This window comes from Neobacillus dielmonensis, assembly GCF_000612665.1.
Classification (GTDB): domain Bacteria; phylum Bacillota; class Bacilli; order Bacillales; family Cytobacillaceae; genus Neobacillus; species Neobacillus dielmonensis.
In genome coordinates, this window is sequence record NZ_HG942058.1 from 1 (window position 1) to 57,671 (window position 57,671).

Consider the following 57,671-nt stretch of genomic DNA (forward strand, 5'->3'; position numbering starts at 1 on the left):
ATGTACTTGACGCTTACAATACTGTTTTGAATCATCATAACACACAAAAAAAACATACAATTACAAGTCTTTTTTGCACTGTTCTGCCACTATTGTTCAATAGAAGGCTGCATTTTATTTGCAGTCGGTTCTTTTAGGAAAGCTCCCCTTTAGCTTAACTACTTTCTTCCCAATATCATCGAGCTCTGCTTCAAATTACCTAAAACTAGCAATTTATGTTATTATCAAAAATAACTTACTTATTCTATTGCTTATTGGAGGTTAAGTACTATGTTTTCTATTGAATTGTTAAATGCTATATGGCTTTTTTTAGTGATATTTATGTTGCACGACTTTGAAGAAATAATCAGTGTTGAAAATTGGTCTCGGAAAACGGAACACTTAGTTGAAAATACTAGTAATTGTTTAAAAATCTTAATTTGGAAATTTTGGAATATAAATTCACATTCCTTTGCAAAAAGAGATGTTGTAATATTTTTAGTTGGTTCTACCATTGTATTCCTAAAAGTTGAATTTATAGATAGTGGTTGGGCAGCTACATTATTTTTGGTCTTTTTATGTTTTGTACTATTACATAACCTAGTTCATATCATACAGACACTCATCTTGAAATCTTACACACCAGGACTTTACACCGCTATTGGTATTGTTACCCCATATACAATTTATCTATTTTACAGATTAATATAATTGGGTTGTTACACAATTGTTTCCAAATAAATACCGCATTATTCGTTTTTCTTCTTCAAACTAAACTGCCACGTTCGTATTAATTCGACAAAAAGAGCGTAATATTATTTTTTTATCTATTTCTTCAACTCTTCAATTGAGAGAAACTATATCCTAAATCCCTTATCTCTGAAGTACTTTGTTTAATTTCTTCACCTTCTTTACCCCGATAAAACAATGCCTTATATATGACATTACACTTCTTATTGAACTAAACTGCCCGTTCGTACAAAAAGAAAAAGCTGCCGGAAATGACAGCTCTGAACTTAAACTCTTGCCCCTTCTCAATATTCATTAACACGATGTTCACAAACTTCGACTATAAAAAAACGAGCATACCAGCCCGACAATTTTCATATTAATAGTTATTTATCACTGTTCGCAAGCTTTTTTACCGATTTTGGGTCTTTTAGTATCGACGAGTCATTGTTAGTTCTGTGAACAGCTCATATCTTTCGCCTGATTTTTGACACGATACATCGCCGCGTCCGCATTTTTAATCAACGCCTCGACCGTGTCCCCATCTTCTAGAGAAAATGCCATACCTATACTTGCTGAAATGAAAATTGTATTACCCGCAATCATAAATGGTTCGGATATTACATCTTTAATCAGCTCAACTAATGAAGTAAAATCAGCCCGACATTCAAAATTAGTTTGAAGAACCGTGAACTCATCACCACCCCAGCGAGCAACAAAACCCCTGTCTCCAACTGCGTATTTCAACCTTTTTGCAGCTTCTATAAGAAGTTGATCTCCAATATTGTGGCCAAAAGAATCGTTGACGTGTTTAAAACCATCCAAATCAAGTAACATCAATCCGTGAGATTCATTTTTAGATTCTTCCAAAAGTAGACTAAGACGTTTCTTAAATAAACGCCGGTTTGACAAATCAGTTTCGCTGTCGTGGTAGGCAAGGTAGGCAATTGTCTCTTAAGCTTCTTTACGGTCTGTAATGTCTTGCCCAACACCAATGGTTTGTATAATTAATCCAGATTGGTCCCGGATATATTGAGCTGTAGTCTCGTACCATCGATATTCCCCATTTTTATGACGGAGACGACCGGTAAATCGAATCGAATCTTGATCGATAAACAACGAATTTCGATGCTCTAGAAATTTTTTATTGGTGTCTGGGTGGTTAAAAGATGCTGCGGGTTTCCCGATGACTTCTTCTGGAGTATATCCAAGTAATGCCTTCACATTTGGAGAGATATAAGTGAATAACCCATCAGCTGAAATAGAAGAGATAATGTTAAGGGACTTTTCTGAAATTAACGAGAACATCTGTTCAATATCTGATATTTCCTGATTTTAACTAGGCTCCGATTAAAATTTTGATTTTATTATTATATTTCATCTTAATGTGTAAAAGCAAAGGGTATTTTTTACCTGATAACAGAAAATTCACTATCGGCTTTATTGAACAAATCTGTCCCTTTAGTACAACAAGTAAATGGATTGCCGCAGCAATTCTTCCTTTCCTCAAACACCCGTTAGTTAAGTGTACAACTTCACAAAGTTACATCGATTTTAAGTATATACATTGAAACTTTTCTTACTCACATTTCAATTTATATCATATAGAGCACCTTCCAGACCAAAAGGTACTCTATACACAAGAATCATTGAACTCCTTGTTATTCTTTTCCGCTGAACTCTATGATATTTAAACCCTCGGATGCCTCTGGTGTTTCAAAGAAACTAGTGACATGATTAAACACCGCTTCCGTGTCAAAAGCTGCTCTTTCGGGTTGTTCGGTACGCCTTTGTGCAATTTGACGTAAGCATTGCTCGTTATTTAAATTAAGGAAAATTAGTTGATGGCTTGCATTGACCTCTGACGCGATATCCAACAACCACTTTCGCTGTTTTTGAGTGTTGCCTGGAAAATCCATCACGACATCTGTACCGACACTTAATATGTTTTGGACATGCTTTTTCACCAACGGTTTGAGCTGAGCTGAGAATTTGATATAGTCATCAAATGCTGCAATTTGATTGGGATAAAGAGATGAAAGCCATTCATCCTCAGACAACAATACCGCATGTTTATCTATCGCCAATTGTTTTGATTTAGTTGATTTACCAGCTCCCATTTTCCCACAGAAAAAGTATAGCGTCCCCAATTGTTTCATATTATTTACCCCCCCCCGCGCTTTTTCTAAATTTGAACTTTTTACTTTGTTAATTCCCATTGATATTCTCCGCTTATTAATATTTAGACGTTAAGATTTATAATATCCAATTCACTTATTCTACCAATTTATTTATATTCCTTCTTACAAACATGGTCCTTTATTTAAGTTGTCGAAGCAGTCAGATTTTCAGCATATGCACAGCTTAGTTTAGTATTTTCTTTTCAAGAACTATTTTGTGTAATCCTTTTTCAATAGTATATATCAATGTTCTGTAATTAGTTCTCACCCAACCAGTGAAATAACTACTTTTGCTAATTAATCGTAGGACAAAAAATGTCTTTATGAAGTTCTATAATACCTTTTAATACATCGGCATTAGGTTTTGAATTATAGAGATGGTAATATTCCCTCATGTATTTATTCTCTTTTTAAATAAGGCAATCCTAACCCGCACATTGTCCCCATTATTAATATAAAAACTATCACTTTTGTTGAACATGTAAAGATGGCAAAATCATCCTATAAATAAATTAGAAAGGAGCATCCAATAACATGGCATTAGAAATGCGAACAAAATGTGAAAGCTGTAATGATTCAATTGATGACAATTCTCTGGCTTATATCTGTGTCTATGAATGTACTTTTTGCGGTCCATGCACGGAAGAAATGAATAGAATTTGTCCAAATTGTGGAGGAGAACTTGTAAAAAGACCTAGTAAGCCACAAAATGTTTGTTCACTTTAAAGTTTTAAAAAACAGGGATTATCCCTGCTTTTTATTGGTACACTATCAATCTTTAGTTCATCACTATTATTTTATCAGTTTAAAATAAATTGGTAAGTTAATGGTTTAACTGTTTTGGGAACGGAACCATGCATGTTACCTTCGTTCCGTTTCTATGTGAGGACTGAACCTCGAAGGTCCCTCCTACGGTCAACATCCTGTCAGACATCGAGTTTAAACCAAAGCCATAGTGGATTTCATCGGTTCCGATACCGTTATCGGTTATCTGCATTAGAATCGCGTCGTCTAAAAACTTAATAGATAGAGAGATTTGTGTGGCATGTCCGTGTCTCACAGCATTGGTCAAAGACTCTTGCAGGCATCGGAATAAAGAGGATCGAACTAAATAACCCATTGAATGCTCATGCCCTTCTGTATGGATGTCCACTCTAATTCCAGTATGCTTGATGAATTCATCCACTAAGTCTGTGCAGCTCTCCACAAAGGTTTGCTCTTTTTCTTCTACAGGTAACGTGTGAATCGTCTGGCGCAGATCGGAGAGCCCTTTCCTAGCTAAATTGGATAGTTCTTTAATATATTGATTGGCTTCTTCCTTGTCTTGAATGTAGGGTAGTGCATCCAAACTGGTAATAATGGCTGTAAAGACATGACCGACGGTGTCATGCATATCTTTCGACAGCCTTCTTCTTTCTTCCAGTAGGGTTAATTCTTCAATCCTTCTAGAGTATTGTTCTAACGTTTTAGAAAAAACCTTGAGGTTAGAATAGTTGTCCTCAATCATGTTCATCTGTTTGATAGCATTCTGAATTAATTCATCCGGGGAAAAATTCCCTTCTTCTCCGGTTTTTTGTTGTTCTTCACTTATCTGATGAGCAGTCGTTATGACTTTGCTAATTAATCTCTTAATGTTGGTGACCGCCGTATTGAAACTTTCTGCCAACCTTCCTAAATCGTCTTTTCTGTTTATTATTAAACGAATACTGAAGTTCCCCTGCCCTAATTCCTTTACGGCGTTGAGGAAAAGTTTGAGCGGAGACAAGGTTCTTCTTAGGGCAAGTGTTTGAATGGTAATGAAGAAGATCAGTAACACGGTAAAAACAGTGATCAATCTGGTGAGAACCTCTAGCTGGTCTTCTCTTATTTTACTGGCACTCATATCCATGACAAACATGGCGATAACTTTGCCGTTTTCATCCTTAAAGGGAATCAAAATACTGGACCATTCACCAAGCATATCACGATAAATCCCGGAACTTTTAGTTTCTCCTGTACGCGCAATTTCCTTGTACAACTTTACGAAAGTAGGGTGCTGTACCACTAGGTCGCCAGGTCTCATGCCAATATCCAAGTAGTTTTGATGAATGGCCAATGCCATGGATTGGTCTTTTTCATTTACTCCAATGTCCACGATGACAACCTGTGCAATATTTGAATTTTGCTTCGTAATTTCTGTCAATTCTTTTAAAATTCTTTGATGAACAGCGGAATTTAAGTCATGATTGGTTTGGATTTCCTTAATATCCTGAAGGTCAAATCGGCTGAATGCCATTTGTGCGACCCCGCGAGCCTGCTTATCCAGATTTTCAGACATGAGTTTCCCCTGGATATAATAACTGGCAGCGGTAAGAACGGTCCCGATTAGGATGATGCTGATAGTAGATAAGAGTATGGTCCGTTGTACAATGGATAACTGAAAATATTCCCCGATTTTTTTCATGGTATATTCCTCTCAAACTATGAGCTTTGGAAAAGATGCAACTCAATCCATCTCTTCCAGTCATACATACGGATTTTATTACCATAATTATCCTATGCCTAAAGGCCTAGGGTCAATATAAAAAAACAAAAAAGCCATGGTGAATGGTTTATAACTTAAAATGGTGGTGGCCCTTTAATCAAGAATGTATTTCCACTCTCCCTTTGGAAAATGATCCTAATAAGTTGACACAATGCAGAAAGCTCCCTTCCATGTGATGAAGGGAGCCGATTTTTATATGAAATGCTTTTGAAAAGATTACTTATAAGGAATGCTGGTGCTTTGCCATCCTCTGTTACTTCTTATACATAACATTCGGAAGTTTATGTGTTTTTAGCTCGTTCCAAATAACCTGGCTGGCATCCATTTGCTGACTTGTCAAACCAATCAATTTCGGAGACAAGTACTGTGGCCCCCCTGGCCAGGTATGTCCTCCGCCTTCAACCGTATATAAAACAACCTTTGTTCCGAACTTGCCCCCGTCATACACTTTCCTGCATATTTTCGTTGGATCACTATCAACCTCTTCTGCCATATAACTGATTCTCGGTTCCGTAACCGAACCATTCGCTTCAGCCCAATAGTTGATGGTTTCTGAAACGGATAATAATGACCCCGGTCTGCCTTGATATGGTACGACTGGGTCTGTATCTCCCATTACAAAAACGGTGGTAATGGGTGACTTTGGTGCTTGTAAGGAAAGGCTGGTAGCAAGCTGTCCTGTTACCGCTCCAATGCCGGCGATTCGATCCGATAACTCCACAGCTAGACGATTTGAGAACATGGAACCATTGGACATGCCAGTTGCATAAACCATTCTTTCGTCAATATTATAGTTTTTCGTAAAATAATCGATTAGAAATGAGGTAAAGCCAACGTCATCCACTCCTAATAGAGTTGAGTTTGGACTGGTTCCTACATTCCATTGTCTGATAAGAGGGGAATACGGGTCAAATTCATTGTTCTCCGGCTGGATAATTTCTCCCGTTTCATTTATGACGGTGCTGTCAGGAAAGACCACAATAAAGCCTTCCTTTTCCGCAATTTTATGAAACTGTGTCAGGGTTATTTGTCCATCGGAATTGCTGCCTGAACCATGAAAAGAGAACAATAGTGGCACTGTCTTCTTTCCTGTGCAGGAACTAGGAACATAATACTTGTAGGTTCGCTCTATTCCATCAAATGTCATCTTACCTATTTTCATAGCGTATGTAGGTTCTTCTGAAGCAGTTGCCGAATTGATCCCATTATTCAAATGAATCAAACCCTTCCTCTTTATTATTTGCAATATTCAAAATAATTATATCAGGTTTCCTGTTACTTTTATACAAAATATCCCACTAAATGGAATCAACATCTTTATTATAGTACTCTCAAATTTTCTTCCAATTAATATTCATTTTTCTATTTATACACGATGTGAAAAAATGCAGACCCCCTCATTTTGAAACGGGCACAGCCAGCCAGTGCTAGAATTAATAAAAAAGACCCGACATGCATACATCTCTGGTCCTTCAATCAGTCACCTCTTAGGAGATTTTTTTCTCAATAATCATTGGTTTATCCCCAGACAGGAACCCTAGGGTCATAACAATGATAAAATAGTTTAGTTTTTAATACCATCTAGCCTCATATTTGCAACTATTTCGGCACCTTTTTTGTCATTACGAACTTCAACAAGTTTTGGCTTTAATTCATCCGTTTTATTATCCTTATAGATTTCAAATACCGCATACCCTTCATTTCCTTCATCATCTCTCCAGTTATCACTAATAAAGCCATCTGTTTTATATTGATACTCTTCATAGACTTTCGTGATATCTGGATATTTGGAAGGATTCGAAAGATAAATATCATAATAATAATGTTCGTTAAAACTGTTTTTAACGCGACCATTATGAATATTATAATCTCGATCTCTTGTTTTATGCGTTTCCTGATGGACAACATCTTTTACTTCATAGATTTTTACATCTACTAACTCATTAGAAGAAGTAGAAGGTGGATCCTGAAAATAATAAAAAGCTAACACCCCCAAAACTACAATTCCCAATCCTAATTTAACTTTATTCAATCCTTTTTGCCTCCGATCCATGGGGACGGTTCTTCTGGATCCTTTTCTACAACTGAGATTATGTACAATAGAAATGTCCCTGTTAATCTATGTGAAAAATCCCTCTTGTTAAATAGTCAATTCTAGAGGAATATATTCCGTATCTAATATAATACTTTCATACTTTATATTCTATACACGTGTTATTGGTACACTTTAGACAGCAATTTGGCCAATCCCGTCCAGCAATAGCGTGTAACTGGGTGGCTGGGTAGAAAATAATCCACTTGAGTGCGCTATCTATGGGAAATTGTTTTTTTTGGATTTAAATGAGAGACTGCTAACCATTATACCAGAAAACCCAATTTTAAACATGATAAACCGGAACTAATAAAGGAGTTTCCCTGTATTAATTCCGGTTTATTTGTCTTCATCTTTTTTGATTAACTGGTGTTTAGTGAAATAAGAAAAATCGGGGGGTATCTGGAACAGCTTTCGATTATTTTATAGTATAATAGTTTTCTAATTTCTCCCGCATGGCCCTCTTTAAAAACTTCCCAACCGAGGTTTTAGGGATCTCATCCATAAAGATCACGTCATCTGGAATCCACCACTTAGCAAACTGTGGTTTGATAAATTCGATAATTTCCTCTTTTGATACCAAGTCCTTGTATTTGTCTTTCAAAACAACGACAGCTATTGGGCGCTCCTGCCATTTTGGATGTGGCAAACCAACTACTGCCGCTTCCGCTACAGCTTCGTGAGCCATGATAGCATTTTCCAGATCAACCGAAGATATCCATTCTCCACCACTTTTTACTAAGTCCTTTGTCCGGTCCACCAACTTGATAAAGCCCTCTTCATCGATTGTGGCAATATCCCCTGTATGCAGCCATCCATCTACAATGGCTTCCTTCGTTTTCTCTGGTTCCTTATAATAGGAATCCGTAATCCACGGTCCCCGGAGAAGCAATTCTCCCATACTCTTTCCGTCCCATTTGACTTCGCCATTCTCATCAATGACTTTTACATCCACTCCCGGAACCATGATTCCTTGCTTCGCTTTTAATTCCAGCTTTGCTTCATACGGTAACTCCTGCTGATAGCTTTTTAAACGGGTAATGGAAACAAATGGACTCGTTTCTGTCATTCCGTAAGCTTGATAAAACGGAATTTGATATTTTTCCTCGTAATTTCTAATCATGCTCTTTGGAGCTGCGGATCCACCATTTACAATCATCCGTAAACTTGAGGTATCATACGGACTAGATTCTAGTTCATTTAAAATACCTAACAAAACAGTTGGTACGGCTGCTGTTAACGTCACCTTTTCAGATTGTATCAATTCCAAAAGCACTCTGGGGGTAAAGTTTGGTCCAGGTAACACTTGGTTCGTGCCTAGCATCGTTGCCGTAAATGGCAGGCCCCATGCATTGACATGGAACATAGGAACGATGACAAGAGCCGTGTCCGATTCTGAAACGCCAATTCCATCTGCCATGCTTTGAGCCATACTATGCAAGACCATGCTCCGATGAGTATACAAAACACCCTTTGGATTTCCTGTAGTCGCGGATGTATAGCATATTCCTGCAGGTTCACTTTCCTTAATATCTGTGGGATATTGATAGGTTGGGTCCCCGTTTCTAATCAGCTTTTCATATAGATACAATGTACCCAGTTTTGAATCGGGAATCTCTTCCTCATCGGTCATCACAATAATGGATTCGACAGTTGGGATTTTATCCTTCACTTTTTCAATAATAGGAAGAAAATCTTTGTCAACCAGCAAAACCTTATCCTCTGCATTGTTAATGATATAGATTAAATGCTCTTCCGATAAACGAAAATTAATCGTATGCAGAACAGCTCCCATATTGGGAATCGCAAAATAGGCTTCTAGATGCCAATGATGATTCCATCCTATAGTACCAACCATATCCCCTCTGTTCACACCAAGTTTCTCTAAAGCACTTGATAACCTTCTAATTCTTTCACCTATTTGTTGATACGTGAATCGCTGAATCCCTGTTGAGGTTCTCGACACCACCGTTTTCTTAGAAAAATACTTCTCCGCTCTTTCAAGCATAGAAATCGTCGTTAATTGAACATCCATCATACCTTCATTCATCCCCTTTCTGGATTCAAGGACCCAGCGGGATGGTTCTACTGGCGACTTCAGGCCCACGAGAACCGTCCCCTTGGCCCCCCTTGGCGACCCTAGCGAGCATTGACTGTTGGTTTTAGCGTATGTTTCAATACTTTTCCGCTGGCGTTTCGAGGTAAAGCGTCAAGGAATTCTACTTCGGCAGGCAGCTTATATTTGGCTAGTTTTGTGCGGCAATAGGAAATGACGTCTTCCTCTGATAAAGACTTTCCTTCTTTTAACACGACATAGGCTTTTGGCACTTCACCGTAAACTTCATGAGGAACGCCGACCACAGCTGCTTCGAGGATTTCATCCATTGCGTATAATACTTCCTCGATTTCGACTGGATAGACATTTTCTCCGCCGCGGATCATCATGTCTTTTTTCCGGTCCACGATATATAACAAGCCATCCTCGTCCAATCGGCCCAGGTCGCCGCTGTACATCCAGCCATCCTTCAGGGTATCCCGCGTTGCTTCCTCATTTTTCAAGTATCCCTTCATGACCTGGGGACCTTTTACAATAATTTCCCCCACTTCTCCAACCGGAACATCCTGCCCGTATACATCGACAACCCTTACTTGGGTATGCGGCAACGGCTCTCCAACGGAACCAATTTTATCAAGCGCATAATGATCCTTTAGAGTGGTCGCGCCAGGAGAGTTTTCCGTTTGGCCATATAAGTTTTGAACCTTTACACCCGGATAAAGCGTTTTCACTTTTTTCACCAGTTCATAAGGCATCGGCGCGGCACCGTACGTAAACAATCGCAATTTGGACAGGTTGGTTTGAGCTAGTTTTGGTGTATTAAGTAAAATGCTATATATTGCTGGTACACCAAAGAAAATCGTGACTTCTTCCCTTTCCATCGTTTCTAATGTTTTTTCCGGTGAAAAAGCTTCCTCAATAACAACTGTTCCGCCCCGCAAAACAGTAGGGATGGAAAAACAGTGGGCTGCAGCACAATGGAACAGCGGTGTCACGATGTGCATCCGGTCTGAAGAAGTGATCTCTAGGGATTCGGCCCAAATATTGGCAATCGCCCGGACATTGCCTGCAGAAAGCATCACACCTTTCGGCTTTCCGGTCGTGCCGGATGTGTAAAAAATAACAGCCGTATCTTCTTCCCTAACTTCAGGTTTGGTATAAGAAAGGTAATCATCGGCAATGACCGTTCTGAAAGATTCGTTGCCGCCCACTTCAAGAAGGTCTTGGAACCGGGTAAGCGGAGTTTCCATTTGATCTAACACGTCTTTTAACCGTACATCATAAATAAGGGCCTTTGCCTCGGAATGATTGAAGATGTACTCTACTTCAGGAGGAGCTAGTTTTGTATTGATGGGAAGCACGGCAAATCCGCCAAGTTGACATGCATAGTAAACAATTAGAAAATCATCCGAGTTTTGTAGATAAAGGGCAATAATGTCTTCTTTTTTATACCCTTTTCCTTGAAAATAACCTGCTAGATTTACAGCTTTTTGAAAAAACGCCCCGTAGGTCGTTTCCCGATTTTGAAAAGATGTAATAACCTTATCAGGTTGTGTCTGCGCATGTTGTGTCAACTGTTCAAAAATAAACATAGTACACGCTCCTTTTAATGTGGTTAGGATAATTATACTAGATGTAATATTCTGACAACAATAGTTATATTTGTTATTAGTTTCTATTTTACGGTTTATTTTCTAATGTGACTAAGGGGCTTTTGTTTATCTCGTAGAGTCCCATTTTTTCACAACAAAGTAGCACATAACTAATATAGAATTTAATACGAACTATTTTCTATTGAACATGTCTGTTAGTATTCCTATTTGACTATCAAATAGCACGCTCTTATCACTCGTCCTTCATATAATTGGTTTCTTTTTATTTTCCATCGGTTATAATTAAAGTAGAGACTGAATAAATTAAAAAAGACCAGACATGCGGTTACATGTCCGGTCCAGCATTAGAAGGTTCCCTCAAAAGGGGATTGGCTATTACCGTGAAAGATAATCCACCCGAGCCGCTAACTCAAGGGTGGATTATTTTTTATGGTTAAACGACAGAATGGCAATGACTAGACTGGCAAAGGCAAGCGTAATCATTAGTGTTTCAAAAACCGTCAACCAGCATCACCCCCTTTCCATTGGGAGTGTGCCAACCACCCTTGAGAACTCCTATTCTATTGCACCTACAGTATACCATTTGCGAAAGCAGAAAGGAACATGCGTTCGATTAATAGTTCATCAGTACTAGTTTCCTTTCCCCATTTTACAAAGGGGCCTAACAGCCAACTCAATATATCTTTTTGAAATCAATATTATTATTGAAAACTTCGCCAACATTATAAAAATACCTTCGCCAAATAATCCCCAAATCCTTTCATGATATGTATTCCTTGTTTTTGCAATTCCAACCATATTTTCCGATCAAGGGAGAACGGACTCAGGTTTTGTAGAAAATCCAACTCTTGTTCGGAAAGCTCTACATGGTAATACGTTTCCCCATTTTTTATCATTACCTCGTAGTTTGTTAGCCTCATTAAATACACCTCATAGTTAGGATCCCATTCCTGAAGCTGCTTTTCGATTGTATTCGAAACAAGTTGTAGTTTTGGGACATATACCCTCTAAGGAACCCTGTTACATTCATCTTCATTAACTCCTTTTGAAAAAAATAAAACCCCTTTTGCAATGGATACAAAAGGGGTTTTGACCGTTTTATCATCCAAAGCAAATTGCTTTGCTGGTTGAAGCACCTTACATATGCAGGTTGCTGTGGCGTCATAGAGCCAGATCTCTCGGCCACTCTTGATAACTATTTAATTACTTTTATTATACTTCAATTTACTGGATGGGGCGATACTATTCTTAAAAAACTTGTCATCCTATGGTATTATGGACTACGCGTAAATATTTTGGAAATTCAGTTCCATGTATACCTTCTGTTTTTCAGGTTTACATTTTGTTTATCACTTACAAAGTCAAAAATATTGTAGCAGCCAGTTCATAAGGGTTCCCCCGTTAGTCTATTAAGATCGATTATTTATTCATCCTAATATTGCATTGGATTAGAAATATTGTTAGCAGTTTCTATTTACAAGGCTTGCGCCACTCGTCAAGCTCCAATTTTTTCATCATGGATGAAATTCCTAGCGATTTTGCTCTCGAGCAACGAACGGATGTCTTCTTGTACTCGACGTTCAGTACAGCCTTTCCTGCATCAACAAACGGTTTGTATTTTCCACATTCATTATAGGCAAAACATTCCTCATTGATGGCAAAATCAAAGTACGGTTCAAGAGTTTCGAGCTGATCTACATCGTTTTTTAACGCAATGGACATGCCACGATCATGAGCAAGTTGTGCCAAAACCTTGTTATAGACGAGCTGATCATTGGAAGTGAGGGGGAATCCTGTGTTATTGGCGTATCCGTCCACATTATCGGCCTCCACAGCATCAAACCCTTTCGCTTTACATACATCCATGCGTTTCCCCATAATCGGAAGTAATATGCTTAATTGACGGATGTCCAGCCACTTTTCTCCAGCCCAACCATCTAGTTTTTTTCCTTTAACAGATGATGGAAAACTTGATGCATCACTACGCCAATCCTCCCAAGAACCAGCAGATATATAACAAATGGTTCTTGCGCCTCGGTCTTTTAGATTTTTTACATCGGATGCAGCAGCATCTTCACCATCGAAATCATAAATAGTAATGCCGCTTATGTACGAAGGCATCGATTTGAGCTGCCACTGCCACTGAGTTGCATATCCAGACGGTGGTGCCCATATTTCTTTGTTTACTGTAGGTGTAGATCTTTGGTTAAATGTGACTGCTATGAGGAGTAAGGAAAGGAAAGTACATATATAAAAGGTGAGGTTTTTCTTCATTTCACCCCTCCAATCCGGATAATCGTTCATCGCTATCTTACCATAATTCTACTATTTTATGGAAAAATAAAGATAGAGGGAATAGTGAACTCTAGGTGATTAACTGTATACCGTAATAAGGGGATCCACCCTTGAGGAAACCGGACAAAATAAAATCATGAAACAATTTAGATGTTATAGATAGGCAAATCATCTTTTACTGAACAAAAAAGGAACTTAAAAAACGCAAGTTAACCATGAAAACTTGCCTATTTTAGGCTCCTTCGTAATTTTATTTGTTTTAGCACCGGATAGTATAATGAAGAAGTTCACAAGTTGCCACAATCAACAAACTCTCCATTTCATAAGGTAAAATCAAGTAAAGAGTACTTTATAAAAATTTTCCCTACCTAACTGGTCAAGGTAGTCAATCTTTCTTTTTTCATAGAAGTCTTCAGCATCTCCTCTTTCAAAAAACCAAACACTATCAATAAAAATGCTCAATTTATATACGTCAAACAAATGTTTTTGTTCCACAATGCTTAATGGTCTATGTTTGGTATATTCTTCAATAATCTTTTTTGCTTCGTTTAAGTTCAGCACCTTGTATTTATCGTAAGTCCAAGCCCAGGACTCAATCAATCCAACAAGGTCAAAAAGAAGATACGTGTAATTTGCATCATCAAAGTCAAGTAAAGCAACAAATTTATCATGATTATAAAGAATATTCGAAGTGTGAATGTCTGAATGGCAAATTCCCATCGGCAATGATTGGGGAAGTTCTAGTGTAAGCAGTCCTTTATCTAACCAATTAAATTTCTTACTTGCTTTTATAGAGTTAATTCGTATCGATGCGGCTTTTGCTTGGTCTCGACAAAACTGTACTCCATAGTTCCACCGACTTTCCTTATGGATTGGCGAATAATTTTCTGTAACTTTATGTAACTCAGCAGCCTTTTGAATCACTATCTTTTTTTGTTCTTCATTGGGCTTTTCGATATGATGTCCTTCTATGTAATTATAAACAGCAAATGGTTTCAAATTATGGATACCCACAAAGTTCCCAATATTATTTATATAAGGTGACTGACAGGGAAAATTGTTTTCATTTAAGTAATTAAGCAAGTTGGTTTCAAATAAAACTGAATCCTTTTTACGATTTTCGTAATACCTAAAGACAAAGCAGCCCTTCGTCGTTTGGACTTTATAATTGGTTTGAACAGTTCCTTCCAAGATAGAATTAGAGTTAATGTATTCACCAAGATTATAATTGGCAAAAATGTGTTGGAATTCTTCATTCGTAAATACTGTTTTTACAGCCATAATATACTCCCTTTAACTAATTCATCTGTTTACATTTAACATAGCGTTGTTCTTAAGCTAACCTACCCCTATAGTTCGATAAGAAAGCTTCATTATATCTGCAGTCAATTCTTTAAGGAAAGCCCCCGTTCATTTAAGTACATTCCTCCAAACTATTTTATTTTTTTAAAAAAGCACTCAATTAAGAAAATTACCCCAAACTAAATGCTTTATATCTTCCACTTCTTTAACTTCTTACCTGAACCACTCCATATTTCCAGCAAATCTTTCGGAACAAGGGAATTCAATCCTTGCTTCACGACTTCTTTGGATAGATCTAATTACTCCTCAGTAATCGGGTTGGCTATTTGGTTTTTCCTGGTAAGTAAAAACATAGGGGACAATTTCATATAGATAGTGTATTGCAAGTGAATCAAAATGCTTTTTAGATACAACTTCTTTAATTTGTTTGTAAGTAAACTCATCTAAATCCCATCGAATTATGCAATCACCATCTGGAAGCTGAACGTCCAATTTAATGTATCTTCCAACTTTATCCTTAAATACCTCAACGATTCGGAAGTTATTTAAATTTATTGACATAGCATTTCCCACCACCCCTCCTATATTTTCCCTCTACCTAATTCGTAATCTAATCTTGCTTTTCCTTCTTCAACTAAAATGGCCCCTTTTCTTCAATAAGAAAAGAACACCCCTTATAGAAGGAATGCCCTCGATAGTTTAAGTAAAAATGTTCATAATTATTTAATTCAGGGAGACAAGATAATCAGCAAGTTTATCGAAAGTACCCTCAAGATCTTGTTGAAGCTTTGGAGCCATACCTTTGTAGGTTTCTTGTTCCTCAGCAGAAGCGTTCACAGGGAAACCTATCAGTTTTAAAGCAGTTTTACCTTCGTCATCTTCTAGCGTTATGATATTCATAATTTCAAGAGGCCAGCTCACGCTAAAAGGTGCTCGGACCGTATTTCCTTGCTCATCGGAAAAGGAACGGATATAAGCCACTTTCTCAGGTTCGACAACCTCTTGGTATGCAAATTTCCCCCACATAACCTGATTTCCGACAGGAGACGTCTGAATGCCTAAAAATTCGCCACCTGATTGAGCGTCCATTTTAACGATTTCGAGGATGGCCCCCTTTGGTCCCCACCATTTCGCAAAATGCCCGAGCTCTGTCCATACTTTAAATACGAGTTCGCGAGGGGCATCGAAAACACGCGTAATTGCAATTTCGAAAGATTGATTCAAATTGTTATCCATGAAAATCCTCCTTGTATTTTGAAGGGAAACTATTCCCCCTACTTTGCTACAGAGTTTTTGAAACCTGAACCAGAAATACGGGTTACTTTGTCATACTACATTCAAATTAACTATGAATGTTTTCGATATTTATTATAAAATACATCTATTTATTCAAGAAAATAAAGTGTTTTTGCTATTCTAAAATGACCGAAAGTTGACGGTGTTGCCTGTCCAGAGTTAGACGGTTATAATGTCCATAGATACATACTTCGGAACATTTCGACATTTAAAATTCTGGAGAAAGGAAAAGACGCCTCCCATTATGTATATCTGCGCCAACAGATATACGGGAGACGTCCCCTAAAAAAACTATATGGTTATTGTAACAGATTATAAGCTAATTGAAAACAATGGAGTTTTTGGTTAGAAGTGCGGGGAGGACTCCTTCGCCCTGTTGTGGGAAAAGCATGAGCGTTATTGGTACTAGAGAAAGAAAAGCAAGAGAAAGTTCTGGAGAGACAATAGTATATAATATTCGGCGTTTAGGTTGTGATCAATGTGGCCAAATTCATCATGAATTACCAGATTTCTTAGTTCCATATAATAGATATAAGGCAGAGTGTATAGAGTCGGTTCTTTCGAACCCCTCAACACATGATGTTCCAGCTGATGAATTTACTTTATTTCGTTGGTTTGAATGGTTTCATTATTTCGTAGATTACTGGGCTAATTGCCTCCTATCTATTATGCTTCGAACTAATCAGGATAAGGTCCCTTTGCATCTGACGTCCGCAAATGCAGAGACTGCACTTCATAGAATAGGACGACTGGTCGGGAATGCCCCTAGATGGCTGGAGAGAATTGTCCGGCCGATTGTAAATTATAATTTGTGGATACAGACCCGTTCCGCATTCTTGTCCGACGATAGCTGATTTACACTCATGATAATCACTTATATAAAGGAGTGTTATCATGAGGGATCAAAAAAAGGCAGAAGAAATCGCAGTACAACGGTTTCAGCTTATTGCCCCGCTCCTAGCGGAAGGGCTAGATGCTGGAAAAGCAAAGGAATTGAAAAATCATATATGTAAGACCAGCGGTCTGTCTGAAAGGACAATTAGACGTTATCTTGAGCAATATCGTAATGAAAGTTTTGAAGGGTTAAAGCCAAGAAGATTCTCGGGAAAAGCGAAAAAAGAGGCTATTCCCGAGAACCTATTAGAGCAGGCAATTCTGCTTCGTAAAGAAGCCCCTACCAGAAGTGTGGCACAAATTATTCAGATACTCGAGTGGGAGGGCTTGGCTGAATCAGGACAGCTGAAACGTTCTACCCTTCAAGAAAAGTTAACCGAACGAGGATATAGCACACGGCAAATGAAACTCTATTCTCAAACTGGAGTAGCAGCAAGACGATTTCAAAAGAGTCATCGTAATCAGCTGTGGCAATCAGATATTAAATTTGGGCCTTATTTACCGATTGGACCGAATGGCTCGAGAAAGCAGGTCTACTTAGTCGCTATAATAGACGATGCGACCCGATTTATTCTGCATGGCGCCTTTTATCCTACCCTTGATTCAAGGATTATAGAGGATGCCTTTCGTAATGCCATACAAAAATACGGTGTTCCAGAAGCCGTTTATTTCGATAACGGTAAACAATATCGCACCAAGTGGATGTCTCGTACATGTTCCAAGTTAGGTACGAGACTAATCTATACAAAACCGTATGCCGCTGAGTCAAAAGGCAAAGTTGAACGTTTTAATAGAGTGGTAGACTCTTTCTTGGGTGAAGTGGCCCTAGAGAAGCCAACTACCTTAGATCGTTTGAATGAGCTTTTTCAAGTATGGCTTTCAGAGTGTTATCAAAATAGACCGCATTCCGGCCTTGGTGGAAAAATGAGCCCTGAGACTGCTTTTCGAAGCGATAAAAAAGCACTTCGATTCATTAACCCGAATAAACTAGCGAATGCTTTCTTGCATTGTGAGACTAGGAAAGTAGATAAGGCTGGATGCATTAGTTTTATGGAGCAAAAATATGAAGTAGGTCTCTCCTTTATTGGTCGTCAAGTGGATGTTGTCTATGATCCTGCAGATTTGGAAGAGTTAACAATTGAATACGAGGGTTATAACCCTTGGAGAGCAAAAAAACTGGTGATTGGAGAAAAGTCCGGAAAGCGTCCAACGTTGCCTTCACACCTCCAAACAATTGAAGTCGATTCTTCTAGATTGCTTAAAGCTGCCGAAAAGAAGCATCAAGAAAGAAAAGTCGAACAAGCTCCAGCTGTTTCTTTCCGTGCAGTTTGGAAGGAGGATGGCAAAGATGTTTGAGGGCTTTTACGGAATGGAATATACTCCTTTTACAAGGGATGTCCCTACCACTCAACTTTATGAATCTCTTACGATGCAAGAAGTATTGGCCTGTTAAAGTATGCGGCAGAAAGGCAATTATTTGCCGTATTAACAGGCGATTGCGGTACTGGTAAAACCACAACAATCCGGAAATTCGTCGATGGCCTGGATCAGGGGAAATTTCAAGTACTGTATTTATCTGATTCGAAGCTAACTCCTAGGCATTTTTATAAAGGATTATTAGAACAGCTAGGTTCAGAAGCTAAATTTTATCGAGGGGATGCCAAACGGCAGCTGCATCGTGAAATTGAGTTAATGAGAGGGATTCATGGAATTCAGCCGGTTGTCGTGGTGGATGAGTCACACCTTTTAGATCGAGAAATGCTTGAGGAAGTTAGATTTTTACTGAATTTTAAAATGGACGCGCAAAGTCCGATGGCTCTTATCCTTGTGGGTCAAAGTGAATTATGGGATCGTTTACGTCTTCAATCATACGCAGCTATACGTCAACGAATCGATATCCAATTCAAACTAGGTCACTATGATCGAGCACAAGTGGATGCTTATGTCTCACGACATCTAGAATATGCCGGCATTGACCAACAGATTTTCTCAGATGGTGCTTTAGAAGAGATTCATCGGTTTTCTGGAGGGACACCGAGACTTATTAATAAATTATGTACACACAGCCTCCTATATGGAGCCCAAAATGGGCGTCGTATCATTGATGATCATATGATTAAGCATGTCATTCAAGGAGAACTGTCATGAGAGAAATAAAAACTTGGACTGAGATGGAATATAATGGTTACCTCAAGTATTGGGAGTATTATTGGGCTGAGGGGACAAGGCTCTGCAAGGTGCTCCTTGGTGAATCTTTCAAAATCCACCTTGGAAATGGATTAGAAATACCGTGTCAAATTGAATTTGGTAAGGACTGGTACATGATTATTGGTCCCAATAAGACAAAATTTTATTTAAATCCAAGAGAAACCTATCAGATAGTCATCTAGTATAAAATTAAGGGAAGCAGCTGTAGTTTGACTGCTTCCCTTAAATATTGGACATAAAATCCGTCAAAAACAGGACAAAATACCCCGTCAATTTTCTGACATTTAAAAGAGTTATTAACAATAAAGCATTTCTTATTCAACTAAACTCCCCCGTTACTTAAATAAGAAAAAGACTTCACTCTAAATTGAAGTAAAGCACATGTCAGTAAAATAAAAAGAAAGGAGGTAGTCCATAAAAAAAGGCAGCCTCCTTAGATTTATAACGGGATATTAAATTTTCCCTTTTGCTTTCGCTCCAGACTAGCGAAATAGGAACGCATTAGTTTCATGGAAAACTGAAAGATGGGACTTTGAATAAAAGTATATGCAAATGTCATAATAAAGACAGGACCACCCAGGATTAAGCCGATAATCAAGATGACACTCTCGACAACGATTCTTGCTCGGCTGACCGATAACCCGGTTTTTTCCGAAACGGAAAGCATGAAACCATCCCGTGGACCGGCCCCAATTCCCGCAGCCACATAGATTCCTCCGCCAATGCCGGTTATGATGATACCCAATAACAAGATTAGTAGATTCAACCACCAATTCTCGTTTTCACGAGGAAGAATGTTGAGATGCAAAAAGAAATCCATGATTGGGCCAATTGATAAGGCATTTAGAAAGGTCCCAATACTAATATACTTCCTATCAACGACAAGTGTAATCAGCACCAGTACTAAGCCGCATATGACACTCCAAGTCCCAATCGTGAACCCGAACCGTTGGAACAGAGCGACGTTTAATACCTCCCATGGATGTAGCCCCAAGGATTGAACATTCACTGCTATCGCATTTCCTAATCCAAAGAAAGTTAAGCCAAGAAAAAAATTAAAATACCGTAATAGCCATAGTGACATCTCTACACCTCTACATCATATATTTATTAACTACTTTAGATGAAGAGGCCTAAAAGAACAAGATAATTGTTAATTGGAGTAGGGTCGCGACCAAGGTTTTCCCTTGGTGCATTCCGTTCTGTCTGAGAAATCCAGTCCGCAACCTTGTTTAACATTTCTTGAACCTGTTAGTGGGTGTTTTATTATAGGTTTAAGAACCCTATGCATGCAGATAGGAGGTTTTTACTTACCATATGTCATTAGTAAAATTCCGCTTATTTGTCCGACTAAACTGCCGTTCGTACAACAGGTTCAAAGGTGTTCAAATGTAAAAAGCCAGCGTGCCTAAATCTATGAACTGTCCTCAGTGTGGTGCTCCATCTGATTATCTTTATGCTAATAATGGAGGTAAAGGTCAGTATCAGTGTAAGGTGTGTTCGTGCTGTTTCAGTGATAAAAATCGATATTCAAAAGAGGCCATATTAAAGTGTCCTCATTGTTCAAAGGCTCTTGAAAAAATCAAAGAACGAAAAGACTTTGACGTTATCAAATGTAAAAATAATGACTGCTCTTATTACCTTCAGAAAATAAACAGTATGTCTTCGAAGGTAAAGAAACAATTCAAAAAGGATCCCCAATCCTTTAAGTTAAGATACATTTTTCGGCAGTTTAAGATTGACTTTCAACCTTTGTCTAAAGAGCCTCCTCGTAAGCCCAAAGTAGATTTATCAAGGCTTTATGTGTCGCCACATACATTGGGGCTCATTTTAACCTATCATGTAAACTATGGCCTTTCGGTCCGAAAGACGGCTGCCCTCATAAAGGATGTTCATGGAGTATCGATCTTCTGTAGTTCTGCATTTAATTCTTCAATAGTAAAACAATGTGTATTTCTCAATGCCGCTATGATCCAGGTTGGAAATTGTACCAACAGAGCCTTCAACACTTGCTTTATCCTTTGGGCTGCGCACACGTGCCGGAATAATGATTGTATTGTAATGGCTGGCCATTTTCTTTTACGTTAGATTCAATACAAGATCTCTGAAGTGTGCTTCGTGACACCCGTTTTCAGATTATACGAAACCACAATTTGCGTTACACCGCCAAAATATTCATAAGCATGGATATGTGCATTAATCCAGGAACGCTGGTCCATTGAAAGCGTCGCTTCCGCATGCGTGAATTGACTGCACGGCAATGTAGCGATAAATACGTACGCTTTTACTTTTTCTCCGGTATCCCTATCAATGATGAAAAGTGTGGATCCAGCCCAATCAACCTCCATTATTTCGCCAGGTTTTCTCCGAATACGCATCGTCGCCTTGTATTTTTGAGCATAGTTGCCGTAATACCGTATAAAACTCCGATAGTAGTAAGGAATCGCGTTATTCGCACGGCTTCTCGCCTCGTATTCGTGATGCATGAGAGATAGAGTGACATTGGGTTTAACCAGCTCTTTGTGGATGTATTCAAAATCAAGAGGCTGCCTTCCGGAGCCTTCCATAGTCTTTTCAGGAAAAAGAAATTCCTCAATCCATCTATCATTCCATTTCTTCCTTTAACGGACATTCCAACCCTTTCTTTCCAGCCATTTCAATAACTTCGGTTACTTTCTGCCGCAAGCTGCCCGTACTGGCGGCAATACCTCTTAAGCTGATCCCCTCGGCATTTAATTCCAATATCTTGCGATAATGGATTATAAAAAACCTCCCATATAGTGTCATATCGTTAGATATGCTCACTAATTATACGGAAGGTTATGGATGGTAACTAAGTTGTCTTTTAATGGTAAATTTCTTGGCACTCCCTGGTAAAAACAATGGCAGAGGTGGTACATTTGATTGGCCCTAATTACATGTAAAGCTACCAGTTAGTTGAACAAGAAAAGAGCCGCCATCGCAGCCCCTTGTTGAACTCTTGCCCCCGTTAACTTAATTACGTTTCTTCACAAACTTATATTTATTGTTCATGTACACTGTCTAAAGGAAAACAAATAGTAAATGAAGTTCCTTGTTTCAGAATACTTGTAGCATCAATGGTTCCACCATGATCCTGAATGATTTTCTGACAAATAGAAAGCCCTAGCCCCGTTCCTTCAGATTTCGTTGTATAAAATGGACTAAAGATTTTTTTTAGGTCTGTCTCTCTTATACCTACACCCATATCACTAACCTCAACAACCGCTTTGTTCTCAACATTTAACAATCGAATTGTAATATCTCCATTTTCAACCATAGATTCCATGGCATTGTTTATTAAATTAACAAAAACCTGTACTATTTTATCGAAATCCATGCTTACAAAAAGATGGGGATTGTACTCCGTGTATACGATTTTGTGTCCTGAACTGATGACTTTGGATTCTGTTAGAGAGATTACCTTTTTTAGACACTCATGGATAGAATAAGTTTGGTATAAAGAAACCATTGGTTTTGAAAATTGTAGGAATTCCACAGTTAATTTATTCATCCTACTAACCTCACCTTGGATTAAATCATACCAAGGTTGTATATTATAATCATGCTCTTTGGAATGTTGAAGGAACCCTTGAATGATTGTTAGGGGGTTTTTAATTTCATGTGCAAGTCCAGCAGCCATTTCAGCTAAAAGCTTGTTTTTTTCTTCTTTATAGTGTAATTCTTCACGTTTCTTCTCTTCTATGAGGTAATTCTTTTTTCTCTCCATTTCAATGATATATTGAATGATGAGCACTACAGCTAGAGAAGTTAAGTAGTCTGATCCAATTGCAAGAATGCTATAGGAATTTCCAGGGGTATAAGAAATTCGTATAACAGTGTAAAAAGTAATTAAGACAAAACCAAGAAAAATCCCCTTTACGACTCCTTTGATGTGAAATAAAAATTTACTAAGTAAAATAATATAAATCGAGTAACACCAATTTAGTTGCGTTGTAAAGTGAAACAATAGTAACGCTATTATTTCTATAGTCGATATATAAATAAAATAACGGAGATATATCCTTTCCAAATAATTGCATGTTATAAAAAGAATGCCTAGTAATATGATTAAAATATTGTTTTGAGATCTCTCCAAGGTTATCGAAGAAAAAATAACAAATATAACATAAATCGGCAAGACGATTTGATACATTAAACGAAAAAACATAGCTGCTCTGCTCTCCAATTCAATTACCTATGGTTAACCAACTAAGTATACACAATTTTACGATCAAGGACTCAGTATAATTTTACATTTATGTTAAAAAAACTGTTTTTGTGTTCGTGGTGTTCAATTAACCTGCTCCGTTAGTTAAATAAAAAAGGCTGCCGTAGCAACCTAGTTAAAAAACCTCCTTTACAAATAAGAAGTTAGAACACCAACGGGTGCGCTCCCATTCTTTTATTGTTTTTTTAATTCTTTAACAATTTCGCTAATGCGTTTTTCTACTTCATAAAGGTTCTGTTGCATCCGATCACGCCGACCCGTCAAGACCTGCAATTCCTTTTTTAATTCCTCTGTTTTGCTCATGATTTCCCCCTGCTGTTGATTGATATATCATTAGTATGCTTGTAGCCGCCGTCCTCAGACAAGGAAGAAAATGTCTGCCTTAGTGGCAGACATTCTTTGATCAAGGTTTAAGACAGCGAAAGCACCTATTTTTTCTGATTTTGATTCATATTTGTATTGCATGTGTATAAATATCGTATTTGTTTACTCACCTACTAGTCCATCACCATCTCGATCGTCCATGTATTTATAAAGCCATGAATCGCGCGTAATTGGCATTTTAAACCCAGCAGCTTTAGCTTCAGCGATTGTAACACTTCCATTATGATTGGTATCTACCTTACTAACATCTTCATTACTACTTACCGTTTCGTTTGCTGCTACATTGTCTGTTTTTGGTGGCGCACTGCTAGTGTCTGTCGTAATCCCTAAATTTTTGTTCACTTCATCTGGGTTTACATTGTCAAATTCATCTGTAATACTTCTGCCCTGAATTTTGTATGTGAATTTATAATGATTAGGAGTTTGTGTCTGAGAATTTGGGTATGATATCACTGCTACGAAATCCGTGCAACCACCTGCATCTCGAATCACTTTCTCCATATAAGCTTGATCACCGTGCCGATTGAGAGTGCTGTCCTGAGGTGTAATGTTATATGCGTTTGATACTCCTCCAAGTGAGTCAGCAATCACATGTCCTTGGTCTAAGTCTGGACTCTCTGTGCCAGGAACCTTTGCTTCATCAGGATAGTATCTGCCAGACGATAAAACGTGTTCTGTTTTCGGATTTTGGAGGGTAACATTTTTTGCCTCAACACGAATTAGCTGTCCGTATTCATTTGTAAAAGCCCAATATTCCCTGTCGCCAAACCCGATATCAACTCTGACATTCGGTTTTCTATATCCTGACATATCTCCGCCATCAACTGCAATTAGTGTATATTTACTGTAATCAAAGTCACCATTAACACTTGTTATCGCTGGTGTACTAGTGGCACTAACTGAGTTTGATTTTTCGACTTCATCTTCAGGTGTATCTTTTTTACTTTCAACAGTGGCTGCTTTCTTTTTGCTTACTTCTTGAGTATTATTTATTTTCATTTTTTCCTCTTTGCTAGTTGTTTCATTTGATGAACAAGCTGCAAGGAAAACTAATAAAAACGCCATAAATAAGTAGGTTAATTTCTTCATATATTGTCCCCTTTTTTTAGATATCTGTAGAAACACCAATACTATTATACTACTAAAACACTTTAAATATAATCCTAATGTTATTAACCTAGTATGATAAAATTCCTTATTCCATTAAACTGACTGACACGTTAGTTCAAAAAGCAAATTGACCCTGCATCAATCTTTGCCGGAATACCAAAAAAGACATAAAAAAGACCGTCGTGAGACGGCTTTTAATTAAAGTAAAGATTTATATTCCCTAATTATTGCTGAAACAAATCTTCTGTCTTAATGACTTTAAAATCTGAATTCCGAACCGTATATCTCTCGGTAGGCTGATTGGGATACCCAACATTTCCATCGAAGAAGGTGATTACTGTGGTTCCGTCATTATTTTTAACAAATTGATTAAAGCTTCCCCCAGCCCCGCTTATATTCGACCAGTGTAACGTAATCGTATTGCCCGAAGATCCTTCCTTGACTATGCTCCATAAATCCCTTTGATAATTTCCCCATATAATATCTTTTGCGATTGCATTATCCGTATTCTTATATGTGTTCTCATAAAATTCTATTGCTTGATCCATACTTCCCCATGCATTCTCTTGGAATGTAAATTCGATAAGCTGCTGTCCTTTTGGCACTGTACCATCTGATAAGTATTTGTTGTAAGCCACGCCTTCAACAGTTAAACCTTCAAAATTACTGCCATTTCTTTTCAATAACAAAGCATGTTGCTGCTTGCCTTCGCTATTTTTTATCGTTACAACAGTATACCCATGAGGATCTTTATTTTTAGCGATTACATAAGAAAAATGGTACACGTAATTGACTGTTAATTGCCCATTGTTAAAGTACCAAGTGCTACTTACACCATCCTGTTTTCCCGATGCCAGCCAAACACCACTGACTTTATCACTCGTCACTAGTACTTCAGAAGATGTTGAACTTTTAGAGGATGATTTTTTTACTGCCGGTTTTGTTTTTTGTTCGGAACTATGTGATGTCGTTTCTGTTATTTTTGTATGTTGTCCCGAACTTTGTGGGGAAGTTTTGGTTGATTCACCGTTCGTTTTTCCACAACCAGAAAGCACTACCCCAAGTAGAACTACCCAAAAAACTATTCTCTTTTTCATTTACATTCCCCCCCTTTTTATATAATATGTTTTTCTTTATTTTAACATTTTTGGTTCAATTATACTCCCACTAGTGGAGCAAGAAAAAGGGCTGCCGCTGCAACTCGATTTTTCAACGAAAGTCCCCGTTACAATAAGTGTTATCCTTCACAAAGATTGGGTAGCCTTAATGCTATGGATAATAATTCTAATTCATCCCTTTTTGTGTTGTTATGGTTACCCCCTTTTATGTCTAAAGTTTCATTCCCATTAGACACCATTCTAACTCACAACTTTAGGAGGATCCCTACCATGATGCAGCTTTGCCTAACTCTTACAATGTTTAGTAAGACTAAAAGCAAGCTATTTTGTATTTTCTAATTGGTGTATAATTTTGTTATGTAATTTTATACTAACGTAGGTAATGAAATGAAGATTTTGTTTGATGAAACATAAACTTCCAATGACGGATAGTATACAAGCAGGAATATTTGGTATGGATATGCTGATATATCTGTTTGATGGTCAGCATGGAAAAACCATTATGCTTAATGAAGATTTTATGGTTCAATTATCGAATTAATAAAAAGTGACTTATCTAAGAATGCAGCAAATATGCCTACTAAATCTAACTGGTATTTCTATGGACGTGCTGTAACGAAGGACGCAATTGGAGACAATATCCGGCCGACAATTATGGTTCGTGAGAAGTCTGGCAAGTTTACAACTAATTTTAATATCAGTGACCACGATTTTGCTGTAAATATTGATGCTATTCTGGTGTTTAAGGCGGATTTCAAAAAACGTTTAGCAAGTCATTGATGAATAATAACAGTATAAGCATATTCAAACTATTTGATGGGATGATTTCATAGGCAATTCATTCTCCTTTTTTGTGTGGAGGAAAACGTCATTTATCATTTAAATGAAACTGCACCTTTAATTCAACAAGAAAAAAATACCGCCATAATACTATGTTTTATCTCTTCAATTAACTGCACCTTTATTTTAATAAAAAATGGCAGCTGATTTTAAAGTAGCTCAGATTTTCTTTTAAGTACCTTAACCTTTCCTGACCCATTGATTTTTTGAAAATTGCACCTTTTCAAAAGACACTAGTATAATACAATTTATAATAGCCTATTGATTTTGGAGTTCTGTAGAAGTGAGGTAAATACAAATTGAATCGAAAAATTATGAGTTTAGCTGTTGGAAAGCCGAAGGAGTATCATTGGAATAATAAAAAGGAGTTTTCTGGAATTGGAAAATCGGCCGTACAAGCCATAAAGGTGGAAAAAGCTAGCATTGTTGATAATGATGTTGCCAATCACAAATTTCACGGTGGACCCGACCGTGTAGTATGTTTGTACCCCTTCGAGCATTACTCTTATTGGGAAGGGGTATTTCAAAAAAAGCTGATATTACCTGCCTTTGGGGAGAATATTACGGTCACTGGGATGACGGAAAAACAGGTTTGTATTGGTGATATCTATAGAATAGGAGATACTATTCTTCAAATAACACAAGGGCGGGTACCCTGTATATCAATCTCCAATTATAACGAAGAAAAACAACTTTTAAAGAAAGTGGTTGAAACGACTCTAACGGGTTACTTTTTTCGGGTATTGGAAGCAGGTACCATTCAGTTCGATTCGGAAATCACGCTTTTGGAAAAACACTCAAAAGAAATATCCGTTTCTTTTGCTACACAAATTCTTTTTCATCAAAAGGAAGATAAAGCATCCATTGAAAAAATATTGACAGTTGATGCTCTTGCAGAGGACTGGAGAAATAGATTTTTAAAATTGCTATAATTCTACTCTTCCCCTTAAAACGCTAAAACCTAGCCTAAAAAGCTAGGTTTTTAATGTATCTCTTTGAACTAAACTGTCACGTTAGCAATTTGGAACCGGGATCACCACAGTCGCCCAAAGGAAAACACGTTCAAGTAGACCTAATTCCCTCTATTAATAGCTTTAAAAAATAGGAATATGACCAGAAATAATGCCAAACAAACTGTCCACCATTTTACTTTTACTTTTGTTAATAAACGGTCAATGATAAAAAAAGAGATGGCAGAAGCAAGACTAAGAATTAAAAACACGGAACCAAATAAACAATGCAATAGAAAGGAACAAATTTCTCGAGAGTAAGTCGATTGAAAAGTCTTTTTACTAACCCAATCACTAATTAGGGATGTAATAACCCCATACGAAACGACAAACATCAAGTTTAAATAATATAAGTTAGCAAATGAATTCATTTCAAATCCACCTGGAACAGAAAAAATAACTGCAAATAACAAGCTGCTAAGTATGGCCGCTAAAATTTTCCTTCTTACTGAAACAGACATTTGCTTCCCCCCTATTCAAAAATAGATTTGTCCTGTTTCAGTTTTATTCGTCATTTGTAAAAAAGCCTTGTGCCAGCCACAGTACTGGTTTTTGTTCTTCTATATATACAAAAATACACTTTTTGAAAGACTCGGAGTGTAAGTCACCAGCTATTCTCCACAAGTTACCCTTTGTTTTCTTCCGCTTACTGTCATTATACAGACTAGAAAGGAATTTCATCATACAATTTGATTAGAAAGACAATGAGAGGAGGGAAGGTAAAAACATCTATTGACAGACATCGAGTGATGAATCGACTATACTTTAAGTGAAAAGAGGTGTCTGAAATTTGAAACTTTTCCTTAATATTGACAAAGCACTTAAAGAGACGAAAGTTACCATCGAAGCCCCTGAGATGGATGAAAATATACAGGAACTCATTGACAGCATCTCTGGAAGGGAGCAACAATTCCTGATAGGTAAAAAGGGAGAAATGCAGCATATTCTTAAACCGGATGACGTCCACTATTTTCACGCTGAAAACGAACAGATTATCGCCGTTACGGGTGCAGATTCTTTTATTGTAAAAGAAAAATTATATGAACTCGAGGCCCTGCTCCCTTCAAAAAAGTTTATTCGCCTGTCAAAATCGGTGATCGCCAATCTAAATCAAATGAGCCGGTTTGAAGCATCATTCAATGGTACACTCTGTATTCACTTCAAATCAGGAAAAAAAGAATATGTGTCTCGTACCTATGTCCCTGCAATTAAGGAACTTCTACAATTGAATAGGAGGAAAGGAGAATGAAAACTTTTATAATGCGTAGTTTCATCGGTATTTTCTTTGGAGGCTTTATGGTGGTTTTAATCACCAACTTGTACATCCTTTTCGGTGGCTACGAAATGATAGATGGACCCATATTTTTAAAAAACTCCATAGGTTCTGTTCTCTGCGGCTGGTTTTTTACAGTCAGTTCATTGTACTTTGAAAACAGGAGTTTGAAACTTTTCCAACAAACCATTCTTCATTTTTTAACTGTTACGATCCTATACCTCATCTTGGCACTCACGATCGGATGGATCCCATTTACTATCCTAACTATTTTGTTAACCTTCTTCATTTCCCTTGTCGTCTACACGATCTTCTGGATAGCATTTTATCTTTACTTCAAAAATCAAGCACGGAAATTAAATGATGATTTAAAAAGATTATGAGAATAGATGCATATGAGCGACAGGGATTGCTCATACCTTCATAACGAATGAAAAAGGCAACGGATACTTGAACTGACCCAATAAAGTTAGACAAATATTTTAGCAGCTTTTAAGACTTGAGTTCTGTATTCAACTGGACACAAGTCTTTTAATTTTGCCTTCATACGTTTGTGATTGTAATAGTGAATATAGTCAGCTAATTCCCGTTCAAAATGCTCTATACTATCAAATTCTTGTAGATAAAGGAGTTCGGACTTTAGTAAGCCAAAGAAATTTTCCATGACTTGCATTGTCCAAACAGTGACATACTTTGGGTAATTTGGTGCTGTTCTAAAGTTTTTTGGTACTGTTTCATTTGATAATGCCAACCTTGGTCTAAATGAAGAATCACTTGGTCTCCTGGCTGAAGACGTTCAATTGCTTGGTCCAACATCTCTCCCACCAATTTATAAGCAGGACGATTCATAACGCTATAAGCAATGATCTCCCCGTTACACAAATCAAGTACTGGAGAAAGGTAACGTTTCTCCCCAAATAGGTGGAATTCCGTTACGTCTGTTACCCACTTTTGGTTCAATTTACTTATGCTTTAGTTCAAAAATTACTTGCGCTTTGATTTTGTTTGTAATTTTTCCTGCATTTAAACTAAAGCATTCAACTTTTTTAAGTAGGCATTCATCATCTCTAAACGTTCAATTTTCGCTTGTAGTGCTTCTACTGACCCTTCAATTGGTGTTGGTTTCTTTGATTCCTTTTTCATGGATGGACGCCCCTTTTTCTTCTTCGATTCCAGGGCATCCATTCTACCTTGTTCAAACCGTACATACCAAGTTCTAATCAATTCAGGTGAGGAAAGATTGAAAATAGCAGCAGTTTCGCGATAGAATGTACCCATTTCGTTCATATATTTAAGTACATCCATTTTATACTGTGCAGAATAGCTTGTATAGGATTTAATAAAGCCGCTTTCACCTTGATGCTCATAAACACGAACCCAACAACAAAAAACACTGTCGTTAACACCAATATCCTCAGATATTTTTTTCATAGATTCTTTCCCTGCACATACCTTAAGACACTTTGTATCTTTTCTTCCACTGTAAATTTGGCCATAAAAACACCCCGTAAAGTTAGAATCGTGTCTAACTTTTACGGGGCATATCAACTCCGCTGCCTTTTCGCAATTTCTCCGTTCAATTATGTACCTCTCGTCGCAGTCTTTATTGCTAGAATTGGCCTATTCTCCTCGGAACACAGGCTTTCTCTTCTCAGCAAAAGCTTGAATGCCTTCCTGAACGTCTTTGGTTCCAAAGCATTGTTTAATAAATCCGTATTCTTGTTTTAGAATCGTGGTAAGATCAGTGTCAGGGCTTGCAGCAAGCAATCTTTTAGAAAGCGTCATGGCTACCGGCGGTCCTGCCGCTAATTCCCTGGCAAAATTCATCACCTGCTCCTGGAGTTCTTCATCAGGGAATATCCTGTTCACCAATCCAATTCGTTCTGCTTCCTCAGGGTAAATGTCCCGACCGGTAAAGATCAATTCGGCAGCTTTTGCCTGCCCGACCAACCGCGGTAAAAAATAACTCATTCCCGCATCAGGGCTAAGACCGCGGCGAATATATCCAGCTGTTACCCTTGCATCAGCTGACATGAAGCGGATATCACAAGCTAGAGCTAGCGCGAGTCCTGCACCAGCTGCAATCCCATTTATGGCAGCAATCACTGGTTTGTCACAATGCACAATCCCCAATGCTTGATGACCAACCCATCCCAATTCATCTAATTTTTGATGACGAGATTGGGCTTCTGGATTTCTCTTTGCATAATCGGTCAAGTCAAGCCCTGCACAGAATCCTCTTCCTCTACCGGTAATGACAATGACACGGACTTCATCGTCAGCAGAAGCTTCTGAAATGGCCTGGATAATCTCATGACTAAGCGTATCGTTTACGGCATTCAGGCGCTCTGGTCTGTTCAGCGTTAGTGTCCGGACCCCATCTTTCGTTTCGACGATAATATGTTCCACTTTCTTCCTCCTCTATTATTTCATTTTCTTCCTGACTTTTATTTATTAACTATTCTGGCTATTTACAGTATAACACACTACTTAACTATCAAAAATATTAATCTGCCAGAATAGAAAAGACAATGTGGAAGAGTCCCCTTTCTCATAAGGATATGTTGAACATTCCAACCTATCTCGGGGACTCTTTGCCTACAGAACCTATTCAATGACTCTATGCAGAGTTAAAAGAAATCATAAAAGGCTGATTTCATTTTCGGGACCTTTTTTTCAAAAAGCTCCATCTCTTTTATAGATCCCTTTAAATAGCCCATTTCAAAAAGCTCCATTGGCCTCCTGTATCCAAATAAAATGGCGGTAAGAGAATTGATGTTTAACTGAATTCCTTTTTTCGGAGGATGGGCACACTGGCCTCCTGTTTTTTCTTTATAGATCTTCATTTCTCCATTGCCAAGCAAATAGCTCCCGTTATTCCAAGGAGCATAGGTATCTTCAAGATGCAGGAAGATCAGTTCATTCTCTTGTAAAAACGGAAGTTTTCGTAAGCATTCTTCCGCATCCACCACTCTTGCCATAAAATAGGGTGTTACCTCAGTTTGCACCTTAGGCTGCGACAGAAAATAAGGAAAAGGATCCTGGCTAGCAAGATTCAGCGTCACAGTTTCGACCATGGAGTCATGCTGGCAGATATAATTCCACAGCCCTACTCTCGCTTCATGGTCAAGAGCAACGAACTCCTCCACATCCAATTTCCTTTGCTTTACTTGATAGAGGAGATAGCCCTTTGGTTCATTCTCGGAAGTGTAATAGACAGCAACCTGTGAATCATCATCATATACATGTTCTTTCCACCATTTTGTGTCCCGTTTTAACATGCCCGTATGTCGGGTGCAAATTTGTTCATACATCTTTTCCAACGCTTCATGATGAGTTTCTTTAGAAAATCTCCTTATCAGTCCAGGCTGTGGTTCGAGGAACTTTAAGTTGATCTTTTCAAGTGTTATTTTCTTCTGTTCATTTAAGATTTCCCAACCAAACTTGCGATAAAACGAGATATCAAATGGGTGCAAAAGCGATACAATTTGATTATCGTTTCTAAGGTGTTTTAACGCATCTGTAATGAGGGCTTTCACATAACCGGTTCGTCTGTACTCAGGATAGGTAGCAACTCCAGCGATTCCACCCATTGGCCATTCAGCCTCTTTCATAAAAATCGTAAATGGAATAATATGTAGCTTGGCAGCTAAACGGTTCTCGTCCCATATTCCTAAAATTTTATGGTTTTTCATGGCTTCTTTTCTAGCCGGTATATCAGCTTCCTGAACCTTATATTGAAACGCATACATCGAAAGGTTCAGGGATTCTAGGTATTCCTTTTCTGTGAGTTCTCTGACCTGCATCAAGATTTCCCCCCTTGTTTACTCCATCTCAACTATTCTATGAATTTAATGATAAAATAAGTAGCTGATTTATCCTACAAAAATGGGTATAAGACTTTCACACCCGTTAATTTATATTTAACGAATCGCTTCAATAAACTTCTTGGTAATCTCCATCGGTCTGGTTATAGCAGAACCAACCACTGCCGTATAGGCTCCATGGTCAAATACAGCCTTTAAGTCCCCAGGCGACCAGATACCGCCCTCTGCAATAACGGGAACAGGAATTTCTTTCGCCATCTTTTCAATAACCTCAAGGTCAGGGACATGATGACCTTTCGTGTAGTCGGTATACCCAATTAAAGTGGTTCCGACACAATCGAAACCCAATTCATAAGCTAATTTCGCTTCTTCAAACGTAGAGCAATCGGCCATAAAGAGTTGGTTAGGATACCTTTCCTTTATAACAGGAAATATCTCTTGAATCGTTTTCCCATCAGGCCTAATTCTGGTAGTTGCATCTAAAGCAATAATCTCTACCCCTTCTTGATAAAGGCGATCGATTTCTTCAAGTGTTGGCGTGATAAACACATCCGAGCCTTCCATATCCCGTTTGATAATACCAATGATGGGTAAATTAACGTTTTTCTTGATTTCTCTGATATCTTCCACACTATTGGCCCTGATACCAGCAGCACCGCCCAGCATCGCAGCGTACGCCATTCTCCCCATAATAAATGGGCTATGAAGCGGCTCATCAGGCAATGCCTGACAGGAAACAATTAATTTTCCTTTAAACTGTTCCAATACTTTATTTATTTTCATTTAATGCATCTCCAAGTTGAAAAATTTACGGTATTCACTTCGAAAGAAACTTTGCTCGTTCCTCCGCCGGAATGTAATCACTATCACATGTGCAAATATATCATACAGGAACAACATCGCCAAAAATTTTTCACTCTAAATTGTTAAATTCAGTCGGTGTCTTATCTCGGACCGCACTGAAGCAACTTTGCTTCATACCGTCCTTGATTACTTTTTTAAACACCCCTTTTCAAATATATCGTCTAAAAATTAACTACCCAATGCTTGGAAAACACACAGGATCAGTCGTTAATGGCACCCGTATTAACGACTGTTCTCTCGGAAAAAACTTCGGACCCGCCTCTAATAGCCCCTATTAACGACCGTTCGCTCAGAAAAAAGAGAAAAACGTTATACCGGTCGTTAAAAGCCCTTATTAACGACCGAACTCACGAAAAAAACAACTGCTTTGTTGTTAATAATTCATATTGAATATTCAAGGGTTACACTTAATTAATAGAGAAAACAGCCATGCCTAAAAGAAACCCAAATGACTAGAAGTGTCTCTCTCTTTAGCAAGCTTGAACTAAAAGGTATAATGACATTAAAAATGAATTCAGAAAGAAGTAGATGAAGTTGAGCTTAGTAGAAGTGATTGTTTTAAAACAAGAAGATGCTCAAGCAGCTGAGAGTAACGGGGCCGATCGCCTCGAACTAGTTTCCGCTATGAGTGAAGGTGGGCTGACTCCAAGTTATGGAACCATTAAGACCGTTGTAAAAAGTGTGACAATCCCCGTGATGGTCATGATTCGTCCCCATAGCTATTCCTTCGTTTACCGAAAAAAGGAATGGGATGCGATGAAAGAGGACATTAAAATGGTAAAAGAACTCGGGGCTGCTGGCATCGTTTTTGGAGCTCTCACCGATCATAAAACAGTGGACAATGAGTTACTAGCAATGGTGGTAGAAGAAGCAAAAGGTTTATCCGTAACGTTCCATCGCGCCATTGATGAGACGGATCCGTTGGAAACCTACAAGTCCCTTTGCCAATCTCCGTTTAAAATGGATCGAATTTTGACCTCAGGTGGAAAGCGGTCCGCCCCAGAAGCTCTGGATACGATACAAAAAATGATAGCCGTTTCGCAGGAAACACAAAGTCACCCTATTATAATCCCGGGTGCAGGCCTTAATCTGGATAATATTGAATTTATCCATAAGAAGCTTCGAGCCAAAGAATATCATTTTGGATCCGCTGTTAGAATAGATGGAGATTTTAATAATAGAATTTGTGGAGATGCAATCCAAAGAATCAAGAGTCTGGTGGGCTAATAGGGCCAATGGGAAGATTCCTAACCATGATTTCAACCCAATTTAAATAGTGGAACAAATACTTATGAGACAAGGATATTCAGGCCGTTCCAGGTACAGATTCCACCTATTTCTTAAATATAACCATGGCGGTGTATTTTGTATCTGGATTTACCCCATATTCTGTATGGGAGCTTACAGCGAGAGGAACCGTATTGTATTTAACATCAATAAGCTTTCCTTCCGCTAATGACCCAAGAAAATCATTCACTAGCCGAACAAGATCAGTAAAGTCTGTACTTTGAAAACCTTTGGCCTCGTACATTTTTTCACCCTCTTATCATAGAAATTTATCGCTATTAAAACAAAAGGGTTGTCGTTAAGACACCCCACTTCATTTAATAGTTGTATGAACACCCCGTTAGAAAAGGGCTTATTAATTTGAAGAATTTTTAAAATGAAGCAAAGTAGAAAAATAATACATTCTAATGATGTTAGAAAATAACGAGGATGATTGGTAGTTTTTTTTAAAATGAATTACTTGAAATTCGAAATGAGCTTATCCGATCTTTTGGTTTATTATGTCTAATACTTGATTTTCGGTAATACCTCTAACGACACCAAGTTCACTAATAAACATTTTTCGTGCGTTCTCCAGCATATGCTTTTCGCTTGAATTGAGCGCTTTATTTTTGTTAATTCGCATTAGATCGCGTACAACTTCAGCACCGTCTTGAAGGTTACCTGTTTTAAGTTTTTCCGTATTAATCTTGAATCTTTCCTTCATTGAAAGAGTTGTATCGGTTACACCATGATAAAAAATATCCATGACGTGTTCAAGATTAGTTGAATCGGTAGCTAAGCGGATTCTTGCTTTGTCAGCTTTTGCAACAGGAATCATGACTTGCATTTTATTGATTCGCATATTGATTATATAATACTGCTGTTTTTCGCCTTGAATTTCCCTTATTTCGATTGCTTCAATAAGTCCTATTCCCTGCATTGGATAAACGATGTAATCACCAACATGAAACAACTAACCACCTCCAGAAATTTAACACTTCTTTATTATACCACACTTAACTATAATAGCAAATTTTTAATTATATCATCCACAAAAAGTTACTGTCAATATTTTTCTCGTGATCTAACATAAAAAAAAATATGGCTTTCCACCCATGCTCGTTGTGTGTTTTACAAGATGGTTTCGACATGACCACCCTCATGGTTCATTCCTATCAACTGGAAATTTTATAAAGTACTCAAAGGAAAAAACCTCCTTTATGCCGAAATAATAGTTAAAGGGGTTGACCAAGTGAATAAAGTGGAATTATTAAAAGAACTGAACAATGCCTGTCGAGGTAATTTCTTCTCCATAGAGATTCCTAAGACGACAAAAGAAGATGAAAAAAACATTGAAGAACTTGTTGCGGAATTGGAAAGAACAGGAAAAATAAAATTAAGAGAATGTATAAAAAGGGAACAATCGGTTTTTTTACATGGTATATATAAGTATGCAACCAATTAATCGTGGCTATTTTATTGCTCGGGATGATTCAGCATCGTAAAACCATTCCGAGACCGAGAAACAAAAAGAGTGATTTTTGGAGAAATACACAATGGAGTCCTTCTTGGTTAACCTTTAGGGGTCAATTACACCCCGCCTACCAAGGGGACTCCTTTTTTATGTTCTAGAGAACCTATTAGAGTTATGAGCCATTGTCTATTTCATCATGCATTCTTTTTTCGAGAGGTCATAGTGGTCTTTTTTCGATTCCCATTACCCCCTTTTCCCCCTGAGTCCCGATTCCCTTTATAACTTCTCTTTGATTTTTCATGCTTTGATTTCGGCCTACCGGCATATCGCGGCGCCTCGGAAGTTAACTGGACAGGAACATCCTTTGGCTCCTTGGACAACATTTTCAAGGCAACGGAGACTAATGCAATCGAATCGTACTGATCGAGCAATTCGCTAGCTGCCCGTTTAAACTGGGCGTACTGTTCCTCTTCCACCAATTGAATCATCTTTTCGACTGCGGCTTGCTGGATTGATTCCCTCGCCTCTGCTATTGTAGGGATGGATTTACGCTGGATACTTCCTTTCGAAGCTTTTTCGATACTGCGGATCTGTCCGGTTTCCCTTGGGGTAGCGAAGGTAATAGCTAACCCTGTCTTCCCTGCTCTTCCGGTTCTGCCGATTCGGTGAACATAGCTTTCCGGGTCTTGAGGAATATCAAAATTGTAGACGTGCGTAACTCCGGATACATCAATTCCCCTCGCCGCCACATCGGTGGCCACTAAGATATCAATGTTTCCCTCACGGAATTTATTCATCACCACATCACGCTGTCGTTGATTTAAATCTCCGTGCAAGCCATCAGCAAGATACCCTCTTTTATTCAAAGCATCACTTAATTCATCCACGCGTCGTTTGGTTCTGCCGAAAATCACGGCCAATTCTGGGTTATCCACGTCTAATAGACGGCAAAGCACTTCAAATTTATCCCGTTCATGTACCTCATAATAAATCTGCTTGACCGTTGGAGAAGTAACAGCCTTCGCTTGTATCTTGACTAACTCTGGATGGTTCATAAACCTTTCCGCTAGATTTTGAATTGGTTTTGGCATGGTAGCGGAAAACAGCATGGTTTGTTTTTCCTCAGGCGTCTCTTTAAGGATTTGTTCGATATCCTCTAGAAAGCCCATATCTAACATTTCATCCGCTTCATCCAAAACGGCCATTGAGATGCGGTCCAACTTTAGCGTTTTACGTTTAATATGGTCCAATAGTCTTCCGGGTGTTCCCGTAATAACCTGAGGTCCCTTTTTTAATGCCTTAATTTGGCGATCGATCGACTGCCCTCCATATATAGGGAGAGCCGTGACGCCCATGTATTTCGCCAGCCGATTGATTTCTTCTGATACCTGAATCGCTAATTCTCTTGTAGGTGCAATAGCGATCGCCTGAACATATTTCTTGTTTGGGTCCACTTTCTCCAAGATCGGTATGGCGAAAGCAGCCGTTTTCCCGGTACCTGTTTGTGCTTGACCAATAATGTCCTTCCCCGTCAAAGCGATGGGAATGGCTTTCTCTTGAATAGGAGATGCTTGTTCAAATCCCATATCCGTAATGGCTCTTTTAATGGGTTCACTAATGCCTAATTCCTGGAATGTAGTCATACCAAAAAACCCCCTCCTATGCTTTACTATTTTTATCTTGGACTAAAGTCCTTGATTGAATGCACATCCAAATGCAATTATGACAAGTTGGTTAAACTGACAATAATAAATGGAACAGGACTTGTTTACATAATGTTATTAATATCAACTATAAACAATTTCAAAAGTTTCTTTAAGAAACCGGTATGCAATCGTTTTATTAAGTAAAGGGAAATTGGATAAGAATATATATAGGAGGAAAAGATTTAGGTTATATCAAAAAAACTCCCCTTGCATCACCATATGCATCAAGTTCATTGTCTTAACGACAATACTGAAGAAGAACTCGAGGAATTGTCGTTAATAAGCCGCCTTAGCGACAAAATTAAAGAACAGGTATGAGAAATTGTCGTTAATAAGCCATCTTAACGACAAAATGAAAGGAAAGTCATGCGAATTTGTCGTTTATAAGTCAAAGGGTGCCAAAAAATTCTTAAACCAGATAATGAATGAAAATTTCTTAATTATTATGTCAACAATCCCCTGAATTAAAAACACATGGGACCGTTATTTAACCACTCTATAATGAAATATGAAAAACACAATGTTGACGAACAGCGCCAGTCACTGTTCACTAGCTTATTTTTAATTTGGAAATTTTGTTAACGAAAATAGCTTTTATTTTTCTTAAGGACATAGGTAAAGGCAGCGTTGCCTTTGCATGTTAATTCCCCATATAATCTCTTAAAAAAAGCCAAAGAGATCCAATACCTTTGGGCTGTCATAGTCATCCTATAGTCTATAAATGTATTTTTTTGCGAAAAATAATGAAAGCCGTTGAAATTTTAATCGTCGTAAAATTTCAACGGCTTTTTCATCTTAGAGGCGAGTTTTTTCCCAGCCTCTTCATAGCTATATGGATTTGTGCTGCCCAACTCTATGCCTAAACCCATTTACAAGTGGCACGACAATGATGCCGGCGATCACGATCTGCATGATGTTACCTGGGATAGAACCGAATGGCTGGATCCAGTTGCCATAAAGGATGACTTCTGTAAAATAGTAGCCGACCACTTTAATAATCAGAGCAACAGCAACTGCCAGTGAATGAACGAATGCCTTTTTTCCGGGCATCTTTTCAGCAATAAGACCTGCTACAAACCCCATTGCCCCAACGATAACAAATGTAAACGGCGCCCATAGTGCCCACCCCGAAACAATATCAAACAGAGCCATTCCGAAGGCACCAGCAACCGCACCTGATTTTTTGCCAAAAACAAACGCGGCAATCAAAAGCGGTACGTTGCCCAAATGGATGAGGCCCCCGTTTCCCATCAGCGGAAGCCGGATGTTGATAAACATGGTGGCCAAAAACGTTAAAGTAATTAATAGTGCATTGAGAACCAGCATTTTCGTTTTGTTTTGTTCTGATAACATGTAAATCCCCCTGTTAGTGTTCAATTAATAAAAAAGAATCTCCTCTTCTTTCATGATTACTAGTATAATAAAATCTGACAATATAAAAAGTGTCACTTTTTGAAAAAATAACGTGGTCAGAGAGGAGCGGGCCCGTATGGATATGCTTATGTTTGAATTGAGTAAAAACACAACAAAACCCTTGTATGAACAGCTTTATACTGGTATCAAGTCAGCTATTATGAGCAAACAAATTGAAGTGGGTACCAAACTGCCCTCCAAAAAAAAATTGGCCGATTTTTTAAATATCAGTCAAACAACCATTGAAGTGGCCTATGCCCAGCTGATGGCAGAGGGCTTTATTGTGTCAAAACCGCGGATTGGTTTTTATGTAGAGGATATCGATGAATTACCTTTTATCGAAACAGAACAGGCAGAGTGGCCAGTAGAGGACACCGATGAAAAAACGTTCCGATTCGACTTTCACCCGGGAAAAATTGATACGGATTCCTTCCCTTTTTCACTGTGGAGAAGATATGCAAAAGATTTATATGATCGACCATCAAAGAACTTATTACAGAGTGGAGAACCTCAAGGGGAATACACGTTACGGACTGAAATAGCCAAATACCTTTATCAATCACGGGGGATTGTGTGTAAACCAGAGCAAATTGTGATTGGTTCGGGAACGGAACAACTCCTTCCGATGATTTTAAGGCTGCTTGAAAATGATTCAAGATTCGCCCTCGAAAATCCCGGCTATTCGGCGATACCAAGAAATCAGCTACAAAACATTGCAATCCCGATTCCGGTTGATGAAGATGGATTGATAGTGGATGAACTTGAAAAGACAAATGCGAATGTGGTTTACATTACGCCCTCCCATCAATTTCCGACCGGTGCGGTACTTTCCGCAACAAGAAGGACACAGCTATTGCATTGGGCAGCAAAAGCAGAGAATCGCTACATCATTGAAGACGATTATGACAGTGAATTCCGTTACACTGGAAAACCCATTCCCGCACTGCAAGGGATGGACCAAAACAATAAGGTCATTTATATGAGTACGTTTTCCAAGTCATTAATGCCGTCATTACGAGTGGCTTATTTTGTTTTGCCTTCTACCTTACTGAAAAAATATAAAGAAACATTCAGTAATTATTCAGCGACTGTCCCGAGATTCGACCAGCATATCGTTGCCAGCTTCATGAGAGACGGTAATTTTTCTAAACACTTAAACCGGATGCGGAAAATATACCGTAAAAAGCTTGATAAACTGACCCATATCTTTAAAACGTATTATCCTGAAGTCATCATTACTGGAGATCAGGCCGGGATGCACATTTTAATTTCCATTCCTTCGCCAATTAGTGAAGATCAGTTAATTAAAGTTGCGGCAGAAAGCTCGATCGCCATTTATCCTTTATCCGCTTACCTGTTAAAGCCAATCGAATATAAGTATCCAACCTTTCTGTTAGGGTTTGGCGGTATCCCCTTAGAAAAAATCGAGGAAGGCATTCATCAATTAATGCAATGTTGGGGAATAGCACAATAGTTGGAAATCCATAAAAAAATACCGGAGTTGGTCTCCAGTATAAATGATTTCAGTAAGATTCTAATGTCAAACCCCCAGTTCGTTAATACTTTAATGCTTGGGGGGCTGGAACCATTTTTCGAACGAACAATCATGCGCATTCATCAGCCGTATCAGAATTGCTGAGGAATGCGAAACTCTTTTGCTTCACCGTTCACTGCCTTTCTTCAGTCAATTTTGTAAGAAAAAGAATCCATTAAAAAACGACTTTGTTACTCGTACAAAGACGTTTTTCTACTAACGTATAACTAACCTTGATATCCTTCAGTATAAATTTGGAAAGTTACACCGAATTTATCTTTTATGACCCCGTAAGCAGGACTAAAACCTAATTCTGATAGTGGCATCTCAACTTCTCCGCCATCCTGTAAGGCATCAAAAATTTGGCGAGCTTTGTCTGCATTGTCAAACGTGACACAAATGGTCACCAGATTCCCTTCTTGAGCTGGTTGACCAGGGAATGTATCTGAAAGCATAATCACTGATTCCCCAACCCTTATCGCAGCATGTGAAACAAGGTCTTTTGCATCCTCAGGAAAAGGAAAATCTGGGGTAGTAGGCATTTCACCATATGTAATTATTCCTGAATTCTCTGTATGAAATACCTTTTCGTAAAAACCAATTGCTTCTCTTGCAGTTCCGTTCAACTGTAAATAAGGAATAAATTGCATTTTCTTCTGCTCCTATGATTTTTTTTGGGAGTAAGTCCCCACAATATATATTACCAACACAACATGTATCGTCCTAAAATTCTGGTTATTTTAATTATTTCGTGCGGGCATGACCTTGATATTCTTGTTTCACATCTTTCCTATGAACAATGTAATAAATGAACACTGCTTTTTCTTAGAATGGCAGTACATCTATTTAATTTGGAAAAGTTAAAAATAGACAAGGAAAGTATCAAAACTAGCCTATTATCAGCTCTAGATGTTTTGGAATCTCTATTAGTTCTTCTTTAGCTATAGCCACCCGTTAGTTCAATAAACTTATTTTATAAATTTGTTTATTAATTGCTCTGTTGTCAGTATTGTGGCAAATTCATTGTGCAATGTAGCTAGAGATATATTATGTATAGTTGCTGGATTGTAATAGGTATCATTGTGGTCCTTCATACCAAAGGCTGCTGTTGCATCTGAAATCAGATAAGTAGCAAAACCTAAATTACCACTCATTCTTGTAGTTGTTGAAACACAATGAGGTGTTGTCAAACCAGTTATAACAACTGTTGTTATTCCATTTTCCTTTAAGTAGTCTTCTAAATTAGTGCCAATAAAGCTACTATTTACTTTCTTTGTTATAATTAGCTCTTCATCAGTAGGTTCAACCATTTCTTTTATAGCAAACCCCTCATTCTTCGGATAAAATACAGAACTAGGATTATCGGAAGTGTGTTGTATGTGTATGACTAACCATCCTTTTTCTCTCCATAGCTGTAGTATCTTTCTAATGTTTTCTTCTGCATTTGGGTTATTTCGCTCCCCCCATTTTTCATCATAAAAGCTTTCTGTACATCAATAATTATTAAAGCTTCATTCTTTTCCAGCATATGATTTCCCCCTAAGTTGAATCTTCCATTGGTATCTCAACTATAGAAAAAGTGCAGCTGTATGGAAAGGAACAATTCCCGTTTATTTAACTGGACAGTTTACTTTTTTTCATCCAGCCAAATGTCAGCTAGCTTCTGAACCACTTCTCTCATCTTTTCAATCGGTACACCACTAAATCCAAATTGCAGGACTGGATACCGGTGGGCGGGATTTTTCCAAAAGCCCTTTGTTGGATATACCCTTACCTTAACCCTTTCTGCTTCAGCAACTAATTGCTCCTCCGTTTTAGCCACCTTGATTTCTGCTAAAAGGTGGATGCCCGCATCCTTTGAAAAAATATGAACACGGTCTTGAAAGTACTCCTCGAAACAACACTTGAATGCCTCCAATTTCAAGGCGTTTTTTTTGCGCATTCTACGAAGCTGATTTCCAAAGAAACCAGCTTTCATAAACTCCGCAATCGTTAATTGCATTAGTTTTGATACCGGCTGTTCATATAGGCCCTTATACTGATACATCGTTTGCATCAGTCTTTTTGGGAAAACCATGTAACTGATTTTTGCAAACGGGCTTAGTGTAGAGGAGAGTGTCCCCATATAGATAACATGATTTCTACCCTCATCGAAGGTCTTGATAGATGGGATAATTTCATTCAGATTTCGGAATTCAGACTCAAAATCATCCTCAATGATATAGCTGCCTGTTTCTTTTGCCCAGTTCAGTAAGTCAAGACGGTTCTCCAATGACATAATAACCGTTTCCGTCCCTCTATGAGAGGTATGCACATAAATTGCTTGCGGTTTATAGCTATGTAAACCTTCCCAGTCAATTTCTTCAGATAGAATAAGAGATGGTGCCTGAAACAGTGTCCCAAAAATATGCCGAGCTTTATTGTAGGTCGGCTCTTCAACAGCCACCCTTTCTATGCCCTCCAGTTTAAAAATCGATGCGAGGAAAAACAGGATTTGCTGGATTCCTCCCCCAATCATTATTTCATCCACATCGCATTTTACCCCTCTGCTGGTTTCCACATAAATTTTTATTTGCTCCCTTAAAGGCGCCTCTCCGAACACATTCGATAAACTTAAGAGTGTATTTTCATTTTGGTCTAAGGTCTTCTGAAAGCTCTGTTTCCAATCAGAATAAGGAAGATCTTCCGATTCTATATTGCCGTAATAAAAGTCTATTACCTCTTCTTTATCCCCCTCAGATTGGAAAGTCGTCATTTGCTGGTGCTTGGATTCTGTAAACATCATCTCATCCTGAAAATCTATCATATATCCGGACTGAGGTTTACTGCTGATTAAACCTTCAGCCAGCAATAATTCGTAGGCATGAAGAATTGTATTTTTCCCGACCCCTAAATCAATGGCCATTTTTCGGACCGAGGGCAGCTTTTGCCCGTTTTGAAGATCTCCGGTAAGGATTCGATTTCTGATTTCCTTGTATACCTGCTCGAATAATGGCTGAATTGAATTTCGGTCAAGATTTATGAAAAACTCAAGCATAAAGTTCCCTCTTTTAATGATGTATTCTGACAGGCAGTCGTTTTTATAATGCTTTTTTCCTACTCTTTATACGTTCTATAAGTAATACCTAATTCCCTTTTTCCTTACCGGAAATAAAGTCCTGGATGCCCATAGTACGGAAAGAGCCGGCCGACCAAATGATAGAAGACTAATTTCATCTTAGCTATAGTAAAAAAGTGGGGAGTTGATTAGATGTTTTTTCTGGGACTGATAGGCAGTTTCCCATAATACGACAATATTGTTAAATTTCTTATACATGGAAACCCTCCACATTGTACCCATGATAAATATAATAACTGTCACTATTATTGATCATGCAAAGTTGCTAAACTCATTCTATAAACAAATTAGAAAGGGGTACCAATACAATGGCATTAGAAATGCGAAAAAAATGTGAAAGCTGTAATGATTCAATTGATGACAATTCACTCGCTTTTATATGTGTTTATGAATGTACTTTTTGCGCTCCATGCACGGAAGAAATGAATCATATTTGTCCAAATTGCGGAGGAGAACTTGTAATAAGACCTAGAAAGCCACAAAATATTTGTCCCCTTTAAAGGTTTTTAAACAGGGATTATCCCTGTTTTTTTATTGCACAATTTCTATCTATCTGTTAGGAATTCTGAGTTTGATAACGGTATTCTTTGTTCATGGACCTATCGACATCGACATGAGTAAAAAAAGAAAATTAAGTTGATAAATGTTGTTTAGAAAGGACATCCTGCAGCATGGCAATATGGGATGTCCTTTTTTATAAAAAAAAGGGTTATTCGCCACGGTTTCGACCACGGATTCATGCTGAAAAAAAAAACTTCATAGCCCCACTCTCGTTTCCTGGTCAAGAGAAACGAACTGCTCCACCTCCATTTTCCTTTGCTTGACTTGATAGACTAGATCCCCCTTCGTTTTGTTCGCGGAATTGGAATAGCAACTTGTGAATCATCATGTTAGTCATGTTCGTTCCACTACTTGGTGTTCCGTTTTAACATTCCCGAATGTCTTAAGATTTCCCGGCCAAATTTCCGGTAAAATGAAATATCGAATGGGTGCAAGAAGTGATACGATTTGATTTTTGTCTTTCACCTGTTTTAAGGCATCCGTAATGAGGGCTTTGACATGGCCGGTTCGTCTGTACTCAGGAAAAGTAGCCACCCTTCGATTCGACCCATGTGCGATACATCTTCCTTCATAAAAACCGCGGACGGAATGATATGCAACTTGGCAGCCAAACGGTCTTTATCCCAAATTCCTAAAACTTTAATGTTTTTCATTGCTTCTTTTCTAACCGGTATGCCGCTTCGCTTCCTGAACCTTATATTGAAACGCATACATGGAAAGATTCAATGATTCTACGTATTCCTTTTCCGTGAGTACCCTAACTTGCATTAAGACCACCCCATTGTCAACTCCAACTCAACTATTCTATGTGTCTAATAATCCAACAAAATAGAATAACGTATTCAATTTTATACCAATTAACAAATGACGGAGTCCGCAGTACAACCAAGAAACTTCTTTAAGGAATTGGCGAAAAATAGCAAAAAGACGATTAAAGATTGATAATCGCCTTTTTGCTTATTTATTTTCTATAAAAATTGCTCATCTTCTATCGTTGAGAAAAAATGACTTAGGATTTTTGCTTTATTTTTAACATCGGTATGTATACACTCAAAAGCTTCAGTTAAGGCCTCTTGAATTAGATTCTTTGACAATATCTTTAAATCAGCCGAAGGTAAGAAATAGAGGTACATTGGAAATCCACCATTGTTTGTTGGGAATTCATAATTAATATGTAGCCTTCTGGCACTCAATCTCTCATAAAAGTTGATTCTTCTTAATTGATTTTCTTTATCTTGGCCTTCTACAGGTATTTCGACCTCAAAAAATACACCAAGCTCATCTTGCTTATAATTAGCAATTTTATTCATAAGAATCTTTCCATAGCCTTTATTCCGATACTTATGAATAATTGCCATATAGTCGAGCCAAATCGCATTATTTTGTATAAACTCATAAATAAAAGCATATCCGACTTTCTCATGATTCGTTCTATCTATTGCCAACAGTAATTTATAATCTCCGCTTTTTAAAAGGGATTCAAGTTGCTCGAAATTTTTAAGTTCTTCTACAGCAAAGTCTTTAATAAAATGTTGATACACAAACCCTAATTCTACTAACCCACCATTCACTATCTCGATATCAGTCAATTTTCACTTTTTCCTCCTTCCGAACTGGACCTCCATCCAAACTGTTAATAAATTTTTTAAAATCCTCTTTAAAATTGGCTTTATTGGGTTCATGATCAAACCAAGCCCTATGCAGATTATACTCTTCTTTTATAATTGGTTCCCAAGTTTTCCAAAATAAATCTGTTTTCTTTCTAAAAAGAAAATTAATCCGAGATTCATCGTCTCTAATATGTTTGTCATAAATGGTTTCCATCAAGTTATAAACCATAAAAGCATAAATAGAATATTTTTTTTGAAACTCTCCATCAATATTAATATAATTTGCAGTTTTATTATAGACACGCAAGGCTATACTTTTCCACAGCATGTTTTAGGCATTCCTCATTATTGCTCAAAGTGACCTCATCAGCAATCGGCTTTACCAAATTTCGGGCATTGCCCATTGCAACCCCTAAACCTGCGTATTCTAACATATCCATATCATTAAAATTATCTCCAATGATAGCGACACACTCGCAATTTTTGTTGGGAACACTTGATGCTAAGATTTATAATCTGGACGCCCCCCTTTTGAGAACGTATAAATGGACTGAACTTGAAAATGTGTAATTTTTCTATGATTTTATTAAAAAGCGGAGGAATGAATTTGAATGACCAATACAAATATATCTACAAAAGGGTAATAAAATAGGAGGACAAACAAAGGCAAGGTGTTAGGCACTACTTGCGTATGTTTGTCCTCCTTATTTTATAAGAGACATCTAGTCGTTTATTTCTCGCATACTTTTAAAAAGAATCTCCTCTTCACTTTATCTCCAAGGGCTTATGGCCGTTCTAGCACGGCTTTGCGTTCTCGTTCAGATTAGATAGTTCTCAGATTCCTTCGTATAATGTTTCACTCGGTCAAGCTGACCATTCTTTAGTTTGGTTGCCCATTCAGGATCAGCCAGCACTGCACGACCGACTGCGACAAAGTCATATTCACCTGCTTTAATTTTTTCATCAATCAAAGCTAAATTGTCTACAATTGTTCGGTCAGCATGATCTTGATTACTCAGGTATGCACGGTTAATACCGACAGAACCGACGGCAATCGTTGGCTTTTTCGTAATCCGTTTCGTCCAGCCGGCTAGATTTAAGGATGGATCTTCATCTTTAAATTCAGGTTCCCAAATTCTTCTGGTTGAGCAGTGGAAAATATCGACGCCCGCTTCCACCAAAGGTGTAAGGAATTGTTCAAGCTCCTTCGAGCTATTCGCTAATTTCGCTTCATAATCTGTTCCTTTCCATTGTGAAAATCGAAGAACAATCGGAAAGTCTGGGCCCACTTGCTTCCGGCAAGCACGGACAATATCTGCCGCAAATTTGGTTCGCTCCCCTATATCCCCGCCATACTCATCATCACGCTTGTTCGTTCGTTCCCAAAAGAATTGATCAATTAAATAGCCATGCGCCCCATGCAGCTCAATTCCATCAAAACCGATGCGCTTTGCGTTTGCGGCCGCCTCAGCGTATCGATCAATCATATCAAGGACTTCCTGTTTCGTTAACGCCTTTATTTTCTCATTACTTTTGCCCTTTAAAGTGAATCCAGACGGACTCACAGGTGGTTCCTCCATATTGGGTTCAGTGCCTGCTTTTTTAGCCGCACCTACATGCCATAATTGTGGAATAATTTTGCCACCTGCTTCATGGACTTCTTTCACAACATGTGCCCAGCCATTTAAGGCATCCTCACCATAAAAACGGGGTATATCGGAGCTTTGTACGGCTGCCGGGTGGTTAATCGCTGTCCCTTCTGTGATGATGAGCCCAATCCCATTCTCTGCACGTCTTCGGTAATACTGAGCCACATTTTCCCCAGGGACTCCTCCTGGCGAAAAAATTCTTGTCATGGGTGCCATCACTAATCGACTTGCTAACATCTCTTTTCCAAACGGTACTGATTGAAACAAAGTATGACCAACGTACGTTTGATCCAAGGCGAGCACTTCCTTCCACTAGTTCGTTTTCTCAAGAATACCTTTATTTTACAGGTTTAATAGAGAAATAGAAATCGATAAGTCCTGCTTTGTCAGGCACCGATTTAAATCAATTTATGAATGAATAACCATTCACCTTAGTTTTACTAGAATTAATAATTTCTTTAACAGCCGGCAAATGCATATGCCAGTAATCTTCAAAGAGAATAAAATGGTGTTTCCATAGGTGAATCCTACTTTAATAGTTTCCAAATCACTTATTAAAAACCATCATGAACGTTTAAGAGAGGCTTTTAATTAAAATTTCTTCAATCTGTTTTGTATCGATAGGATGAAAAAGATGCGCTGAATTGTTGAGTAAAATGCACTCCGCTTTTTCTTTTTTTGAAACACTTGTTAAAAATTCTTCTAGTAACTCAAAATGGACATGAAAATCTTTAGTACCATGAATAAAAGTGGTTGGAACTTTTATTTCTTTGACTTCTTCCTTTACATTTATATTTGGTATATTTTTAATAAATTCATCTGAGTAGACTAATTTAAATCCTTTGTAAAAAGTATTTACTAAATCTTTAAATGAGTAATCTTTTGAAAAAAACATATCTAATGTAATTTTGAAAAGACCAGGGTGTTTAATTTTTTCATCAGAATAAATCATCGTATTATACTTCATTTGATATTTTCTAAGTACGCCCCATTGTTTATAACTATCTGTATAGGGCGGTTCTCCAACTTCTTCTAATTCCTTTAAGGCTTTTTTATCATTTCTTTTTATCGCTTCTTTCTTTATCTGTTCATAAGAAAGTTTATCATTTTCTGTCCAATTGATAATTTGAGACAAGCCAGTATAGGAATAGAATTTATTGGGATATCGATTCACTAGATATATACCAATTAAAGTTCCAAACGAATGAGCTGCTAAATGCACCTTTTCCACTTTAAATTCACTTTTTAAATAATCTACCATTTCGTTTGCGTCTTGTAAAAATTGTTCAAAGCTCATTGTATTTTGAGGAATATCTTCGTGGTATGATTTACCTGTACCTCTTTGGTCCCAAAAAACAACGGTATAATGTTTCACAAGTTCCTTAATATTTGAAACGACGGTGTAATCTTTTCCTCTAGAAGATACACCTGGTAAGGGCATAGAGGGACCTCCGTGAATAAATAACATAACAGGATTTGAACTATCATAAGATTGAATTAAAATAGTTTGATTAATTTCACCAATAACAATGCTTTTAACAATATCTATACCTTCTTTTGGAATAATAAAATCTCTTTTACTGAACATAGGCGACCTCCGTTGACTTAATTATATTATTTAATTCCGCATAAAGGAATATATTACCTTTATATTTGCTGCGTTTAAGCATGAAATGCGGAATTATCAATGATAAAAAAATCAACATAGTCCTTTAACAGAGCCTATAATGAAATAACAACCCCTTCTGCCATGGTACAAAAGGGGCTGTTGCCGATTCATCATCCAAAGTAGTATTGCTTTGCTGGGTGGAGCACCTTGCCCATGCAGGTTGCTGTTAGGTCCTAGAGCCAGATCTCTCTGCCACTTTTGATACTACTCTATTAATTCAATTAGACTACCATTTTATGACTATAACCTTTTTTCATTAGAGAACACGAGAAACTGTCCTCTCCTTACTACTTTTGATAAATTCGTCAAACAACTTGTTCATGGCTGGGCTATGACTTGCCATCGATTCAGGATGCCATTGAACGCCTACGGTAAACGTGGTTGGGTGAATAGATTCCACCGCTTCGACGATGCCATCAGATGACTGTGCAACCACTCTTAGGTCCGAAGCCACATGACCGATGGCTTGATGGTGGATGCTATTCACTCTTATGCGCTCTGAGCCGAACAGTTGAAATAATAGGCTATCTTTGGAAATCGTTACCCAATGGGTCTCCTGACTGCGTTTCACCTTCTGGGTGTGTTGGATACAGTCTTTCACTTGACTAGGAATATCTTGAATAAGCGATCCGCCCAGTGCCACATTTAATACTTGGATACCTCTGCAAATGGCAAGAAGGGGAATATGGTGTTCAATTGCATACTTTGCGATAGCAATCTCAACCAGGTCCCGTTCCAAAATCACCTGTCCTAACTGGGGATGGGGATCTTCTTGGAAAAATTGAGGATCGACATCCTCACCTCCACTCAGAATAATCCCATCACATAAGGACAGCGTTTCTAACGCCAGCTCAGGAGTAATATAAGGAAGAATAATCGGCACACCGCCATTGGCAGCTACTGCTTTATGATAGTCTTGGTGCACGTATATCCCTTCCATAAAGAAATTGTGGTTCACATAGGCACCGGTAATGCCGATAACTGGTTTTTTCATTTGTTGAATCCCCCTATGGTTCTCTTATTCTAGTACTATAAATCATGCCTGAGCATCCCTCAACCTTTTTGTCAGCAAAAATAGTACATTAATTACTCTTCACGGCTTCCATAGCACCTGCTGTGATGAGGGTATACCTTCCCCATAGGGCCAAGCAAAGGTCCATGTTACTGCCAACTAACCATTCAAGATTTCGTCACCAGGCTGAAGAACCTCCACGCCCTCAATTTCAACGGTTTCAGGATACTTGATGCCTGCACCGGTATTTAGGCACACCACCTGTTCATGCTCTTGAATCCAGCCTTGTTCACGTAAAATCCTGGCTGCTGCGAATGTAGCAGCTCCCTCTGGGCAAATGAAGTTGCCTTCAAGAGAAGCTACCTGTTTTTGCGCCTGTAATAAATCTTCTTCTGAAATCGCAATCGCACAACCTTCTGTTGCATAAAGGCTTTCCAGTACTAAGAAATCCCCTAATGCTTTCGGGACGTTAATCCCGAAGGCAGATGTCGTAGAGTTCTCGAAAAACTTGGATTCCTTTTCTCCTTTTTTCCAGGCTTCTACAATCGGGGCACAGCCTTCCGCCTGCACAGCTACCAAGCGAGGAAGCTTCCCTTCATCAATCCAGCCTAACTGCTGCATTTCAAGCAATGCCTTATAGATGCCAATGATGCCGACACCGCCGCCGGTTGGGTATAAAATCACATCCGGGACCTTCCAGCCAAATTGTTCAACAATCTCGTAGCCCATCGTCTTTTTCCCTTCAATCCGGTACGGCTCCTTCAGGGTTGAGGCGTCGTATACACCGTGATTTTGCACGAGGCTCGCTACGACTTTTCCGGCATCACTGATCAAACCGTTAATTAAATGCAAGTCTCCCCCTGCAATATAGACTTCTTTCCGAGTGATTTTCGGAGCATCAATCGGCATCACAATGGTGGCCTTGATGTTGGCCTTTGCCGCATATAGCGCCCAAGCCGCTCCGGCATTCCCGTTTGTCGGCATAGCTAATTGCTTTACCCCTAGCTCCTTCGCTTTGGAAATTCCAACACTTGCTCCTCGTGTTTTAAAGGAGCCCGTAGGAATGATTCCTTCGTCCTTTATATATAAATGCTGAATTCCATACTCTGCTCCTAGTGATGGAAGCTTCTCCAACGGGGTCATACCTTCGCCTAATGTAACAACATTTTCCGCATTATGTACAGGCAGTAATTCATGATAGCGCCATAAGCTATTGGTCCGATTCAAAAGCTCCTTCCGAGAAACGTTGGCTTTTACTTCTTCCAGACTGTAGCGGACCAATAATGGGGAGCCGCATTCACACAATTGCTGTACCTTTTGTTCCTCATAGGTCTTGCCGCATTTTGGGCACTCTAGATGAGAGATGTAGCTATACTTTGTCATTTTCTTTCCCCCTGTAAAATGTAATTAAGCTCTATCAAAAATATAGAAACTTTAAAAGTATATTGTGTTCCCATTCAGCCAAAATTTAATAAAACTAGCAACATCTCCATATTATTCCTATTTTTCCGATTATTCAACTATGATTTAACGCATGCATCGAAGAATGGTTTATATTTGGTTAAAGCAGGATAAACCAGCCTCTTAATAATAATGGAGACTGGTTTTGAGGAATAGAAGTCTACCACTTTCTGGGGGATGAAAGGACTACTGGAACCCCTTGTGATCTCAATCAGTGACTGGTAACGCCTTCATGGTGAAGGAAATTCTTTTATTAGGTGGCGTTAGTACACTTTCTCTATTCCTCGTGGAACAATGCTATGAAACAAAAATATTCGAGGCGTGACTGGCTAGTGCAAAAGATTAAAAATCGATTCTTATTTTATAGTGCATTATTCAGGATTAATCTAAATGCCTGTTTTCTTCGTTATAGTTTTAAAACTGACTTTTGGCTGAACTTGCCGTCTTCTATGATTAATGCATTGAGTTGTCCGCCGAATGCACATCCTCCATCGATACCGATTACACGATTTGTGCCAAAATAAACGCTGTTCCGCTTATGAATTCTTCTAGTTGGAGTATGTCCAAAAATTACGGTCTCGGGGTGATTATATTCATAAATGAATTCTTCTCGAATATTCAAAAATTCTACCTTAGTTGTTTTTTCCAACCCTTTTTTCGGATGGATTCCTGCATGAACAAAAATGAAATTGGAATCCCTTTGAAATAATGGTCGAGATTGCAAAAAATTTATTTGATCTCTAAAATTTTCCTGAATGATCTTTCTGACTTCCTGCTCTTTTTGTTGATTATTTAGAAGTTGTGAGTATTCAACTCTCTCTATCCCAAGTCTTTGTAAGCAGCTATTAATGGTAGCGATTCCGCCAATGTTTCCGTAATAAAAGATGATTTCCTTGTCCTCAAGCCATTGTAAGAATAAGTGATCATGGTTGCCCATTAGAGCCGTTGCTCCTTGACTACACCATTCTCTTACTCGATCCAAAACATCCAAACTATTAGGTCCTGTGTCCACATAGTCTCCCAAAAAAATAACTTCTTCCGGTTTTGCTTGTGTTTTATGTAATAGTATATCAAGCTCGGCCAAACAGCCATGAATATCAGAGATAACAATTTGTCTCAATTTTTCACCCTCCAAAATGCTAGAATCACTTTAGGGACTTCCCTGTACTGCACCCCAAAAGTTAGAGTAAACTGCGGCTTTTGGGTTGTTTTTTATGGGCAAATATAGTGATGAATTTAAACATAAGGTGGTAAAAGAATATCTTGAAGGAAAACTTGGATATAGAGCCACTGCCAAGATACATGGGATTAAGGTGTATTCAAACATTGACAGTTGGGAGAAAGTTTACGGGAAGTTCGGGCAGGAAGGGTTAACAACTAAGAAGCATCCTGTAAGCTATCCTGTTCAATTGAAGATGGATGAAGTTCTTCAGAAATGGTGCAGCCCTTCACTTTGGGCTAACCCACCCTACGATTTCCGTGTCTTTAAAGGCAGGATGAGCCTTTAGAATTTGAGCAAGTCTAGATCGAAAACCTGGTTTCAATTCGTCACTAGCATCTCCTAACACTGCGTTATAAGTTGGTAGATTGTTTCGTTACTCTCGATTTTTATTATAGTGCCAATTTTCAAGTCATTTTTCAATCAAGAGTGAAAGTTACGAACAATAATATTTTTTAAACTTATTTTACATTCGGATTGAAATCAAATAAACCATCCGGTTTACTTAGCATATGGTTAATCATTTGCTGACATCACAGAAATTCAATCAACTATTATTGGTTTTATAACTACCAGAATACTATATTTAATGAACACGATTTGTAAGCAGTCTTAAACAAATATTACTTTTTTATTAAGCCAACATCTCTGTTTTTTCTATTTTTAACTTCATCCATTTTTGAATAGAAACTTTCCTCTAAATCAATATCAAAATAGTTGGCGATCTTAGTGATATAGGCCAAGCAGTCTGCAAATTCTTTACCTAAATCCTCTCTTATGGAAGCCTTAGCTATTTCAAATGCTTTATCCTCTTCCATACCTTCATTTTTAAAAGTGTTGGTCATATTGAAAGCTTTACGGAGCTCCTCAGCAACTTCAGCAACCTCAGTCGTTAGTAGCATGTAATTATTTAATAAAGATGATTTTGCTTTCTCATAATTGTCAGTTTTTATTTGCCAATTCATTTCCTTTTGATATTGCTTAGAAAACTCTTGTAGTTTTTTCATTTTTTGCACCCCATTTTTTTACGTCTACAATTATGATACTAGTAATTCTACATGATTAAAATAATAAAAAATACCCCACCAAATTGTGACGAGTTTATACCTTATAATATGTTTGGCTTTTTCCAATCACTATGATATTTCCAGCTGCTTCATGTAAGCTTTTAGATCTTCTACAAAAACAAACTCCTTTGAATAGGCTAGTATAATTTCCGCGTTTCTTACGTGGTTTATATTGTTTTGCGAGTCGGAAGCAAACCTTAATTTGTCACGAGTATTATTCAACAAATTAAAATGACATGGTCAACAAATTGCCTACTTGACTTGAGTATAATAAATCGTTGCATGTAAATAGCGGTTATCCTACTTTCCTCGCTCTGCTTTATTGGCTCGCTTATAAGCGTAACCCTTGTTCTCTATTTCAAGATTTGAAAAAACAATTTTTTCATAAAGTCCTTCACGTCACATAAGATGCCAGCAAAGACATTGATTTGCTAGCATTTAATTTGCAGTTGTTACTTTAGACCATTTTTATTGGGCTGTGTTCGTTCCAATACGATAGCAGCTACTATTGGCAAATGATCTGATGCTAAAGTGTTTATTACTTCTTTTTGTTCAATTGATATGTCTCCTGAGGTAAAAATATAATCGATACGTTCGGAAGGATACGAAGCCGAATAGGTATAGGCTTCAGGACTATCGGCAAATACATCTTGGAAATGTTTATACATCGACTGAATTTCACTGCTTACTGGTCCGCATTGAAATCACCCATAATTACTTTTGGTCCTTCTGATTGTCCTGCGATATCAATAATTTCTTGCGTCTGGATGTGACGTTCTGCCGTTGTTAAGGCCAAATGTGTATTAAAAAAGTGAAGTTGATTTCCTTTTACATTAATCGTCGCTTCAAGGAGGCCTCGCTGTTCCGTTTTTCCAATCTTAGTTAAGGAATGATTTTCGGAATGCAAGATTGGATACTTACTTAAAATTGCTGTCCCATACTGACGGCGAGATTCACCTTCATTTAATGGAGCCTTGTCCAAATTGGCTGCATAAACATAAAACATTCCCATTCGCTCAGCCAGCCACTTTGCCTGATCTTGAAAATCGCTGCGTTCAGACCAGTGGTTGTCTACTTCCTGGAGTCCGATGACATCAGCCCCTTCATCCTCGATGGTCTTGGCAATTCGTTTCAAATCTAGTACTCCGTCAACGCCTTCAGCGTGGTGAATGTTATAGGACATTATTTTAATATTAACCGATCCCCTTTTGGCAAACTCTATTGTAATCTTCGAGGCTATTGATTGCATCCCTGTTAAAGAAATTATACTGTTTCCGCCATGAAAAAGTGGATTCCCAGCCCTTCAAATCCCAACGTCACGTTCTTACTTCACGCCAATATCACGTAGGTTAAATCCTTCCAGAAGCCACACCAATTATGTGTTAACATAATATTATGAATGTTGATTTTACTCGGAACTTCCCTATATTAGTAAATATTATTGGACTATCAGTTTTTTAAATATTAAAGGAGAACCACAACAGAGTTCTCCTTTCAATTTGCCGTTCATAGCTAACCTTCCAGATTGAAAAGTTCCTCTAAAACAAACTCAACTCCACATCATCAAAAGTCCGTCCGCCATGCTGCAAGACCTCTCTAATCATTTCACCTTGTTTCTGCTGGCTCAATTCCAACTTCCAGTAAACAGGAAAACGCCGGCTGACGTCCAGTTTAATCAATTCAGGCGGAGCCAACACTATCCACTGGAACCGCAAAATATCGGCAATCGAGAAAATCGGATCCAAAATATGGGCAGAAACCGCTTGGCCAAACGGATTATCGGTAATTAAAACCGACCAGTTGTTGTTGTGTTCCTGCCGTTTAAACGTCATGATCATCATCATAATCATCGTTCTAGCTGCCAGCAGCTGACCGCCGCTCCCCTTGGCTTCCACCTTTGAACCTTTATTTAACGTCTCCCAATCGGTGTAATGGTGCTTCCTCGGTTTTTCATATAAAAACGCATTGGTCGTCTGAGGCTTATAAATCGCCAGTTTCGGATAACGATTCCGAAGCGAAACCAGCACCAACTGATTATCATCGATATATTTCCTCAAGGTACTTTCAGGAATATTTTCAATCGATTCATCACTTTCTAGCAGCTGCTCGATAGTTTTAGTAAAATGCTCTCGCAGTAAGCGGCGATATTCTTCTTCATCAGCGGTTTCAATTTCTTTTAAACGCTCGATTTCCACAAGCGGGAAGGTGTATCCTTCCTTGTTCTTGATTTTCATCCTTTTAACCATGTCTTTTAATGATTGAAAAATTCGAATCACTCGGTAGACGGCCCGGTCCACCCAAATTTCCTGGGCATTCTCGGCTTTTTGTTTGTCATCCTTCAACTTCAGCAACTCGTTTTGGATAAACTCCATGACACTTAAAACAATATTTATCCCCGAACGAATGGAATCACTTTCTAGCTGTGGAAGGAGGTGTTGAAGGCTGCTCTTTAGAGGTCCATCAATTCTCTCATCCTGAAGGACCTGGCTCAGATCTTTCAATCGCTCTTTAAAACCTTTATGATATTGGGTTTGACGATTGGTTAATTCATTATTTTGGCCGATCCATTTTTGAATTAGTTTTTCCGGTTCCTGCTTAATGGGGTCTTTATATCCGTCCGGGATTTCTCCAACATGCTTGAAATTAAGGACATGGGTTTTTAAAATATCCTGTTGTTTTTCCAATTGCTGCTTACGCCAAATTAAGTCTTTTATAATCTTTTGCTGGTCATATAGATCTTGCTTAATCTTTGTCAGCTCTTCTTCGATTTCTTGCTCTTTATCTTCAAGGTTCACTTCCGCCCAAGGGTCAGAACTGCGGTGGTGGTTCCTCAGGATTTGTTGTTCTAGCTTCAACTTATTATTCCGTTTTTCAATAATCTGTCCGCCAAGAAGGTCGGCCTTTCTCCTTACAGATACTAACTTATCAAGGAGCTGTTTCAATTCCACCTGTTTCCCTTTAAGTCTTTCCTTAAAAATCTCCCTTGGCTCTAATGGAATAGCTTTGTCCATCCATGCCGGCTCAAGCTCTTCTAAAGCAGTCTTTTTCTGTTGCTGATCCATGAAT

Annotated in this window: 58 protein-coding genes, 3 pseudogenes and 1 riboswitch (1 of these 62 running past the window's edge); of the genes and pseudogenes, 16 read left to right on the forward strand and 45 right to left on the reverse strand. The window is 38.2% G+C overall.

From position 1 onward, the window contains the following. Window positions 1-270: 270 nt before the first annotated feature. Window positions 271-690 carry an HXXEE domain-containing protein gene (locus BN2425_RS10465; RefSeq protein ID WP_042458730.1) on the forward strand — a complete coding sequence of 140 codons (420 nt, stop codon included), beginning with the start codon at window positions 271-273 and terminating at the stop codon, window positions 688-690. A gap of 468 nt (window positions 691-1,158) precedes the next feature. On the opposite strand, the gene BN2425_RS10470 is transcribed toward BN2425_RS10465, so the two are convergent. The 3 genes from BN2425_RS10470 to BN2425_RS10480 form a co-directional block, all read right to left on the reverse strand. Then, complete coding sequence (locus BN2425_RS10470; RefSeq protein WP_081798041.1) at window positions 1,159-1,656, reverse strand: GGDEF domain-containing protein; 498 nt, start codon at window positions 1,654-1,656, stop codon at window positions 1,159-1,161. Window positions 1,657-1,662: 6 nt separating this feature from the next. Next, window positions 1,663-2,016, reverse strand: a complete 354-nt coding sequence (locus tag BN2425_RS10475) for a PAS domain-containing protein (RefSeq protein WP_042458738.1) — start codon at window positions 2,014-2,016, stop codon at window positions 1,663-1,665. Window positions 2,017-2,369: 353 nt separating this feature from the next. Beyond that, window positions 2,370-2,867, reverse strand: coding sequence for an AAA family ATPase (locus tag BN2425_RS10480; RefSeq protein ID WP_042459003.1), 498 nt, complete (start codon window positions 2,865-2,867; stop codon window positions 2,370-2,372). Between the two features lie 555 nt (window positions 2,868-3,422). On the opposite strand from BN2425_RS10480, the gene BN2425_RS10485 reads away from it, so the two are divergent. Further along, window positions 3,423-3,614, forward strand: coding sequence for a DUF1272 domain-containing protein (locus BN2425_RS10485; RefSeq protein ID WP_074433044.1), 192 nt, complete (start codon window positions 3,423-3,425; stop codon window positions 3,612-3,614). A gap of 97 nt (window positions 3,615-3,711) precedes the next feature. On the opposite strand, the gene BN2425_RS10490 is transcribed toward BN2425_RS10485, so the two are convergent. From BN2425_RS10490 to BN2425_RS10535, 11 genes are all read right to left on the reverse strand, one after another. After that, window positions 3,712-5,331 (reverse strand): sensor histidine kinase, encoded by a 1,620-nt coding sequence (locus BN2425_RS10490; RefSeq protein WP_052352822.1) that lies wholly within the window; start codon window positions 5,329-5,331, stop codon window positions 3,712-3,714. Between the two features lie 334 nt (window positions 5,332-5,665). Next, window positions 5,666-6,634: an alpha/beta hydrolase family esterase gene (locus tag BN2425_RS10495; RefSeq protein ID WP_052352823.1), complete on the reverse strand. Its 969-nt coding sequence runs from the start codon at window positions 6,632-6,634 to the stop codon at window positions 5,666-5,668. A 342-nt stretch (window positions 6,635-6,976) separates the two neighbouring features. Next, the gene (locus BN2425_RS10500) at window positions 6,977-7,444 is read right to left on the reverse strand and encodes a hypothetical protein (protein WP_042458740.1); all 468 of its coding nucleotides are present in this window, start codon (window positions 7,442-7,444) and stop codon (window positions 6,977-6,979) included. Between the two features lie 478 nt (window positions 7,445-7,922). Further along, a complete protein-coding gene (locus BN2425_RS10505; RefSeq protein ID WP_042459011.1) occupies window positions 7,923-9,542 on the reverse strand; it encodes a long-chain fatty acid--CoA ligase in 1,620 nt (539 codons plus the stop codon). Between the two features lie 101 nt (window positions 9,543-9,643). Further along, the gene (locus BN2425_RS10510; RefSeq protein ID WP_052352824.1) at window positions 9,644-11,152 is read right to left on the reverse strand and encodes a class I adenylate-forming enzyme family protein; all 1,509 of its coding nucleotides are present in this window, start codon (window positions 11,150-11,152) and stop codon (window positions 9,644-9,646) included. 441 nt (window positions 11,153-11,593) lie between these two features. Beyond that, window positions 11,594-11,677, reverse strand: coding sequence for a putative holin-like toxin (locus BN2425_RS23520; RefSeq protein WP_406603191.1), 84 nt, complete (start codon window positions 11,675-11,677; stop codon window positions 11,594-11,596). 218 nt (window positions 11,678-11,895) lie between these two features. Next, window positions 11,896-12,093, reverse strand: a complete 198-nt coding sequence (locus BN2425_RS10515; RefSeq protein WP_042458743.1) for a hypothetical protein — start codon at window positions 12,091-12,093, stop codon at window positions 11,896-11,898. Window positions 12,094-12,268: 175 nt separating this feature from the next. Further along, window positions 12,269-12,371, reverse strand: a riboswitch (SAM riboswitch). 272 nt (window positions 12,372-12,643) lie between these two features. Then, window positions 12,644-13,447, reverse strand: a complete 804-nt coding sequence (locus BN2425_RS10520) for an endo alpha-1,4 polygalactosaminidase (protein WP_042458746.1) — start codon at window positions 13,445-13,447, stop codon at window positions 12,644-12,646. Between the two features lie 354 nt (window positions 13,448-13,801). After that, the gene (locus tag BN2425_RS10525; protein WP_042458748.1) at window positions 13,802-14,749 is read right to left on the reverse strand and encodes a homoserine kinase; all 948 of its coding nucleotides are present in this window, start codon (window positions 14,747-14,749) and stop codon (window positions 13,802-13,804) included. 327 nt (window positions 14,750-15,076) lie between these two features. Beyond that, a complete protein-coding gene (locus tag BN2425_RS10530; protein ID WP_081798042.1) occupies window positions 15,077-15,343 on the reverse strand; it encodes a hypothetical protein in 267 nt (88 codons plus the stop codon). 150 nt (window positions 15,344-15,493) lie between these two features. Next, entirely contained in the window at window positions 15,494-16,006 is a 513-nt protein-coding gene (locus BN2425_RS10535; RefSeq protein WP_042458751.1) for an SRPBCC family protein, read from the reverse strand. Window positions 16,007-16,398: 392 nt separating this feature from the next. On the opposite strand from BN2425_RS10535, the gene BN2425_RS23015 reads away from it, so the two are divergent. The 4 genes from BN2425_RS23015 to BN2425_RS10555 all read left to right on the forward strand — a co-directional run bounded on the left by BN2425_RS23015 (window position 16,399) and on the right by BN2425_RS10555 (window position 19,350). Continuing rightward, window positions 16,399-16,920, forward strand: coding sequence for a DUF6431 domain-containing protein (locus BN2425_RS23015; protein ID WP_042458754.1), 522 nt, complete (start codon window positions 16,399-16,401; stop codon window positions 16,918-16,920). Window positions 16,921-16,960: 40 nt separating this feature from the next. Then, complete coding sequence (locus BN2425_RS10545; protein ID WP_042458757.1) at window positions 16,961-18,316, forward strand: DDE-type integrase/transposase/recombinase; 1,356 nt, start codon at window positions 16,961-16,963, stop codon at window positions 18,314-18,316. Between the two features lie 90 nt (window positions 18,317-18,406). Then, complete coding sequence (locus tag BN2425_RS10550; protein ID WP_235714613.1) at window positions 18,407-19,108, forward strand: ExeA family protein; 702 nt, start codon at window positions 18,407-18,409, stop codon at window positions 19,106-19,108. Further along, window positions 19,105-19,350, forward strand: a complete 246-nt coding sequence (locus BN2425_RS10555; protein WP_042458760.1) for a DUF5348 domain-containing protein — start codon at window positions 19,105-19,107, stop codon at window positions 19,348-19,350. Before BN2425_RS10550 ends, BN2425_RS10555 begins: the two co-directional genes overlap by 4 nt. A gap of 257 nt (window positions 19,351-19,607) precedes the next feature. Here BN2425_RS10555 and BN2425_RS10560 read toward each other — a convergent pair whose 3' ends face one another. Then, on the reverse strand, window positions 19,608-20,252 hold the full coding sequence (locus BN2425_RS10560) for a YczE/YyaS/YitT family protein (protein ID WP_042458762.1): 645 nt from the start codon (window positions 20,250-20,252) through the stop codon (window positions 19,608-19,610). A 311-nt stretch (window positions 20,253-20,563) separates the two neighbouring features. On the opposite strand from BN2425_RS10560, the pseudogene BN2425_RS23610 reads away from it, so the two are divergent. Further along, window positions 20,564-21,097: pseudogene (locus BN2425_RS23610) on the forward strand (DDE-type integrase/transposase/recombinase); the annotation flags it as partial. A gap of 161 nt (window positions 21,098-21,258) precedes the next feature. On the opposite strand, the gene BN2425_RS23025 reads toward BN2425_RS23610, so the two are convergent. The 6 genes from BN2425_RS23025 to BN2425_RS10585 all read right to left on the reverse strand — a co-directional run bounded on the left by BN2425_RS23025 (window position 21,259) and on the right by BN2425_RS10585 (window position 26,008). Further along, on the reverse strand, window positions 21,259-21,735 hold the full coding sequence (locus BN2425_RS23025; RefSeq protein WP_235714607.1) for a hypothetical protein: 477 nt from the start codon (window positions 21,733-21,735) through the stop codon (window positions 21,259-21,261). Between the two features lie 37 nt (window positions 21,736-21,772). After that, window positions 21,773-21,955: a hypothetical protein gene (locus BN2425_RS23030; RefSeq protein ID WP_235714608.1), complete on the reverse strand. Its 183-nt coding sequence runs from the start codon at window positions 21,953-21,955 to the stop codon at window positions 21,773-21,775. 235 nt (window positions 21,956-22,190) lie between these two features. Then, entirely contained in the window at window positions 22,191-23,357 is a 1,167-nt protein-coding gene (locus BN2425_RS10575) for a two-component system sensor histidine kinase NtrB (RefSeq protein ID WP_052352825.1), read from the reverse strand. A gap of 234 nt (window positions 23,358-23,591) precedes the next feature. After that, on the reverse strand, window positions 23,592-23,720 hold the full coding sequence (locus BN2425_RS23335) for a hypothetical protein (protein WP_264757806.1): 129 nt from the start codon (window positions 23,718-23,720) through the stop codon (window positions 23,592-23,594). A 183-nt stretch (window positions 23,721-23,903) separates the two neighbouring features. Beyond that, on the reverse strand, window positions 23,904-24,890 hold the full coding sequence (locus tag BN2425_RS10580) for a DNA/RNA non-specific endonuclease (RefSeq protein WP_042458765.1): 987 nt from the start codon (window positions 24,888-24,890) through the stop codon (window positions 23,904-23,906). Between the two features lie 245 nt (window positions 24,891-25,135). After that, complete coding sequence (locus tag BN2425_RS10585) at window positions 25,136-26,008, reverse strand: hypothetical protein (RefSeq protein WP_042458768.1); 873 nt, start codon at window positions 26,006-26,008, stop codon at window positions 25,136-25,138. Between the two features lie 594 nt (window positions 26,009-26,602). Between BN2425_RS10585 and BN2425_RS23035 the strand changes: the two genes are divergently transcribed. Continuing rightward, window positions 26,603-26,809 (forward strand): hypothetical protein, encoded by a 207-nt coding sequence (locus tag BN2425_RS23035; protein ID WP_042458770.1) that lies wholly within the window; start codon window positions 26,603-26,605, stop codon window positions 26,807-26,809. A 359-nt stretch (window positions 26,810-27,168) separates the two neighbouring features. Further along, window positions 27,169-27,801 (forward strand): MOSC domain-containing protein, encoded by a 633-nt coding sequence (locus BN2425_RS10595; protein WP_052352826.1) that lies wholly within the window; start codon window positions 27,169-27,171, stop codon window positions 27,799-27,801. A gap of 140 nt (window positions 27,802-27,941) precedes the next feature. On the opposite strand, the gene BN2425_RS22735 is transcribed toward BN2425_RS10595, so the two are convergent. After that, on the reverse strand, window positions 27,942-28,340 hold the full coding sequence (locus BN2425_RS22735) for a hypothetical protein (protein ID WP_195891923.1): 399 nt from the start codon (window positions 28,338-28,340) through the stop codon (window positions 27,942-27,944). A gap of 329 nt (window positions 28,341-28,669) precedes the next feature. Here BN2425_RS22735 and BN2425_RS10605 point away from each other — a divergent pair, with 329 nt between their 5' ends. Together BN2425_RS10605 and BN2425_RS10610 are read left to right on the forward strand one after the other, a co-directional pair. Next, entirely contained in the window at window positions 28,670-29,128 is a 459-nt protein-coding gene (locus BN2425_RS10605; RefSeq protein ID WP_042458773.1) for a LytTR family DNA-binding domain-containing protein, read from the forward strand. After that, window positions 29,125-29,535: a DUF3021 domain-containing protein gene (locus BN2425_RS10610; RefSeq protein ID WP_042458776.1), complete on the forward strand. Its 411-nt coding sequence runs from the start codon at window positions 29,125-29,127 to the stop codon at window positions 29,533-29,535. The genes BN2425_RS10605 and BN2425_RS10610 overlap by 4 nt, the downstream gene beginning before the upstream one ends. Window positions 29,536-29,621: 86 nt before the next feature. Here the strand turns inward: BN2425_RS10610 and BN2425_RS22245 are convergent. The 4 genes and pseudogenes from BN2425_RS22245 to BN2425_RS10635 form a co-directional block, all read right to left on the reverse strand. After that, window positions 29,622-30,648 (reverse strand): annotated as a pseudogene (locus tag BN2425_RS22245) (IS3 family transposase). A 124-nt stretch (window positions 30,649-30,772) separates the two neighbouring features. After that, window positions 30,773-31,561 (reverse strand): enoyl-CoA hydratase/isomerase family protein, encoded by a 789-nt coding sequence (locus tag BN2425_RS10625; RefSeq protein ID WP_042458779.1) that lies wholly within the window; start codon window positions 31,559-31,561, stop codon window positions 30,773-30,775. Between the two features lie 221 nt (window positions 31,562-31,782). Then, on the reverse strand, window positions 31,783-32,958 hold the full coding sequence (locus tag BN2425_RS10630) for a GNAT family N-acetyltransferase (protein WP_042458782.1): 1,176 nt from the start codon (window positions 32,956-32,958) through the stop codon (window positions 31,783-31,785). 117 nt (window positions 32,959-33,075) lie between these two features. Further along, the gene (locus BN2425_RS10635) at window positions 33,076-33,762 is read right to left on the reverse strand and encodes an N-acetylmannosamine-6-phosphate 2-epimerase (protein WP_042458785.1); all 687 of its coding nucleotides are present in this window, start codon (window positions 33,760-33,762) and stop codon (window positions 33,076-33,078) included. A gap of 609 nt (window positions 33,763-34,371) precedes the next feature. Between BN2425_RS10635 and BN2425_RS10640 the strand changes: the two genes are divergently transcribed. Beyond that, a complete protein-coding gene (locus BN2425_RS10640; RefSeq protein ID WP_042458788.1) occupies window positions 34,372-35,070 on the forward strand; it encodes a copper homeostasis protein CutC in 699 nt (232 codons plus the stop codon). Window positions 35,071-35,176: 106 nt separating this feature from the next. On the opposite strand, the gene BN2425_RS10645 is transcribed toward BN2425_RS10640, so the two are convergent. Further along, window positions 35,177-35,374, reverse strand: coding sequence for a sporulation protein Cse60 (locus tag BN2425_RS10645; RefSeq protein WP_042458791.1), 198 nt, complete (start codon window positions 35,372-35,374; stop codon window positions 35,177-35,179). Between the two features lie 234 nt (window positions 35,375-35,608). Beyond that, on the reverse strand, window positions 35,609-36,085 hold the full coding sequence (locus BN2425_RS10650; protein ID WP_074433045.1) for a CarD family transcriptional regulator: 477 nt from the start codon (window positions 36,083-36,085) through the stop codon (window positions 35,609-35,611). Window positions 36,086-36,364: 279 nt separating this feature from the next. Here BN2425_RS10650 and BN2425_RS10655 point away from each other — a divergent pair, with 279 nt between their 5' ends. Next, window positions 36,365-36,577 (forward strand): hypothetical protein, encoded by a 213-nt coding sequence (locus BN2425_RS10655; RefSeq protein ID WP_042458794.1) that lies wholly within the window; start codon window positions 36,365-36,367, stop codon window positions 36,575-36,577. 203 nt (window positions 36,578-36,780) lie between these two features. On the opposite strand, the gene BN2425_RS10660 is transcribed toward BN2425_RS10655, so the two are convergent. After that, window positions 36,781-38,229, reverse strand: coding sequence for a DEAD/DEAH box helicase (locus BN2425_RS10660; RefSeq protein WP_042458797.1), 1,449 nt, complete (start codon window positions 38,227-38,229; stop codon window positions 36,781-36,783). Window positions 38,230-39,120: 891 nt separating this feature from the next. Beyond that, the gene (locus BN2425_RS10665; RefSeq protein ID WP_042458801.1) at window positions 39,121-39,645 is read right to left on the reverse strand and encodes an ECF transporter S component; all 525 of its coding nucleotides are present in this window, start codon (window positions 39,643-39,645) and stop codon (window positions 39,121-39,123) included. A gap of 136 nt (window positions 39,646-39,781) precedes the next feature. Between BN2425_RS10665 and pdxR (BN2425_RS10670) the strand changes: the two genes are divergently transcribed. Then, on the forward strand, window positions 39,782-41,179 hold the full coding sequence (pdxR, locus tag BN2425_RS10670; RefSeq protein ID WP_195891924.1) for a MocR-like pyridoxine biosynthesis transcription factor PdxR: 1,398 nt from the start codon (window positions 39,782-39,784) through the stop codon (window positions 41,177-41,179). Between the two features lie 287 nt (window positions 41,180-41,466). Here pdxR (BN2425_RS10670) and BN2425_RS10675 read toward each other — a convergent pair whose 3' ends face one another. From BN2425_RS10675 to pdxR (BN2425_RS10685), 3 genes and pseudogenes are all read right to left on the reverse strand, one after another. Then, window positions 41,467-41,889 (reverse strand): VOC family protein, encoded by a 423-nt coding sequence (locus BN2425_RS10675; protein WP_042458805.1) that lies wholly within the window; start codon window positions 41,887-41,889, stop codon window positions 41,467-41,469. A 318-nt stretch (window positions 41,890-42,207) separates the two neighbouring features. Beyond that, window positions 42,208-42,764 (reverse strand): annotated as a pseudogene (locus BN2425_RS10680) (cysteine hydrolase family protein). A gap of 102 nt (window positions 42,765-42,866) precedes the next feature. Then, window positions 42,867-44,276: a MocR-like pyridoxine biosynthesis transcription factor PdxR gene (gene pdxR, locus BN2425_RS10685; RefSeq protein ID WP_042458807.1), complete on the reverse strand. Its 1,410-nt coding sequence runs from the start codon at window positions 44,274-44,276 to the stop codon at window positions 42,867-42,869. 389 nt (window positions 44,277-44,665) lie between these two features. Here pdxR (BN2425_RS10685) and BN2425_RS10690 point away from each other — a divergent pair, with 389 nt between their 5' ends. Beyond that, entirely contained in the window at window positions 44,666-44,857 is a 192-nt protein-coding gene (locus BN2425_RS10690) for a DUF1272 domain-containing protein (protein WP_074433046.1), read from the forward strand. A 394-nt stretch (window positions 44,858-45,251) separates the two neighbouring features. Here the strand turns inward: BN2425_RS10690 and BN2425_RS10695 are convergent, their stop codons facing one another. From BN2425_RS10695 to BN2425_RS10735, 9 genes are all read right to left on the reverse strand, one after another. Next, on the reverse strand, window positions 45,252-45,452 hold the full coding sequence (locus tag BN2425_RS10695; protein ID WP_052352827.1) for a GNAT family N-acetyltransferase: 201 nt from the start codon (window positions 45,450-45,452) through the stop codon (window positions 45,252-45,254). 434 nt (window positions 45,453-45,886) lie between these two features. Beyond that, window positions 45,887-46,507 carry a GNAT family N-acetyltransferase gene (locus BN2425_RS10700; protein WP_042458810.1) on the reverse strand — a complete coding sequence of 207 codons (621 nt, stop codon included), beginning with the start codon at window positions 46,505-46,507 and terminating at the stop codon, window positions 45,887-45,889. Beyond that, window positions 46,500-46,856, reverse strand: a complete 357-nt coding sequence (locus BN2425_RS10705; RefSeq protein WP_042458811.1) for a hypothetical protein — start codon at window positions 46,854-46,856, stop codon at window positions 46,500-46,502. The genes BN2425_RS10700 and BN2425_RS10705 overlap by 8 nt, the downstream gene beginning before the upstream one ends. Then, the gene (locus tag BN2425_RS10710) at window positions 46,822-46,968 is read right to left on the reverse strand and encodes an HAD hydrolase family protein (protein WP_081798044.1); all 147 of its coding nucleotides are present in this window, start codon (window positions 46,966-46,968) and stop codon (window positions 46,822-46,824) included. Before BN2425_RS10710 ends, BN2425_RS10705 begins: the two co-directional genes overlap by 35 nt. 378 nt (window positions 46,969-47,346) lie before the next feature. Continuing rightward, complete coding sequence (locus tag BN2425_RS10715; RefSeq protein WP_042458813.1) at window positions 47,347-48,471, reverse strand: NADH:flavin oxidoreductase; 1,125 nt, start codon at window positions 48,469-48,471, stop codon at window positions 47,347-47,349. Window positions 48,472-48,751: 280 nt separating this feature from the next. Then, window positions 48,752-49,765 (reverse strand): alpha/beta hydrolase, encoded by a 1,014-nt coding sequence (locus tag BN2425_RS10720; protein ID WP_042458815.1) that lies wholly within the window; start codon window positions 49,763-49,765, stop codon window positions 48,752-48,754. 337 nt (window positions 49,766-50,102) lie between these two features. Then, window positions 50,103-50,840: a gamma-glutamyl-gamma-aminobutyrate hydrolase family protein gene (locus BN2425_RS10725; RefSeq protein ID WP_042458818.1), complete on the reverse strand. Its 738-nt coding sequence runs from the start codon at window positions 50,838-50,840 to the stop codon at window positions 50,103-50,105. Between the two features lie 177 nt (window positions 50,841-51,017). Next, entirely contained in the window at window positions 51,018-52,241 is a 1,224-nt protein-coding gene (locus BN2425_RS10730) for a threonine synthase (RefSeq protein ID WP_042458820.1), read from the reverse strand. Between the two features lie 484 nt (window positions 52,242-52,725). Then, window positions 52,726-53,439 carry a metallophosphoesterase gene (locus BN2425_RS10735; RefSeq protein WP_042458822.1) on the reverse strand — a complete coding sequence of 238 codons (714 nt, stop codon included), beginning with the start codon at window positions 53,437-53,439 and terminating at the stop codon, window positions 52,726-52,728. A gap of 94 nt (window positions 53,440-53,533) precedes the next feature. On the opposite strand from BN2425_RS10735, the gene BN2425_RS10740 reads away from it, so the two are divergent. Next, window positions 53,534-53,827 carry a helix-turn-helix domain-containing protein gene (locus tag BN2425_RS10740; protein ID WP_052352828.1) on the forward strand — a complete coding sequence of 98 codons (294 nt, stop codon included), beginning with the start codon at window positions 53,534-53,536 and terminating at the stop codon, window positions 53,825-53,827. A 334-nt stretch (window positions 53,828-54,161) separates the two neighbouring features. On the opposite strand, the gene BN2425_RS10745 is transcribed toward BN2425_RS10740, so the two are convergent. The 3 genes from BN2425_RS10745 to BN2425_RS10755 all read right to left on the reverse strand — a co-directional run. Beyond that, window positions 54,162-54,545 carry a MazG nucleotide pyrophosphohydrolase domain-containing protein gene (locus tag BN2425_RS10745; RefSeq protein WP_042458825.1) on the reverse strand — a complete coding sequence of 128 codons (384 nt, stop codon included), beginning with the start codon at window positions 54,543-54,545 and terminating at the stop codon, window positions 54,162-54,164. A gap of 745 nt (window positions 54,546-55,290) precedes the next feature. Next, window positions 55,291-55,740: an endonuclease/exonuclease/phosphatase family protein gene (locus BN2425_RS23040; protein WP_235714609.1), complete on the reverse strand. Its 450-nt coding sequence runs from the start codon at window positions 55,738-55,740 to the stop codon at window positions 55,291-55,293. Window positions 55,741-56,143: 403 nt separating this feature from the next. Then, window positions 56,144-57,671, reverse strand: partial view of a coiled-coil domain-containing protein gene (locus tag BN2425_RS10755; protein ID WP_042458828.1) — the 3' end only. 2,933 nt of this gene lie beyond the right edge of the window; only the last 1,528 of its 4,461 coding nucleotides appear in the window; its start codon lies beyond the right edge, outside the window; the stop codon is at window positions 56,144-56,146.

Bases quoted from the DNA above. Each gene is read 5' to 3' on its own strand.
- BN2425_RS10465 (WP_042458730.1), top strand. From the start codon at position 271: ATGTTTTCTATTGAATTGTTAAATGCTATATGGCTTTTTTTAGTGATA.
- BN2425_RS10475 (WP_042458738.1), bottom strand. From the start codon at position 2,016: ATGTTCTCGTTAATTTCAGAAAAGTCCCTTAACATTATCTCTTCTATT.
- BN2425_RS10480 (WP_042459003.1), bottom strand. From the start codon at position 2,867: ATGAAACAATTGGGGACGCTATACTTTTTCTGTGGGAAAATGGGAGCT.
- BN2425_RS10485 (WP_074433044.1), top strand. From the start codon at position 3,423: ATGGCATTAGAAATGCGAACAAAATGTGAAAGCTGTAATGATTCAATT.
- BN2425_RS10490 (WP_052352822.1), bottom strand. From the start codon at position 5,331: ATGAAAAAAATCGGGGAATATTTTCAGTTATCCATTGTACAACGGACC.
- BN2425_RS10505 (WP_042459011.1), bottom strand. From the start codon at position 9,542: ATGATGGATGTTCAATTAACGACGATTTCTATGCTTGAAAGAGCGGAG.
- BN2425_RS10510 (WP_052352824.1), bottom strand. From the start codon at position 11,152: ATGTTTATTTTTGAACAGTTGACACAACATGCGCAGACACAACCTGAT.
- BN2425_RS10515 (WP_042458743.1), bottom strand. From the start codon at position 12,093: ATGAGGCTAACAAACTACGAGGTAATGATAAAAAATGGGGAAACGTAT.
- BN2425_RS10520 (WP_042458746.1), bottom strand. From the start codon at position 13,447: ATGAAGAAAAACCTCACCTTTTATATATGTACTTTCCTTTCCTTACTC.
- BN2425_RS10525 (WP_042458748.1), bottom strand. From the start codon at position 14,749: ATGGCTGTAAAAACAGTATTTACGAATGAAGAATTCCAACACATTTTT.
- BN2425_RS10535 (WP_042458751.1), bottom strand. From the start codon at position 16,006: ATGGATAACAATTTGAATCAATCTTTCGAAATTGCAATTACGCGTGTT.
- BN2425_RS23015 (WP_042458754.1), top strand. From the start codon at position 16,399: ATGGAGTTTTTGGTTAGAAGTGCGGGGAGGACTCCTTCGCCCTGTTGT.
- BN2425_RS10545 (WP_042458757.1), top strand. From the start codon at position 16,961: ATGAGGGATCAAAAAAAGGCAGAAGAAATCGCAGTACAACGGTTTCAG.
- BN2425_RS10555 (WP_042458760.1), top strand. From the start codon at position 19,105: ATGAGAGAAATAAAAACTTGGACTGAGATGGAATATAATGGTTACCTC.
- BN2425_RS10560 (WP_042458762.1), bottom strand. From the start codon at position 20,252: ATGTCACTATGGCTATTACGGTATTTTAATTTTTTTCTTGGCTTAACT.
- BN2425_RS23025 (WP_235714607.1), bottom strand. From the start codon at position 21,735: ATGGAAGGCTCCGGAAGGCAGCCTCTTGATTTTGAATACATCCACAAA.
- BN2425_RS23030 (WP_235714608.1), bottom strand. From the start codon at position 21,955: ATGACACTATATGGGAGGTTTTTTATAATCCATTATCGCAAGATATTG.
- BN2425_RS10575 (WP_052352825.1), bottom strand. From the start codon at position 23,357: ATGTTTTTTCGTTTAATGTATCAAATCGTCTTGCCGATTTATGTTATA.
- BN2425_RS23335 (WP_264757806.1), bottom strand. From the start codon at position 23,720: ATGAGCAAAACAGAGGAATTAAAAAAGGAATTGCAGGTCTTGACGGGT.
- BN2425_RS10580 (WP_042458765.1), bottom strand. From the start codon at position 24,890: ATGAAGAAATTAACCTACTTATTTATGGCGTTTTTATTAGTTTTCCTT.
- BN2425_RS10585 (WP_042458768.1), bottom strand. From the start codon at position 26,008: ATGAAAAAGAGAATAGTTTTTTGGGTAGTTCTACTTGGGGTAGTGCTT.
- BN2425_RS23035 (WP_042458770.1), top strand. From the start codon at position 26,603: ATGCCTACTAAATCTAACTGGTATTTCTATGGACGTGCTGTAACGAAG.
- BN2425_RS22735 (WP_195891923.1), bottom strand. From the start codon at position 28,340: ATGTCTGTTTCAGTAAGAAGGAAAATTTTAGCGGCCATACTTAGCAGC.
- BN2425_RS10610 (WP_042458776.1), top strand. From the start codon at position 29,125: ATGAAAACTTTTATAATGCGTAGTTTCATCGGTATTTTCTTTGGAGGC.
- BN2425_RS10630 (WP_042458782.1), bottom strand. From the start codon at position 32,958: ATGCAGGTCAGAGAACTCACAGAAAAGGAATACCTAGAATCCCTGAAC.
- BN2425_RS10635 (WP_042458785.1), bottom strand. From the start codon at position 33,762: ATGAAAATAAATAAAGTATTGGAACAGTTTAAAGGAAAATTAATTGTT.
- BN2425_RS10640 (WP_042458788.1), top strand. From the start codon at position 34,372: ATGAAGTTGAGCTTAGTAGAAGTGATTGTTTTAAAACAAGAAGATGCT.
- BN2425_RS10645 (WP_042458791.1), bottom strand. From the start codon at position 35,374: ATGTACGAGGCCAAAGGTTTTCAAAGTACAGACTTTACTGATCTTGTT.
- BN2425_RS10660 (WP_042458797.1), bottom strand. From the start codon at position 38,229: ATGACTACATTCCAGGAATTAGGCATTAGTGAACCCATTAAAAGAGCC.
- BN2425_RS10665 (WP_042458801.1), bottom strand. From the start codon at position 39,645: ATGTTATCAGAACAAAACAAAACGAAAATGCTGGTTCTCAATGCACTA.
- pdxR (WP_195891924.1), top strand. From the start codon at position 39,782: ATGGATATGCTTATGTTTGAATTGAGTAAAAACACAACAAAACCCTTG.
- BN2425_RS10675 (WP_042458805.1), bottom strand. From the start codon at position 41,889: ATGCAATTTATTCCTTATTTACAGTTGAACGGAACTGCAAGAGAAGCA.
- pdxR (WP_042458807.1), bottom strand. From the start codon at position 44,276: ATGCTTGAGTTTTTCATAAATCTTGACCGAAATTCAATTCAGCCATTA.
- BN2425_RS10690 (WP_074433046.1), top strand. From the start codon at position 44,666: ATGGCATTAGAAATGCGAAAAAAATGTGAAAGCTGTAATGATTCAATT.
- BN2425_RS10705 (WP_042458811.1), bottom strand. From the start codon at position 46,856: ATGCTGTGGAAAAGTATAGCCTTGCGTGTCTATAATAAAACTGCAAAT.
- BN2425_RS10710 (WP_081798044.1), bottom strand. From the start codon at position 46,968: ATGGATATGTTAGAATACGCAGGTTTAGGGGTTGCAATGGGCAATGCC.
- BN2425_RS10720 (WP_042458815.1), bottom strand. From the start codon at position 49,765: ATGTTCAGTAAAAGAGATTTTATTATTCCAAAAGAAGGTATAGATATT.
- BN2425_RS10725 (WP_042458818.1), bottom strand. From the start codon at position 50,840: ATGAAAAAACCAGTTATCGGCATTACCGGTGCCTATGTGAACCACAAT.
- BN2425_RS10730 (WP_042458820.1), bottom strand. From the start codon at position 52,241: ATGACAAAGTATAGCTACATCTCTCATCTAGAGTGCCCAAAATGCGGC.
- BN2425_RS10740 (WP_052352828.1), top strand. From the start codon at position 53,534: ATGGGCAAATATAGTGATGAATTTAAACATAAGGTGGTAAAAGAATAT.
- BN2425_RS10745 (WP_042458825.1), bottom strand. From the start codon at position 54,545: ATGAAAAAACTACAAGAGTTTTCTAAGCAATATCAAAAGGAAATGAAT.